Annotated in this window: 56 protein-coding genes and 1 tRNA gene (2 of these 57 only partly in view); 27 read left to right on the top strand and 30 right to left on the bottom strand. The window is 58.4% G+C overall.

Annotated features, from left to right (window positions below):
- From DHN60_RS11470 to hisF, 3 genes are all read right to left on the bottom strand, one after another.
- Positions 1 to 660, bottom strand: the start of a protein-coding gene (locus tag DHN60_RS11470) for a pyruvate carboxylase (RefSeq protein WP_108837547.1). 2787 nt of this gene lie to the left of the window's left edge; the window shows 660 of its 3447 coding nt (coding positions 1-660); its start codon is at positions 658 to 660; its stop codon lies off the left edge, out of view.
- A gap of 155 nt (positions 661 to 815) precedes the next feature.
- Positions 816 to 1124, bottom strand: a complete 309-nt coding sequence (locus DHN60_RS11465) for a phosphoribosyl-ATP diphosphatase (protein WP_108837441.1) — start codon at positions 1122 to 1124, stop codon at positions 816 to 818.
- Positions 1121 to 1882, bottom strand: coding sequence for an imidazole glycerol phosphate synthase subunit HisF (gene hisF / locus DHN60_RS11460; RefSeq protein WP_108837440.1), 762 nt, complete (start codon positions 1880 to 1882; stop codon positions 1121 to 1123). The genes DHN60_RS11465 and hisF overlap by 4 nt, the downstream gene beginning before the upstream one ends.
- 348 nt (positions 1883 to 2230) lie before the next feature.
- Here hisF and DHN60_RS11455 point away from each other — a divergent pair, with 348 nt between their 5' ends.
- The gene (locus DHN60_RS11455; RefSeq protein WP_234423610.1) at positions 2231 to 2686 is read left to right on the top strand and encodes a DUF302 domain-containing protein; all 456 of its coding nucleotides are present in this window, start codon (positions 2231 to 2233) and stop codon (positions 2684 to 2686) included.
- 3 nt (positions 2687 to 2689) lie between these two features.
- Here DHN60_RS11455 and hisA read toward each other — a convergent pair whose 3' ends face one another.
- Positions 2690 to 3409 carry a 1-(5-phosphoribosyl)-5-[(5-phosphoribosylamino)methylideneamino]imidazole-4-carboxamide isomerase gene (gene hisA, locus DHN60_RS11450; protein ID WP_108837439.1) on the bottom strand — a complete coding sequence of 240 codons (720 nt, stop codon included), beginning with the start codon at positions 3407 to 3409 and terminating at the stop codon, positions 2690 to 2692.
- Between the two features lie 134 nt (positions 3410 to 3543).
- Between hisA and DHN60_RS11445 the strand changes: the two genes are divergently transcribed.
- Positions 3544 to 3933 carry a DUF2147 domain-containing protein gene (locus DHN60_RS11445; protein ID WP_108837438.1) on the top strand — a complete coding sequence of 130 codons (390 nt, stop codon included), beginning with the start codon at positions 3544 to 3546 and terminating at the stop codon, positions 3931 to 3933.
- Between the two features lie 67 nt (positions 3934 to 4000).
- Here DHN60_RS11445 and DHN60_RS11440 read toward each other — a convergent pair whose 3' ends face one another.
- The 3 genes from DHN60_RS11440 to rlmB form a co-directional block, all read right to left on the bottom strand.
- Positions 4001 to 4474, bottom strand: coding sequence for a CoA-binding protein (locus tag DHN60_RS11440; protein WP_108837437.1), 474 nt, complete (start codon positions 4472 to 4474; stop codon positions 4001 to 4003).
- 221 nt (positions 4475 to 4695) lie between these two features.
- Positions 4696 to 5034, bottom strand: coding sequence for a hypothetical protein (locus DHN60_RS11435; RefSeq protein WP_199913663.1), 339 nt, complete (start codon positions 5032 to 5034; stop codon positions 4696 to 4698).
- Positions 5012 to 5788, bottom strand: a complete 777-nt coding sequence (gene rlmB, locus DHN60_RS11430; protein ID WP_108837436.1) for a 23S rRNA (guanosine(2251)-2'-O)-methyltransferase RlmB — start codon at positions 5786 to 5788, stop codon at positions 5012 to 5014. The genes DHN60_RS11435 and rlmB overlap by 23 nt, the downstream gene beginning before the upstream one ends.
- 121 nt (positions 5789 to 5909) lie before the next feature.
- Here rlmB and DHN60_RS22305 point away from each other — a divergent pair.
- Positions 5910 to 5993: transfer RNA gene (locus tag DHN60_RS22305), tRNA-Tyr, on the top strand.
- A 369-nt stretch (positions 5994 to 6362) separates the two neighbouring features.
- Here the strand turns inward: DHN60_RS22305 and DHN60_RS11425 are convergent.
- From DHN60_RS11425 to DHN60_RS11365, 14 genes are all read right to left on the bottom strand, one after another.
- Positions 6363 to 7148 carry a hypothetical protein gene (locus DHN60_RS11425; protein ID WP_108837435.1) on the bottom strand — a complete coding sequence of 262 codons (786 nt, stop codon included), beginning with the start codon at positions 7146 to 7148 and terminating at the stop codon, positions 6363 to 6365.
- Positions 7149 to 7313: 165 nt separating this feature from the next.
- Complete coding sequence (locus tag DHN60_RS22300; RefSeq protein WP_159089192.1) at positions 7314 to 7478, bottom strand: hypothetical protein; 165 nt, start codon at positions 7476 to 7478, stop codon at positions 7314 to 7316.
- Between the two features lie 5 nt (positions 7479 to 7483).
- Entirely contained in the window at positions 7484 to 7723 is a 240-nt protein-coding gene (locus tag DHN60_RS11420) for a hypothetical protein (RefSeq protein ID WP_108837434.1), read from the bottom strand.
- Positions 7716 to 7868: a hypothetical protein gene (locus DHN60_RS22295; protein WP_159089191.1), complete on the bottom strand. Its 153-nt coding sequence runs from the start codon at positions 7866 to 7868 to the stop codon at positions 7716 to 7718. The genes DHN60_RS11420 and DHN60_RS22295 overlap by 8 nt, the downstream gene beginning before the upstream one ends.
- Positions 7858 to 8070, bottom strand: a complete 213-nt coding sequence (locus tag DHN60_RS11415) for a hypothetical protein (RefSeq protein WP_108837433.1) — start codon at positions 8068 to 8070, stop codon at positions 7858 to 7860. The genes DHN60_RS22295 and DHN60_RS11415 overlap by 11 nt, the downstream gene beginning before the upstream one ends.
- Positions 8070 to 9467: a phage major capsid protein gene (locus DHN60_RS11410; protein ID WP_159089190.1), complete on the bottom strand. Its 1398-nt coding sequence runs from the start codon at positions 9465 to 9467 to the stop codon at positions 8070 to 8072. The genes DHN60_RS11415 and DHN60_RS11410 overlap by 1 nt, the downstream gene beginning before the upstream one ends.
- 1 nt (position 9468) lies before the next feature.
- Complete coding sequence (locus DHN60_RS22290) at positions 9469 to 9708, bottom strand: hypothetical protein (protein WP_159089189.1); 240 nt, start codon at positions 9706 to 9708, stop codon at positions 9469 to 9471.
- A 395-nt stretch (positions 9709 to 10103) separates the two neighbouring features.
- Positions 10104 to 11585 carry a mannitol dehydrogenase family protein gene (locus tag DHN60_RS11400; RefSeq protein ID WP_108837430.1) on the bottom strand — a complete coding sequence of 494 codons (1482 nt, stop codon included), beginning with the start codon at positions 11583 to 11585 and terminating at the stop codon, positions 10104 to 10106.
- Complete coding sequence (locus DHN60_RS11395; protein ID WP_108837429.1) at positions 11585 to 12349, bottom strand: L-iditol 2-dehydrogenase; 765 nt, start codon at positions 12347 to 12349, stop codon at positions 11585 to 11587. The genes DHN60_RS11400 and DHN60_RS11395 overlap by 1 nt, the downstream gene beginning before the upstream one ends.
- Positions 12346 to 13350, bottom strand: coding sequence for an ABC transporter ATP-binding protein (locus DHN60_RS11390; protein ID WP_108837428.1), 1005 nt, complete (start codon positions 13348 to 13350; stop codon positions 12346 to 12348). The genes DHN60_RS11395 and DHN60_RS11390 overlap by 4 nt, the downstream gene beginning before the upstream one ends.
- Before the next feature lie 20 nt (positions 13351 to 13370).
- A complete protein-coding gene (locus DHN60_RS11385) occupies positions 13371 to 14204 on the bottom strand; it encodes a carbohydrate ABC transporter permease (RefSeq protein ID WP_108837427.1) in 834 nt (277 codons plus the stop codon).
- Between the two features lie 12 nt (positions 14205 to 14216).
- Positions 14217 to 15155 (bottom strand): carbohydrate ABC transporter permease, encoded by a 939-nt coding sequence (locus DHN60_RS11380; protein ID WP_108837426.1) that lies wholly within the window; start codon positions 15153 to 15155, stop codon positions 14217 to 14219.
- A gap of 175 nt (positions 15156 to 15330) precedes the next feature.
- The gene (locus tag DHN60_RS11375) at positions 15331 to 16611 is read right to left on the bottom strand and encodes a sugar ABC transporter substrate-binding protein (protein ID WP_108837425.1); all 1281 of its coding nucleotides are present in this window, start codon (positions 16609 to 16611) and stop codon (positions 15331 to 15333) included.
- 861 nt (positions 16612 to 17472) lie between these two features.
- Positions 17473 to 17808, bottom strand: a complete 336-nt coding sequence (locus tag DHN60_RS11365) for a hypothetical protein (RefSeq protein WP_159089188.1) — start codon at positions 17806 to 17808, stop codon at positions 17473 to 17475.
- Positions 17809 to 17925: 117 nt separating this feature from the next.
- On the opposite strand from DHN60_RS11365, the gene DHN60_RS11360 reads away from it, so the two are divergent.
- The 6 genes from DHN60_RS11360 (at position 17926) to araD (ending at position 26691) form a co-directional block, all read left to right on the top strand.
- The gene (locus tag DHN60_RS11360; RefSeq protein WP_108837422.1) at positions 17926 to 18690 is read left to right on the top strand and encodes an alpha/beta fold hydrolase; all 765 of its coding nucleotides are present in this window, start codon (positions 17926 to 17928) and stop codon (positions 18688 to 18690) included.
- A gap of 66 nt (positions 18691 to 18756) precedes the next feature.
- Entirely contained in the window at positions 18757 to 20004 is a 1248-nt protein-coding gene (locus DHN60_RS11355; RefSeq protein WP_108837421.1) for a cyclopropane-fatty-acyl-phospholipid synthase family protein, read from the top strand.
- A 126-nt stretch (positions 20005 to 20130) separates the two neighbouring features.
- Complete coding sequence (locus tag DHN60_RS11350) at positions 20131 to 20499, top strand: hypothetical protein (protein WP_108837420.1); 369 nt, start codon at positions 20131 to 20133, stop codon at positions 20497 to 20499.
- A 202-nt stretch (positions 20500 to 20701) separates the two neighbouring features.
- A complete protein-coding gene (carB, locus tag DHN60_RS11345) occupies positions 20702 to 24034 on the top strand; it encodes a carbamoyl-phosphate synthase large subunit (protein ID WP_108837419.1) in 3333 nt (1110 codons plus the stop codon).
- Positions 24035 to 24189: 155 nt separating this feature from the next.
- The gene (locus tag DHN60_RS11340; protein WP_234423609.1) at positions 24190 to 24882 is read left to right on the top strand and encodes a dimethylsulfonioproprionate lyase family protein; all 693 of its coding nucleotides are present in this window, start codon (positions 24190 to 24192) and stop codon (positions 24880 to 24882) included.
- 78 nt (positions 24883 to 24960) lie between these two features.
- On the top strand, positions 24961 to 26691 hold the full coding sequence (gene araD / locus DHN60_RS11335) for an L-arabinonate dehydratase (RefSeq protein ID WP_108837418.1): 1731 nt from the start codon (positions 24961 to 24963) through the stop codon (positions 26689 to 26691).
- A gap of 6 nt (positions 26692 to 26697) precedes the next feature.
- Here araD and DHN60_RS11330 read toward each other — a convergent pair whose 3' ends face one another.
- Positions 26698 to 28377, bottom strand: coding sequence for an adenylate/guanylate cyclase domain-containing protein (locus DHN60_RS11330; protein ID WP_108837417.1), 1680 nt, complete (start codon positions 28375 to 28377; stop codon positions 26698 to 26700).
- Between the two features lie 216 nt (positions 28378 to 28593).
- Here DHN60_RS11330 and DHN60_RS11325 point away from each other — a divergent pair, with 216 nt between their 5' ends.
- From DHN60_RS11325 to DHN60_RS11285, 9 genes are all read left to right on the top strand, one after another.
- Complete coding sequence (locus DHN60_RS11325; RefSeq protein ID WP_234423608.1) at positions 28594 to 29496, top strand: peptidoglycan-binding protein; 903 nt, start codon at positions 28594 to 28596, stop codon at positions 29494 to 29496.
- A gap of 136 nt (positions 29497 to 29632) precedes the next feature.
- Positions 29633 to 30004 (top strand): hypothetical protein, encoded by a 372-nt coding sequence (locus tag DHN60_RS11320; RefSeq protein WP_108837416.1) that lies wholly within the window; start codon positions 29633 to 29635, stop codon positions 30002 to 30004.
- Positions 30001 to 31065, top strand: a complete 1065-nt coding sequence (locus DHN60_RS11315) for a Rieske 2Fe-2S domain-containing protein (protein WP_108837415.1) — start codon at positions 30001 to 30003, stop codon at positions 31063 to 31065. Before DHN60_RS11320 ends, DHN60_RS11315 begins: the two co-directional genes overlap by 4 nt.
- Positions 31062 to 31832, top strand: coding sequence for a hypothetical protein (locus DHN60_RS11310; protein ID WP_199913662.1), 771 nt, complete (start codon positions 31062 to 31064; stop codon positions 31830 to 31832). The genes DHN60_RS11315 and DHN60_RS11310 overlap by 4 nt, the downstream gene beginning before the upstream one ends.
- Complete coding sequence (locus tag DHN60_RS11305) at positions 31829 to 32092, top strand: hypothetical protein (protein ID WP_108837414.1); 264 nt, start codon at positions 31829 to 31831, stop codon at positions 32090 to 32092. The genes DHN60_RS11310 and DHN60_RS11305 overlap by 4 nt, the downstream gene beginning before the upstream one ends.
- A gap of 70 nt (positions 32093 to 32162) precedes the next feature.
- Positions 32163 to 33173, top strand: a complete 1011-nt coding sequence (locus DHN60_RS11300; RefSeq protein ID WP_108837413.1) for a hypothetical protein — start codon at positions 32163 to 32165, stop codon at positions 33171 to 33173.
- Between the two features lie 165 nt (positions 33174 to 33338).
- Positions 33339 to 33719 carry a hypothetical protein gene (locus tag DHN60_RS11295; protein WP_108837412.1) on the top strand — a complete coding sequence of 127 codons (381 nt, stop codon included), beginning with the start codon at positions 33339 to 33341 and terminating at the stop codon, positions 33717 to 33719.
- A gap of 151 nt (positions 33720 to 33870) precedes the next feature.
- Positions 33871 to 35163, top strand: coding sequence for an O-acetylhomoserine aminocarboxypropyltransferase/cysteine synthase family protein (locus DHN60_RS11290; protein ID WP_108837411.1), 1293 nt, complete (start codon positions 33871 to 33873; stop codon positions 35161 to 35163).
- A 108-nt stretch (positions 35164 to 35271) separates the two neighbouring features.
- Positions 35272 to 37905, top strand: a complete 2634-nt coding sequence (locus DHN60_RS11285; RefSeq protein ID WP_108837410.1) for a hypothetical protein — start codon at positions 35272 to 35274, stop codon at positions 37903 to 37905.
- A 51-nt stretch (positions 37906 to 37956) separates the two neighbouring features.
- On the opposite strand, the gene hppD is transcribed toward DHN60_RS11285, so the two are convergent.
- On the bottom strand, positions 37957 to 39051 hold the full coding sequence (gene hppD / locus DHN60_RS11280) for a 4-hydroxyphenylpyruvate dioxygenase (RefSeq protein WP_108837409.1): 1095 nt from the start codon (positions 39049 to 39051) through the stop codon (positions 37957 to 37959).
- 138 nt (positions 39052 to 39189) lie between these two features.
- Here hppD and DHN60_RS11275 point away from each other — a divergent pair, with 138 nt between their 5' ends.
- Together DHN60_RS11275 and DHN60_RS11270 are read left to right on the top strand one after the other, a co-directional pair.
- Entirely contained in the window at positions 39190 to 39645 is a 456-nt protein-coding gene (locus tag DHN60_RS11275; protein ID WP_108837408.1) for an Lrp/AsnC family transcriptional regulator, read from the top strand.
- 134 nt (positions 39646 to 39779) lie between these two features.
- Positions 39780 to 41663 (top strand): cation:proton antiporter, encoded by a 1884-nt coding sequence (locus tag DHN60_RS11270; protein ID WP_108837407.1) that lies wholly within the window; start codon positions 39780 to 39782, stop codon positions 41661 to 41663.
- 69 nt (positions 41664 to 41732) lie between these two features.
- Here the strand turns inward: DHN60_RS11270 and cobT are convergent, their stop codons facing one another.
- Positions 41733 to 42740, bottom strand: coding sequence for a nicotinate-nucleotide--dimethylbenzimidazole phosphoribosyltransferase (gene cobT / locus DHN60_RS11265; protein ID WP_108837406.1), 1008 nt, complete (start codon positions 42738 to 42740; stop codon positions 41733 to 41735).
- A gap of 74 nt (positions 42741 to 42814) precedes the next feature.
- On the opposite strand from cobT, the gene cobS reads away from it, so the two are divergent.
- Complete coding sequence (gene cobS / locus DHN60_RS11260; protein WP_108837405.1) at positions 42815 to 43579, top strand: adenosylcobinamide-GDP ribazoletransferase; 765 nt, start codon at positions 42815 to 42817, stop codon at positions 43577 to 43579.
- Positions 43580 to 43709: 130 nt separating this feature from the next.
- On the opposite strand, the gene DHN60_RS11255 is transcribed toward cobS, so the two are convergent.
- The 5 genes from DHN60_RS11255 to DHN60_RS11235 form a co-directional block, all read right to left on the bottom strand.
- The gene (locus DHN60_RS11255; protein ID WP_108837404.1) at positions 43710 to 44222 is read right to left on the bottom strand and encodes a CarD family transcriptional regulator; all 513 of its coding nucleotides are present in this window, start codon (positions 44220 to 44222) and stop codon (positions 43710 to 43712) included.
- A 305-nt stretch (positions 44223 to 44527) separates the two neighbouring features.
- Entirely contained in the window at positions 44528 to 44863 is a 336-nt protein-coding gene (gene fdxA, locus DHN60_RS11250) for a ferredoxin FdxA (protein ID WP_108837403.1), read from the bottom strand.
- A 52-nt stretch (positions 44864 to 44915) separates the two neighbouring features.
- The gene (locus DHN60_RS11245) at positions 44916 to 45302 is read right to left on the bottom strand and encodes an RNA-binding S4 domain-containing protein (protein WP_108837402.1); all 387 of its coding nucleotides are present in this window, start codon (positions 45300 to 45302) and stop codon (positions 44916 to 44918) included.
- Complete coding sequence (locus DHN60_RS11240) at positions 45303 to 48152, bottom strand: helicase-related protein (protein WP_108837401.1); 2850 nt, start codon at positions 48150 to 48152, stop codon at positions 45303 to 45305.
- Between the two features lie 32 nt (positions 48153 to 48184).
- Positions 48185 to 48742 (bottom strand): tetratricopeptide repeat protein, encoded by a 558-nt coding sequence (locus tag DHN60_RS11235; RefSeq protein ID WP_108837541.1) that lies wholly within the window; start codon positions 48740 to 48742, stop codon positions 48185 to 48187.
- A gap of 74 nt (positions 48743 to 48816) precedes the next feature.
- On the opposite strand from DHN60_RS11235, the gene DHN60_RS11230 reads away from it, so the two are divergent.
- The 6 genes from DHN60_RS11230 (at position 48817) to DHN60_RS11205 (ending at position 55504) form a co-directional block, all read left to right on the top strand.
- Positions 48817 to 49107 (top strand): SCP2 sterol-binding domain-containing protein, encoded by a 291-nt coding sequence (locus tag DHN60_RS11230; protein ID WP_108837400.1) that lies wholly within the window; start codon positions 48817 to 48819, stop codon positions 49105 to 49107.
- Positions 49107 to 50048 carry an alpha/beta fold hydrolase gene (locus DHN60_RS11225; protein ID WP_108837399.1) on the top strand — a complete coding sequence of 314 codons (942 nt, stop codon included), beginning with the start codon at positions 49107 to 49109 and terminating at the stop codon, positions 50046 to 50048. The genes DHN60_RS11230 and DHN60_RS11225 overlap by 1 nt, the downstream gene beginning before the upstream one ends.
- A gap of 38 nt (positions 50049 to 50086) precedes the next feature.
- On the top strand, positions 50087 to 51085 hold the full coding sequence (locus tag DHN60_RS11220; protein ID WP_108837398.1) for a ligase-associated DNA damage response exonuclease: 999 nt from the start codon (positions 50087 to 50089) through the stop codon (positions 51083 to 51085).
- On the top strand, positions 51082 to 52674 hold the full coding sequence (locus DHN60_RS11215; protein WP_108837397.1) for an ATP-dependent DNA ligase: 1593 nt from the start codon (positions 51082 to 51084) through the stop codon (positions 52672 to 52674). Before DHN60_RS11220 ends, DHN60_RS11215 begins: the two co-directional genes overlap by 4 nt.
- Positions 52667 to 53524, top strand: coding sequence for an amidohydrolase (locus DHN60_RS11210; RefSeq protein WP_108837396.1), 858 nt, complete (start codon positions 52667 to 52669; stop codon positions 53522 to 53524). The genes DHN60_RS11215 and DHN60_RS11210 overlap by 8 nt, the downstream gene beginning before the upstream one ends.
- Before the next feature lie 159 nt (positions 53525 to 53683).
- Complete coding sequence (locus tag DHN60_RS11205; protein WP_108837395.1) at positions 53684 to 55504, top strand: M3 family oligoendopeptidase; 1821 nt, start codon at positions 53684 to 53686, stop codon at positions 55502 to 55504.
- 174 nt (positions 55505 to 55678) lie between these two features.
- On the opposite strand, the gene DHN60_RS11200 is transcribed toward DHN60_RS11205, so the two are convergent.
- Positions 55679 to 56315, bottom strand: partial view of a Hint domain-containing protein gene (locus DHN60_RS11200; protein WP_108837394.1) — the 3' portion only. The gene runs 269 nt beyond the window's last position; the window shows 637 of its 906 coding nt (coding positions 270-906); the start codon falls outside the window, past its right edge — the gene reads right to left on this strand; its stop codon occupies positions 55679 to 55681.

Raw genomic sequence — 56315 nt, 5'->3', positions numbered from 1 at the left:
CTTGTCGCCAAGAATCTGCACCTCGACGTGGCGGGCTTTGAGGATCATCTTTTCCAGATAACCTTCACCGTTGCCAAAAGCAGCCTCGGCCTCGCGCCGCCCCTCCAGCACTTTTTCCTCTACTTCGTCCTCGGACATGATCGGGCGCATGCCACGACCGCCTCCGCCCCAGGATGCTTTGAGCATCAAGGGATAGCCGACTTCTTTGGCCTCTTTCTTGATCGCCGCCATGTCATCGCCCAGTACCTCGGTTGCGGGGATGACAGGTACGCCCGCCTCGACCGCGACGCGGCGGGCAGACGCCTTGTCGCCAAGGGCGCGCATCGTTTCAGCACGCGGACCGATAAAGGTGATGCCGTTCTTCTCACAGGCATCGACGAAATCAGGGTTTTCCGACAGCAGGCCATAGCCGGGATGGATCGCGTCTGCGCCACTTTCCCGGGCGACGCGGATCATCTCTTCGATCGAGAGGTACGCGGCCACCGGCCCCAAGCCCTCACCAATGCGGTAGGCTTCGTCCGCCTTGAACCGGTGCAGGCCCAGCTTGTCTTCTTCGGCAAAGACAGCGACCGTCTTTTTACCCATTTCATTGGCCGCACGCATGATGCGGATGGCGATCTCACCGCGGTTTGCGATGAGGATTTTCTTGAAATCGGGCATGTCAGGGTCCCCCAGGGCAGTCATTTGGCAGCCCTTGGGGGCTGCATTGTGCAGTTGCAGCAATTCATATGACGTTTGGGTGACGTGAACAACACGTAGTTCTGGGTAGGGCGCATCTGGATGCGCCTTGCTGTGAGGCGAACGGGCGGTACGGCCTAGCTGCGCGCCGCCTTTTCCACCAAGCCAGAGGTGCCCTGCCTGCGCGCCAGTTCTTCCAGAACATCGCACAATTGGACATCCCGCGCAGCCAGCATCACCAGCAGATGATACATCACATCCGCAGCCTCGCTTGTCAGGCCGACTTTGTCGCCTTTGACAGCTTCAATGATGGCTTCAACAGCCTCTTCGCCAAACTTTTCCGCACATTTCTCAGGCCCCTTGGACAGCAATTTGGCCGTCCAGGACGTATCAGGATCGGCGCCTTTGCGGGCCTCTATCGTTGCAAACAACTCGTCCAGTGTCATGTCAGCCTCATCGGGATACCTGCGGCGGCCATATGGGCCTTGGCCTCGGCAATCGTGTAGTCACCAAAGTGAAAGATGGATGCGGCAAGCACTGCGGACGCGCCGCCCTCGGTCACGCCATCCACAAGATGGTCCAGCGTGCCCACGCCGCCTGATGCGATGACCGGGATCGACACTGCGTCCGATATGGCGCGGGTCAGAGGCAGGTTGAACCCTGCCCGCGTTCCGTCGCGATCCATAGAGGTCAGCAATATTTCCCCTGCCCCTTTGGCCGCCGCCGTGCGCGCGAATTCGACTGCATCGATCCCCGTTGGCTTGCGCCCACCATGGGTGAAAATTTCCCAACGGCCCGGTTCTACAGTCTTGGCATCAATGGCGCACACAATGCACTGACTGCCGAACTGATCGGCGGCGCGCGCCAAAACGTCTGGGTCCGCCACTGCCGCAGAGTTGAACGACACCTTGTCCGCGCCTGCCAGCAAAAGGGCGCGTACATCCGCCACGGTGCGCACCCCGCCCCCGACGGTCAAAGGTATGAAACATTGCTCTGCCGTGCGTTGCACCAGATCGAACATGGTACCGCGGTTTTCGTGGGTGGCGTGAATGTCGAGAAAGCACAACTCGTCCGCGCCTGCCGCGTCATAGGCTTGCGCCGCCGCGACCGGATCGCCTGCATCTATCAGGTCGACAAAGTTCACGCCTTTAACGACGCGGCCATCGGCCACGTCCAGACAGGGGATGATGCGGGTCTTGAGCATGCACGCCTGATAGTGCGCTTTTCGGGCTTAGGAAAGGGGCTCTGCCCCTCGTGCCGGAGGCGCGGTTAAGGAAATGAGGGGCGCTGCCCCTCGTGCCGGAGGCGCGGTTAAGGAAATGAGGGGCGCTGCCCCTCGTGCCGGAGGCGCGGCTAGCGAAATGAGGGGCGCTGCCCCTCGCCCTGCGGGCTCACCCCGGGATTTTCTAAATCAGAGAAGAAGATTGGCTTGGGCCATTGTGAAAAGTGAGGACATGCCCACAATCGGCGCCGTTCCACCGATCACGGGAAGTTTTCTGGTGCCGATCGCGGGATGCGCCATCATCCAAAGCACTTCAGGAGGAATGGATGCATGAAATTCTTGGCAACAGCGGCAGTGATTGTCGCGATGGCGGGGGCCGCTATGGCCGGTGACAACGGCATTGTCCGCAAAGAGGCCACAGCTGGCGTAACCGAAACTGTCGATGCTTTGGTCGCGACACTGGAAGGCGCAGGCCTGACCATCTTTGCCCGCGTGGATCACGGTGCCGGAGCGGAATCGGTGGGAGAGGATGTGGGCGCGTCGCAACTGCTGATCTTTGGCAGCCCCAAAGTCGGCACCCCCGCGATCAAGGACGACCCGGTGTCGGGCCTCTACTTGCCCCTCAAGGTGCTGGTCTATCAAGATGGGACCGGCAAGACCATGATCGCCTATCAGGACCCGACCGAGATGTTATCGCCGCTGGGCGGTGTGTCCGAGGACGCACCCTACCTCAAAGTGATGACCGGGGCGCTCGCCAAATTCACTGGGACAGTAGCCGCCGAATAAGGTCTAGCCTTTGAGCATTGCAAGCGCGGCGGCCAGATCAATGGCCCCGTCATAAAGCGCACGGCCCGAAATGGCGCCCGAGATTACGCCCGTGTCCTTCAGGGCGGTGAGGTCGCCCAGCGATGAAACGCCTCCCGAGGCAATCACGGGGATCGAGACGGCCTGCGCCAGCGCCTCTGTGGCCGGGATGTTTGGGCCGCCCATAGCGCCGTCACGGTTGATGTCGGTGTAGATGATCGCCGCCACCCCTGCGTCCTCAAACGATTTGGCGAGGTCTGTGGCGTCGACATCCGTCTCGGTCGCCCAGCCCTTGGTCGCCACCTTGCCATCGCGTGCGTCGATGCCAACCGCAACATGGCCGGGAAAGGCGCGCGCGGCTTCACGCACGAGGTCCGGGTTCTCCACAGCGACCGTCCCCAGGATCACCCGCTCCAACCCTTTGCTCAGCCACATTTCGATCGTAGCCATATCGCGGATGCCGCCGCCCAGTTGTGCCGGAACAGGACAGGCCTTGAGGATCGCTTCGACCGGGGCGGCGTTGACAGGTGTGCCCGCAAAAGCCCCATTGAGGTCAACCAGATGCAACCACTTGCAGCCGGCGTCGACAAAGGCACGCGCCTGTGCGGCAGGGTCATCGTTAAACACGGTGGCCCGGTCCATATCTCCGTGCACAAGGCGCACGGCCTGTCCGTCTTTGAGGTCGATTGCGGGGTAAAGGATCATTTTAGGGGCCTCATTCAGTGTCGTGCGGCATCTGTCACCTTGCGTCACAAATTGCAACGCGACCTTGCGTCAGTATTGCGTGGACAAGGTGGAATGCAGCACTGTCCGGCTCATACCTAGGGAGGACACCAATTATGAAATTCACGTCGACACTCGCGTCGCTTCTGCTGCTCGCCAGCCCGGCGCTGGCCGATCCCGTGCACGGCACGTGGAAAACCACAGCAGACGACAATGGCAATTACGGTCACATCCAAGTGACAGACTGCAGTGGCAAAGTCTGCGGCACGCTGGTCAAATCCTTTGACGGGAGCGGAGCCATCCTGGAGACGGAAAACACAGGCCGTAAGATCATTTGGGACATGGAAGCCGATGGAAGCGGCGCCTATTCGGGCGGCAAGGTCTACTCTCCGGACCGGGACAAGACTTACAATTCCAAAATGCAGTTGAACGGCAACCAGCTGTCCGTGTCTGGCTGCGTGTTGGGGATTTGCCGCGATGGTGGCACGTGGACACGCTTGAACTAAGCGTATCTGACCAGACTTAAGGCCAAACCCGCGTCCACAGCGCGGGTTTTTCATTTGCCACAATTGTCTAAAGCTTGGACGAGATGATCCCGGTGTTAAATCCGCCCATGCGCAACTCGCCAAACAGACGTTGATACTCAATCTTGGGACAACGATCCTGAACCACGGTCACACCGCGCGCGCGGGCCTTTGCCGCGGCCTCAGGGTGCGTCACGCCAATCTGCATCCAGATGGTCTTGAGGTCAGGTAAGGCCTCTAGAGCCTCGTCTACTACCTCACCCGCAGCGTCTGAACGGCGAAAAATGTCGACCATGTCCACGGGCACCGGCAGGTCGGCAAGGCTGGCCACAACGGGCGCGCCGAACAACTTCTGCCCATCATAAACTGGGTTTACGGGGTAAACCTTGAACCCCTTGAGGCTCAGATAGCGGGCCACGAAATAGCTCGGGCGGACCGGATTGGCTGACACGCCCACCACGGCCACAGAAGTTGTGGCGCGCAGGATGTCGCGCAAATGCTGATCTGAATAGGTCTCGCTCATTAACGTCCTCCTGCCCCGTCCGTGACCCTGACAAAAAAACGCCCCGATCGCAAAGCGAAAGGGGCGCTCAGGTGCGGAACGAGGGACAGTGATAAACCTGCAGGAGTTCCAGCCCTGCAGTTCACACCACGAGATAAGAGCTTCTCGCTTGCGTAAAAGGTGTCTCTCAAATCTGTGAACGAACCAATAATGCGGATCGGCAAGAATCCGCGCGCGATAAATCAGTCGAAAATGTCTTCGATGATATCAAAGGCGTCTTCAAACAGATCGCCCCAACGCGATTTTTTGCGCTTGGCCTTTTTCTTGGCAGGTTTGGGCAATTTGGTCTTTTTCGCCCCCTTTTGGCGTAAGGCAGACGGCTTCACCAATTCGCGATCCCCACGCGTGTCGCGCGGCAGCATCTTGAGATCATGCAGTGGCGCACCACAGTTGGAACAGGCCAGTTCGTGACGGCCATCCCGGGCCATCACCAAAGCGGCACGGGTGCCGCAATAACAGCAGGTCGCAATTTTGGTTGGATAGGCGATGGCTGGCCTCTTAGCTGTGGTCCTTTGATGCATATAGGGCAATTGCCGCAGCATTTGAGACGTTGAGCGACCCAAAAGCACCGCCCGCGTCAATCCGCACCAACATATCACAGGTCTGGCGCGTCTTTTCACGCAACCCCGGCCCCTCGGCCCCAAGAACCAGCGCAACCGGCCGGTCCTTTTGTCCCGCAAGGGCGGCTTCGATGGTTTGCTCGGCCTCTCCGTCCAGCCCCAGCACCAGATATCCCATGCCCTGCAATTCGATAATGGCATCCGCCAGATTACGCACGCGCAAATAAGGCTGACGTTCCAGCGCGCCCGAGGCGGTCTTGGCCAATGCGCCTGTCTCGGGGGCCGCGTGATGGCGCATGCCGATCACAGCAGATGCCCCGAGCACCTCGGCGGAGCGCAGGATGGCACCAACGTTATGCGGATCGGTGACGCGATCCAGTAGAATGAGGCGCGGTGTGGCAGCCCCGATGGCCACATCTGCCAGACTGCCCCACTCGAGCGGTTTGACCTCCAGTGCCGCCCCTTGATGGACCGAGCCCGGATCAAGCGGTGCATTGAACTTGCGCGCATCGACAACGTCCGCGGTGATTCCAGATACTTCGATGGCGTCCGCCAGTTTACCTTGCGCGTTCAGAGTGACGATCAGTTTCAACTTGGTACGCGCCGGGTTCATCAACGCATCGCGCACCGCATGCAATCCAAAGAGCCAAACCGTGGCGGACGCATCCGCCTTTTTCGCCTGCTCTTTCTGCACAACCCATTTGGGTTTTTTCATGCTGTCCTCATCTTGGTTTTGCGCAGGTGGGGTTTGCGCGAATTTTCTAGCTTGACCCTTGAATTGGGGGGCGATACTCACGCGCTCACGCTACTTTGGGCTTTGTCCCTAATGGCGCAGTGGGCGACAGGCCGCAAGGTGTGGCAGGGGACTGTAACTCCCTCGCGGAGACGCACGCCTGGTTCGATTCCAGGGTCGCCCACCATTTACACCTTACGCTTCAATGGGTTACGGGTAGAACGCACCACTTTACCCCACACTAAGACTTAGATCAGGCCACACACCGGCGGGAAGCATAACCTTGCTTAAACGCTCGTGCGAAGTTGCCCTGTTCGGTGGTCAATGTGCGTTAGCCGATCATCTGGGCGCAATTGTTTTTCCTACTTGTTGCCTGTGGCACAGCCCGACATCTGTGAACCTTCACTGGTCAAATTGATCGACTACGGTCAACGGGCTTAGCCGACATTCGCTGCACGCAGTCTGAACGACAGCCTTGCGGACTTTTCCGTCGTCCGTAAATCTTGAATAACGTCCGTAGTTCGCCCAGAGGAGACATTCAAATTGGGAGTGTCCGCTAGTAACTCTTTGGCGCTCGTTTAATCGGCTTTGCATGTTTCTTCATTGAAACCAGAAGTTGTTCGAGCCGCCTAGTAGCAGGATCGGTTTTCTTGCTTAAGGCATCTGCATATTTTTCGACCATGTATCGAAGTTTTTGCAAGGTTTTTTCATCCAGCTTGGAATTTTTCAGAGCCTTTTCCAGCTCTGTCCGGATCATAACTTTGTCTCTGCCAAGTTTCGTATGATCATCAGACACACCCTCCAAAATCTTGATTTCGCCCTCTGCATTGCCGACGTAGATTGTCGACAGAAAGTCCCACAAAATTCGCGCATGTTTGGTTGGTAAAAGTCCATTCAAGCCGCCGTTTTCGCTAGCTTTCTTATTAGTACCTACAGGAACTACCTTACCTGCCTGAAACGCACATTCTGCGAGATGCCGGAATTTAACCTTCTCACGATAGTCAGGGCAGATGAGCACCGGTGCACGCATGTCCTCAAGCACATCGACAATCGTGTCAAATCGCAACTTACCAGTACTTCTTATCTCCCGTCTATTTGCCTGCTGGATAACTTTATAAAGTGGTTGCAAGTTGAGGTCGTTCATCTCCCCTGCTGGCAGGATTTTTTCCACGTCGCGAATTATGTCCCAGCCAACAAAATTCCCAGCATACATAGTCCCTAAGTCCGCTTCCGGCTTTATATTCGCCGACGCGCGCTTGATATGTTTCTTAAGTTTTTCCCAATTGGATTTTTGAATTCGATTTATGATCTTTATGTCATTTGTTTTTTCGGTAGTGGGCATAATAATTTGTCCGCGTTCAAAAATACTCAGAGTTTAAGTTGTAAAAGTGAAAATGCCAATTGGTGGTGCCACCTCTACCCCCGCATCGTTGAAATAGCTTGATGCCTTTGCATTGCTAACAACCAGTCACAGGTTTCGTATCATCACATACATGCAGCCATCGAATTAGGTTACTTCAGATGCGAGCCCCGACGCAAGCGGCTTGGTCCAATCGGTGAACCGTATGTTTTCCGCGCTCATCACATTGAACGATTTGGGCTCAGAGCAGTCATTCGCTGCAGTCGACATCAACGTCCGCTTTGGCTCATCAAGCGAATTCAAAACCGGCATGGGTTTCAGTTAACGAAGCGGGGCAGTTGTTTCATCGCGACCACAAGCTGCTGCGGGTTTAGAATATCATAGTCGGCGCACTGTGAAAGCAACAGGCTGTCCGGCGGATATTCCTTCCCCTCCCACAATACGTCCAACAGCATACGGCAGGTTTCGATCAACATCTGTTCACAGACTTCAGGACGCAACCGACACACCGCAAGACCACTCTCAGCAACAAGGTTAAGATACTGCGCATTATTCATCCGCTAATTCCCGCCGCAAAGCCCGCTCTAATTCTGTGATTTCGTCCTCGGTCGGCCAGTGGCCCAACGCTGCGGCAATTGCGATCATCAAGGGATCGGTGGGCCGGTCTGGGCGGTTGTCCTCAGGTTCTATATCAAAAGGCATGGTTCACCCCCAATTCGGCTATCGTATGTTTACGGTCAACACCGTTGGCGTGCTGGATCGTCACCACCTGGCGAGGGTCAAGATTTAAGTTCCGCAAGGTGCTGTTGAGGTCGGTGCTGTCGGGCAACTGTGCAACCACAAGGGTGCCGTTGGTGACCGTGACCATGCCGTCGCGGCTGTGGGTGACGCCGATCTGCTTCATCACCAAGTTACCCCCGTGACCAGTGCCGTGCGGTCTTCCCGCATCATGCCAAATTCGATGGGCTGCACGACGCGCATGGCGGTGCTATCCATCTGGAATACCGAATGCACCTCGGCGGGTGGTACGGTACCAGCCGCGTCACTGACCTTGATGGAGCCTGCTACGGACACGGCATTGGTATCAGCCATTGTCGGCGAGGTGCCGTCGTCGTCGGTCATAACCACTGTAGCCGACGCGGACATATCGACCTCTGGTGCGGGCAACCATGCCGCGAAGTCGTTGGCGTCGATCACGTAAATGCGGTCTGTCGGCACGTTGACGCTGGATACGTAAGGCGTACCCAAGATCGTACCTTGCGCCATTTCTTCCTTGAAGACCCACCCGTCATTGTCACGCCACGACCGGAGACGTGCTTCACGTGCAGTGTCGATCAACAGCAGCGGTTTGGCTGGACGATCAATGACACCCAACAAATAGGAGATATCGGTGATGATCGAGGCCAGATCGGTGCCCACACTCGGTGTGCTTGGTGCGTTCAACCAAGGCGACGGTGGGCGGACATTTGTAACGCTGCCGTTGCCTTCGCCGAGGATATAACCATCCAACATCATGGCGGTGTCGTCGGTAATCATTTCCAAGAACAAGGCGTGTAGGTCTTCAATAGCCACTTTAAGCAACTCGTTTGTTGCCACCGTGATCACCGCCATCTTCTTGCGGGTGAATGTCATTGAAGCGAGTGTGGTGTCCTTTACTGGGATCGTGGCACCTTCGCCTACGAAGGACTGCGACATATCACCAATGCCAAGTGCCGACCGTTTTGGATAGGTGAGGCTGTTCACACCGTCCATCGGCAGCCGACGACCACCGCGTGACATGATAGCCGCAAACACGCTTTTCGACACCAATTCGTCAATCCAAAGCCCCCTTGCACTTGCAACAAGCGTTGCACCAAGGTTGGCATCCGTAGTCATGTGTTCACTTGTGGCGCTCTTAACGATCTGGCGTCTTGCTGCTTTACGTTGGAAACGCCCTTCGTCCTTTGGATAAACTACGTTCAAAACATCGTCGTGCGAAATCTTACCCTTGCTTGCGTATCGCAGGAACTCGGCCGTGAATGCTGCCATAGAGACATCGGTTTCGGTGCCAAGTTTGGTGCCACCCTTGGGTTCTTCGGGCTGCTTCAACATCACATTTAGTGGACGTTTGAGAGCACCGATTTCCTTCTTGAGTGCAGCGATCTCTTTACCCTGTTCAACCACAGTGGGTTCAAGGTTTAAGCCGTCTTGAATGGCCTTGTGGCCCGCATCCCAGATCAAGGCGCTCTGGCTTCCTCTCACCGTCTTGTTAAAGCGGTCCTGTTCCTGTTCGTCCCGTGTCCGCGATCCGTTCTTGTACATGTTAGTCTCCTTTGCGGCGGCTGATGAAGGAACCAGCGGCATCGCCGAGTTGCTTTTCGGCTTCGGCTTGTGCGTACGCCAATGCCTGTTCCAGTTTCTTGATCCATTCATGCAGTGGACGCACGTTTTCGGTGACGTTGTTGGCGATCACCTTGGCAATCGTCTGCATATCTTTCTGGGACACTCCGGACCGCTTGGGCTTGGCGGGTGCCTGCTTCACAAAGGGATTTTGTGCGTTCATCGCTGCTTCCTTACGGAGTTCATGAGGTTGTTGTATTTGTTCCGGATCGGGCGCACGTCCGGGTGGTTGGTCTTGAAACCGACCTGCGGCAGCTTGCTGGTCAACAGCGCTAGCTGGCCCGTTGCCTCAAGACTGTCGGCGTTGTCGTCCAGACGTTGCTGCGCCTTTACTCCAGTAAACGGAACGAGAGCCGCAATATGCGCGCATCGTCGACGGTCATGTTTAGCATTACATGGTGGAACTGTGGCGCACATGCACGGACAGGTGCCGCCCGGAACAACGCTTTAGCGCATCGTCGGATTCCACTTATGTCATCGCGTTTTGGGTTGTTCTCAGAACACGGCCACTGGGCGCGATCACACGCTTATGCTGGTCCGTAAACAGCCGCTCAGTCCCTACCCTTCCAGATAAGTCTTCAGCGCGACCTCAACACCCTGATCCCAGATCAGAGTCAGCCAGCGCACAAAGCTGTCCCTGAATACGGCGTTGCCTGCTAGATCTCCATAAAGATCACGCTGGTGCAGCCATGCTTCGGGGCTTTCCTTGGCGGCATTGGCCGCAGCGTTCAGACTGTCCCAGATCGGATCGTTGGGGGCGATAGACGACCCATCCTGACGCGTGCCTTCGCACATCCGCGCCCAAATCGCCTGAGACAGGGCCAATCCCTCCACGGGTGTGCCTTTGGCAAGCGCGTCACGCAGTGTCGGCAGGACGAATCCGGTCTGACGGGATGAACCATCAAAGGCCACGCGGCGGACCGTGTCGATGATCTCTGGGTTGGAGAACCGCCGGTCAACCAGATCGACGTACTCTAGCGGCGCCATACCCGGCACGGGTTGCACTTGTAGGGCAACTTCGGACTTGGCCACTTTACGGAAATACTCGCCAATCAGCGGATGGGCCATGCAATCCGCAATGAACTCCACAGACAAAACCTCGCCCGCATCCGCAATCAACTGGTGGCCGCCATTCAGAAGACGCAGCTTTACCGCTTCAAAGCCGTGGACATTATCCGTGAACGTCGCCCCTGCCTTGTCCCAATCCGGACGCCCGGCGCAAAAATTATCCTCAATCACCCATTGGCGAAAATTTTCGTGGGTGACAGGGGCAGCGTCCTGAATGCCAAAGCTCTGAACCAGCTCCAGTTCTTTGGACCCGGTCGCCGGGACGATGCAATCGACCATCGCATCCGGGAAGGTACAATTTGCGTCGATCCAGTCGGCAAGGTCCGGGTCGGACAGGCGCGCAAGGGATACAACAGTCTGGCGCAGAATCGCGCCATTGCCCTGCAGGTTGTCACAGCTTTGGCCTGTGAAAGGTCCCGTGCCTGCGTCGCGTCGCAAGCGCAAAGCCGCGATCATGGCGCCAAAGGCACTGCGCGGCGCGTCTGGGTGGGCGGCATCATAAACAATGTCAGGATGGTTTGCGTCAAAGGCCTTGGTAACCGGATCGATGTAGTACCCCCCTTCCGTCACCGTCAGCGCCACGATGCGAATGTCGGGGTCAGCCATCTGCGCGATCAGGGCGGCGTTGTCCTCTTCAACCGGTACAAAACCGATCATCGCACCGGTCACTTCGGCAGAGCGGCCCGCCGGATCCAACTCGATCAGCGTGGTCAGATAATCCTGCGCAGCCAGACGCTTGCGTTGGGCCTCATCCCCGGCGCGTACGCCGGCACCGATGATGCCCCAATCCATGGCGTCACCCTGTTGCATAAGGCGATGCAAATACCACGCCTGATGGGCGCGGTGAAAATTGCCCAGACCTATATGCACAATACCCGGACGGATCGCACTACGGTCATATCTGGGGCCGGTTACACCTTCGGGCAGATCGCCCAGGGCCGCGTTTGAGAGTTTTAGTACAGCGTCCAACATCAGTTCATCCAATTGCCGCCATCGACGTTCAACGTCTGGGCGGTGATATACCGGGCCGCGTCAGAGGCAAGAAACACAACCGGATCGGCGACATCCCGAGGATCGCCCATGCGACCCAACGGGACAGCCTGCCCCACTTCACGTTTCTTCTGGCCCAACGGCTTGTTTTCATAGGTTGCAAATTGCGCGTCCACTACATCCCACATGGGCGTGTCGATCACTCCCGGTGCGATGGCGTTCACGCGAATGTTGTCATTTGCCAACTCAAGGGCAAGCGACTGGGTGACGGATATGACGGCGGCCTTGGTCGAGCAATAAACAGCGATGTTCGGCTCGCCCCGACGGCCCGCCTGCGAGGAAAAGTTGATGATTGACCCACCACCGCGCCGGATCATGGGGGCAACCACGGCCTGACAGGCAAAGAGCGTGCCACCCACATTCACATCATACTGACGGCGATAGTCTTCGGGCGTGATCTTGTCGATCGAAGCCATGTTAAAGATGCCTGCATTGTTCACCAGTATGTCGACACCACCAAGGGTTCGCTCAACTTCGGCCACACCCGCCGCGATATTGGAAAAGTCAGTCACATCCATTTCAACGGCAATGCCGCCGATGGCCTGAGCGACCTCGCCAGCATCTGCACGACTCAAATCGGCGACCGCGACCTGCGCGCCCGCCTCTGCCATTGCAACGCAGATCGCGCGGCCTATGCCGCGCGCTCCACCTGTTACGATGGCAACTTTTCCATCCAGCGGTTTCATTCCATCCGCAACCCGTCTGCCCCAAACTTGTGGATCTGGGTCGCATCAGGCGTGAGGTAGATGGTGTCGCCGTGGCGCACCTCGACATCACCGCTGGCACGCACCGTCATCGGATCACAGCCATCAACACCGTGGATGTGGATGAAGGTATCAGACCCCAGACGTTCGGCCACACCGACCGAGCCCTGCCACAACCCTTCGGTGGTGGAGACCTCGATATGCTCAGGACGAATACCGATGGTATGAGCGTCATGTTTGGCGGCCTCGGCGCCCTCGATGAGGTTCATCTTGGGGCTACCGATGAACCCGGCAACAAACTTGTTGCGAGGCTTGTGATATAATTCCAGCGGGCTGCCCACCTGTTCAATCACACCAGCTTGCAGAACGACAATCTTGTTGGCCATTGTCATGGCTTCGACCTGATCGTGGGTCACATAGATCATCGTGGTCTTCATGCGCTCGTGCATCTCGGTGATCTCAAGGCGCATACCAACCCGCAAGGCGGCGTCGAGGTTCGACAAAGGTTCGTCAAACAGGAACGCCGATGGATCACGGACAATAGCGCGGCCAATTGCGACCCGCTGACGCTGACCACCCGACAACTGGCCTGGCTTGCGATCCAGATAGTCGGTCAGGTTCAATGACGCAGCTGCAGCCTCGATACGCTTGTTCTGCTCATCCTCTGGCATCCCCGCCATCCGCATCGGAAAGGCGATGTTCTTGCGCACGGTCATATGCGGGTAAAGCGCATAGGATTGGAAAACCATTGCCAGCCCGCGTTTGGACGGCGAAATCTGGGTCATGTCCTCACCGTCGATGAAAACCTTGCCCGATGTGCAGTCTTCCAACCCTGCAATCACCCGCAACAACGTCGACTTACCGCAACCGGAGGGGCCGACAAACACGGCAAACTCGCCGTCTTCGATGGTCAAATCCAAGGGCGGGATCACTTGCGTCTCGCCGAAACTCTTGGTCACATTTTCAAGTACAATACGTCCCATGATTTTTTCCTATTCTTGAATTACTTGACCGCGCCAAAGGACAGGCCTTGGACCAGTTGTTTTTGACAGAACCAGCCCAAAACGATGATCGGGCCAACAGCGGCCGCCGAGACAGCAGAGAGGCGTCCGAAGAACAAACCTTCTGGTGCACGGTTACCTTCGATGAGCTTAGAGAGCGTTGCGGCGTCAGTGGTGGTCAGCCGTACAGTCCAGTAGGCCTCGTTCCAGCAGAAGATAAAGCAAAGCAGTGCGGTTGAGGCGATGCCGCCCCAGGCAAGCGGAATAAGGATTTCCTTGATCTCACCCCATGTATTCACACCGTCCATCTGACCGGCCTCGATGATCTCTTTTGGGATTTCCTTGAAGTAGGTAAAGAGCATCCAGACCACGATCGGCAGGTTGATTAGGCACAGAACAATAATGACCATAAAGTGGGTGTCAAAGAGGCCGAGGCTCTTTGTCAGGAAGGTCATCGGGTAGAGAACAGCCGCCGCAGGCAACATCTTGGTGGACAGCATCCACATCAGCACGTCCTTGGTCGCCCGGCTTGGGTTGAATGCCATGGCGTAAGCACATGGGATACCAACTGCGAGCGCAAAGATCGTGGCAAAGACCGACGTAATGACCGAGTTGGTCGCAAAGCGCCAATAGTCGTAGTTCTCGGTCATGTTGGTGTAGTTCTCTAGCGTCGGCGTGAAGAAGAACAGAAATTCCGGCTTCACCGCGTCTGCATCCGTCTTAAAGCTGGTCAGGACGAGCCAGAAGATCGGGAAGAAGAACAAGAGACCAACTGCCCAGGCCAGGATGGTGCGGCCCGTTTGTCCGTATTTTGAGTTTTGAGCAACAATTGCCATTGGTTGGTCCTCCTATTCCATCAGTGTCTTGCCAATCATGCGCAGCAGAAAGATTGCTACGATGTTGGCAAGGATGACTGCGAAGATACCGGTGGCACTCGCGGCACCGATGTTGTTGTTTGCGAATTCACCGATCAGGTAAGGCAAGTTCTTGTTGCCGTTGCCCCGGCTGACAATCTCGATCTCGGCATAAAGCGACAGGTGAAAGATCGCCTGGATCATCACCACAATCGCAATGGGCCGTCCCAGATGCGGTAACGTCAGGAACCGGAATTGCGACCAGGTACTGGCGCCATCAAGGATCGCCGCCTCTTTCTGCTGCTGATCTTCTGATTGCAAAGACGTCATAAAGATCAGGATTGCAAAGGGTGTCCATTGCCATGTGACCATGATGATCACGGCATAGGCAGAGGTTTGCGTCGCTCGGAAAGAAATCGGATTGAATTCGGGCCAAAGTGAGAAGAACCCGCCAAGTACAGGCATCTCTCGCAACCCGGCCACCATCTCGTTCAGACCGGCGACCGCGATACCTTGCAGACCCAAAACCGGGTCAAGGATCATGTTGATCCACAAAACCGCATTCACCGCCGGCATCACGAAGAAGGGCGAGATCAGAAGAACCCGAACGATCCCCTGCCCCGGGAATGACTTGTTGATCAACACAGCGATCAGAACGCCAAGGATCACGGTCAGGAAAAGAATGCTGCAAACAATGAGCAGGCTGTTCTGAATGGCAAAAAGGAAATCTTTAGACTTGAGAACAAACTCGTAGTTGCCAAAGCCGCGCCAGTTGCTCAGGGCGGGTGTCGTCCACTCTGGTCGGCGCAAGTTATTCAAGACGTATCGGATGAACGAAAAGTAAAGCGTCATCGATAGCGGGACCAGCATCCAGACAAGCAGCAGCAAGACTGCGGGTGACTGAAGCAAGCGAGGCAGTGTTCTATTAGACATGACTAGAGACCCCCTGCGAAGCGCAATGCTCGCAATGTTTCTAATTGAATTACGAATGGTCGGTGTTGGAGCCGTCGGCAAATGGGCGTTTTAGGAACGGCCGATCTGGCAAATTTAAGTAGTGGGGTGGAAGGCCCGCTGGGATCGGGCCTTCCGTTACTACCGAAGCGTTGGCTTAGTAGCCTGCTTCTTCCATGATTGCCGTGGCGGCAGCCTGGGATGCGGCCAGAGCTTCATCAACAGACTTCGCACCGGACAGAGCCGCGGCGATTTCCTGTGCAACAGCGGAACCCACTTCTGGGAATTCCGGGATCGCAGCAAACTGAACACCAACGTATGGCTTCAGGTCTGTCGCTTCAGGAGCAGCAGATTCGATGGCAGCCATCTCAGCCGCGGCGAAACCTGCAACGGCCTGGAACTCAGGCAGAGCGTAAGTCGAAGCGCGCTGACCAGTTGGAACTTTGGCCCAACCGAAATCGGGGTGGTTACCAACGGCCTGAACATAGGCTTTGGACGTTGCCCACTCGATGAACGCTTTTGCGCCTTCAGCATTCTCTGTACCTGCTGGTACAGCCATGGCCCATGCCCACAGCCAGTTCGCACCAACTGGGTTACCAGCGTTTGGCGACTGAGCGTATGCAACGCCGTCTACTTCGAGGAACGATGCCGCGATTGTCGCGTCGATCCACATGCCGCACTTGCCTTCGTTATAGAGGGCGAGGATCTCGTTGAACGAGTTGCCTTCAGAACCGGGAGGGCCGTAGTTGCCCAGCAGGTCAACGTAGAAGTTTATGGCAGCTTTCCACTCATCGGAGTCGATGGTTGGTTTGAAGTCAGCGTCGAACCAAGCGCCACCAAACGAGTTCACCATTGTTGTGACGAACGCCATGTTGTCGCCCCAGCCCGGCTTACCGCGCAGACATGCGCCATATACGCCGTTGTCGGGGTCGTGCATTGCAGCAGCGGCTGCTTTGACGTTGTCCCAGCTGTCGTTGTCAGCAATGGATACGCCAGCTGCGTCGGTCAGGTCCTTGCGGTACATAACCATCGAGCTTTCACCGTAGAATGGTGCAGCATACATGGTGCCTTCGTGAGACAGACCAGCGCGGATTGCGGGCAGGATGTCGTCAGCGTCATACTCTGCGCCGAATTCAAGCGGCTCGATCCAGCCAGCAGCACCCCAGATTGGCGCTTCTTGCATACCGATGTTGATGACGTCGTACTGACCACCACCAGTTGCTGTGTCCGACGTGACCTGCTCGCGCAGAACGCCTTCTTCCAGCGAAACCCATTCCAGCTCAACGCCGGTTTCTGCGGTGTAAGCTTCTGCAACTTTCTGCATGTTGATCATGTGACCGTTGTTAACGATCGCGATGGTGAGTGATTCCGCGGATGCGAAACCGGCTGTCAGGCCAAGCCCGACTACCGTACTCATCAGAGTGCGTTTGATAGACATGAGTGTCCTCCCCTTTTTACACACGGAAACAATTGCCCATAGATCGCGTTACGTCAACACTTTTTCTTAACGCTTAAAAAGCGTGCATCAGAGGGTTGTACTCGCCCAGCCTCCAAACCGGACTGAGCTCTTGATTTCAAAGAAGGACTTTGGCCTGAGCGCTGCGATTCCGATCATTTTTTCACCATTGGCCACACACAGCACACCCACCACTGCACGCACGCAAAGATCGGACTGTCGCCATCGCGAATCTGTCGCGCACCGGCAAAATTGCGCAATATGTGTACTTTTGGGGCACGCTTGATGCAAAAGCCCAACGCCACTGGCTCTGCCTCACATACATAGCCCGAACACCCCTGCCCCATTCGCGGATCGCCCGCTTTTTATGCTGCAACGCAGCAAAACAAGGGGGTAACCATAGGAATCACATGTTTCGCTGCGACAAATTCCAACCCACAGGAACGCACGGTCAACGACGGTTACAGCTTCTGACTTCGTCAAAGGGCTCTACATGCGTTAAAATTTGAGCCCGTTATTTAACGTGCGTAATAAATTCGAGTGGTGAAAAATATGTCCGGCCATGGGCCGAGAAAGAAACGCAGGATACCCGGATCACGGCACAACCCTGCAACGCGCCCCACAGATGCTGCACTGCCGCATAGCCACTCTACAAAACCTGAGCGTCTGTTCTGTGCGCACCTCGGGTTGCGGGGACGGTAACATGTGGTTCACAAAACACGCCGCTTGCTGCGTTAACCCGCCAGACGGTGAACCACCCAAAATCCATGTTCTATGATGTTAGCGCCTTGATTCGAACCTGACGCCCAAAAGACCCGCAAAACCGTTGCGCATGTAGTGCCGTCAGAACTGACCGGTCCACCACATCCAGGTTACCACCCCGGCAACAACGATGAGCAGGTTAAACCCAACCATCGACCCCGCCCAAATCCAGAACCCACGCCGCCGGTCAGCGCGGTCCACGGTGTCGAGCCAGTTGACCACATCCTCTTCAGCCCGCGCAATTGCGGCACCATCAATGCGGCGCATCAACTTTGGATTGCCGCCAAGGCCTTGCGCATCCACGATCAGCCTTGCCTGCGCATGCAGACGCTTCGGCATCCGCCGCCCCGTCTTGCGCAACGCCTTGTCCAGCGTCTTGGCGCGCACACCAAAAGCACCGTCAAGGGCACTTTTCACGCGCTTGCTGCGTTCTTTTATGGTCGCTTCAGTCTCCATCGCCGTCGCCTTACCCCAGCGCGGGCAGCAAATTCAATCCCTCTGGTTCACCACTTCAATCCGGGCTAAGCACCCGTCATGCTTGCCTATACCACCCACGGGAGCGGGCCCGGAACGCCGCTATTGATCGCCCATGGCCTTTACGGGTCCGGGCGCAATTGGGGCGTCATCGCCAAGCGCCTGTCCGACACGCGCCCCGTTATCGCAGTCGACATGCGCAACCATGGGTCCAGCTTTTGGAGCGATGATAACAGCTATGCCGCACTGGCAAGTGACCTTGCACAGGTGATTGATACCATGGGTGGGCCAATGGATGTCGTGGGGCATTCCATGGGGGGGAAGGCTGCGATGATGCTGGCGCACACCCGCCCCGACACCCTGCGCCGACTTGTAATCGGCGATATCGCACCGGTCGGGTACACCCATACTCAAATGCAATACATCACCGCCATGCGTGCTGTGGACCTGTCTGTGGTCACCCGCCGATCCGAAGCAAACGCGCAACTCGCAGCCCTCGGAGTCGACAGCTCTCTTACCAGCTTTCTCACCCAGTCCTTAGATGTCAGCGAAAAGCGTTGGCGGCTGAACCTCGACGCCCTTGCGGACAATATGGCGGCGATCATCGACTTCCCGGCGCTGTCCAGCACATACCCCGGCCCTACCCTGTTCCTGTCCGGCGGGACATCAGATTATGTCAAACGCAGTGACCGCCCGACCATCCAGACACTGTTTCCCAACGCACGTTTCGCCAAGATCCCAGGTGCCGGGCACTGGCTGCATGCGGACAATCCACGGGCATTTGAAGCCAATGTGAGGGCTTATCTGGACGCCGAGACTGTCTGAGACTTGACGTAAACACCCCTAAAACTCCACTTTTATTGGGTAAGACCAAGTTAAAGGGGGTGCGTCATGTGGGAAAAACTACTGGACCGGTTCCTGACCGGAATGATGGTCGAAGATCGCCTGTCGATCACCTACCCCGATGGCACAACGCGCGACTATGGGCCGGACACGGGTGAGTTCGCGCATCTGGCGATTGCTGACACGAACGCGCTTCGCAACATCATCCTCAATCCCGACCTCGGCTTGGGTGAAGGGTACATGGACGGTCAGGTCACCCCTCGAAACTGCACCTTGGACCAACTTTTGACAGTGATCATCCGCAACCGTTTCAAAGGACGCTTGCCGCCCTGGCTGTTGCTGGCAAACCGGGCGCGGTTCCATGCTCGCCGTTTTATCCAACGCAATGCACCACGTGCTGCGCGGCGCAATGTGGCGCATCACTACGATATATCGGATGACCTCTATCGCCTGTTTCTGGACGAGGACATGCAATATTCCTGCGCCTATTTCCGCGATGACGCCATGACATTGGAACAGGCACAAGTCGCAAAGAAAGCGCACATTGCAGGCAAGCTGTGCCTGGAACCGGGAATGCGGGTGCTGGATATCGGCTGTGGCTGGGGGGGCATGGCCCTGACGCTTGCGCGCGATTACGGCTGCGAAGTCACGGGTATCACCCTCAGTGGAAACCAACTGGCGACAGCTCAACAGCGGGCCGAGACCGAAGGCCTGTCCAAACGCATTCGCTTTAAGCTCCAAGACTACCGTCATACGACCGGCAGCTTTGATCGCATCGTGTCTGTGGGCATGTTGGAGCATGTGGGCGTGCCCAATTTCGGCACCTATTTTGGAAAGGTGGGCGAATTGCTGGACCCGGACGGCGTGGCGCTGATCCACACCATCGGGCGCTCGGCCCCACCGATGGCGCACTCAAGCTGGATCAACAAATATATCTTTCCCGGCGGTTACGTCCCGTCCCTGTCCGAATTGGCCCCCGCGCTCGAAACTTCGGGCCTGTGGCAGACGGACATCGAAATCTGGCGCCTGCACTACGCCAAAACCATCCGACACTGGCGCGACCGCTTTGACGCCAGCCTGCCGCAGATCAGAGAGATGTATGACGAAAGGTTCATCCGCATGTTTCATTACTACCTGACCGTCTGTATTCTCGCCTTCGAGCATCAGATGCAGGCTGTGTATCACCTGCAACTTGCGCACAGGCGCGATGCTGTACCGCTGACCCGCGACTACCTTTATGGCAAAACGGCAGCACCAACAGCAAAACTACCTAAGCGGGAAATAGCCGAAAACTGACGCCTTCTTTGCAAGAGGCACGCAGATACCCCGATTTGAACACAGAATTGCCTTGTTTCGCAGCCAACGTAATCAGAACGGTTCGGCCCTGTTCCGAAACCGACCCAGAACGGAGGTTGATAAGACATGGAATACGGTCAACGCCAGGAACTGCAAAGCGCAGACGCCAGCGAGCGCACGACTCGCATGATGCGCTCGGTCCGTGAAATACTTGCCGAGCAAGGACAAGAGCACCTTTTGGATGCTGCGAATTTCGAAACTGCAAGCGAAGCGGTCACAATGCCGCCCCGCCCCATGCCGGGTTCAGTCACAGCCGCATGTGCCGCTAAAAAGGGTGGCGTACAACGCCCCCCACACCTGAGCGGAACTGTCACCACGGCCAAGCCCAAGCCGATGCCCGTGGAAACCGCTCCAGCACCTGCACCTGTTGCGGCAAGCGTCGCACAACAGCCGGAAAAATCACGCTCACTTTTGTCCCGCCTGATCGGGCGCTAAGCTTATCATCGACACGCTTTAGCAACGGCAGAAACACTGGGGGCCCTACGGCCCCCTTTTTGCGTGTGCGCGACTTGATAAGGGCGTGCAGTGCGTGAATGCGCCCGTCCCCCCTTGCACCTGCCTGAGCCATGCCTATAACGCAGCAAATTTGCCTGCGCAGCTTGGCGCAAAATGCATGTCACATACCCGGGGGGCCCAGATGCCAAAGCGTACCGACATACAGTCGATCATGATCATCGGCGCGGGTCCCATTGTTATCGGTCAGGCGTGCGAGTTCGACTACTCAGGAGCTCAGGCCTGTAAGGCGCTACGCGAAGAAGGCTATCGCGTTATTCTGGTGAATTCGAACCCGGCCACCATCATGACCGACCCCGGGCTGGCTGATGCCACCTATATCGAACCCATCACCCCCGATGTGGTGGCCAAGATCATCGAAAAGGAGCGCCCCGATGCGTTGCTCCCGACGATGGGCGGTCAAACAGGTCTGAACACATCACTGGCGCTCGAAGAGATGGGGGTGCTCGACAAGTACGGCGTCGAGATGATCGGGGCCAAGCGCGCCGCCATCGAGATGGCCGAAGACCGCAAACTGTTCCGCGAGGCGATGGACCGTCTGGGCATCGAAAACCCGCGCGCAACCATCGTAACGGCCCCGAAAAACCCAGATGGCAAGAAAGACCTCGATGCAGGGGTCTCCATTGCACTGGAAACGCTCGAAGACATCGGGCTGCCTGCCATTATCCGCCCCGCCTTTACCCTTGGTGGGACGGGCGGTGGCGTCGCTTATAACCGTGATGACTACATGGCCATCTGCCGCTCTGGCATGGATGCCTCGCCCGTTGGCCAGATCCTTGTGGACGAAAGCCTGCTGGGTTGGAAAGAATACGAGATGGAGGTGGTGCGCGACACCGCAGACAACGCCATCATCGTCTGCTCCATCGAAAACGTCGACCCGATGGGTGTGCACACCGGCGACAGCATCACCGTGGCGCCGGCTCTGACGCTGACCGACAAAGAATACCAGATCATGCGCAACCACTCGATCGCAGTCCTGCGCGAGATTGGCGTGGAAACGGGTGGCTCGAATGTGCAGTGGGCCATCAACCCGGTTGACGGGCGCATGGTCGTGATTGAGATGAACCCACGCGTCTCGCGGTCCTCAGCTTTGGCGTCCAAAGCAACAGGCTTCCCCATTGCCAAGATCGCCGCCAAGCTTGCGGTGGGTTACACGCTTGATGAGCTCGACAATGACATCACCAAGGTAACGCCTGCATCTTTTGAGCCGACAATCGACTATGTCGTCACCAAGATCCCTAAATTCGCCTTCGAAAAATTCCCAGGCTCCGAGGCGACACTGACCACCGCGATGAAATCGGTGGGCGAAGTCATGGCCGTGGGCCGCACGTTCCACGAGAGCTTGCAAAAGGCGATGGCGTCCATGGAATCCGGCCTCACTGGCCTTGATGACATCGACATTCCCGGCGCTCCGGACAATGCGGCCATCGTCAAGGCCATCTCGACGCAAACACCTGACCGGTTGCGTCTGATTGCCCAGGCCATGCGCCACGGGCTGTCGGACGACGACATCCATGGTGTCACGATGTTTGACCCATGGTTCCTTGCCCGCATTCGCGAAATCGTTGATTGCGAAACAGACATCCGCGCACAAGGGCTTCCCGCTGACGCCGCAGGTCTGCGCGCGCTCAAGATGATGGGCTTTAGCGATGCACGCTTGGCCAACCTAACCGGCACATCAGAAAAAGCGGTCCGCGCCTTGCGCCATGACCAAGGTGTCACTGCTGTCTTCAAACGGATCGACACTTGTGCTGCCGAGTTCGAGGCGCAAACGCCCTACATGTACTCCACCTACGAAACCCCGGTCTTTGGCACGGTGGAATGCGAGGCGCGGCCATCCGACAAAAAGAAAGTCGTGATCTTGGGCGGTGGCCCAAACCGGATCGGACAAGGGATCGAGTTCGACTACTGCTGCTGCCACGCTTGCTTCGCACTGACCGATGCGGGTTACGAGACGATCATGATCAACTGCAACCCGGAGACGGTGAGTACGGATTACGACACCTCTGACCGGCTTTATTTCGAACCACTGACCTTCGAACACGTGATGGAAATCCTCGCCAAAGAGCAGGAGGCCGGAACGCTGCACGGCGTCATCGTGCAGTTCGGCGGTCAAACGCCATTGAAGCTTGCCAATGCGCTGCAAGAGGCGGGCATTCCCATCCTCGGCACCACGCCAGACGCCATTGATCTCGCCGAAGACCGCGAGCGGTTCCAAAAGCTTGTGCAAGACCTTGGCCTCAAACAGCCCAACAACGGCATCGCACATTCCGACGAAGAAGCGATTGAAATCGCGGCTAAAATAGGGTTTCCACTGGTCATTCGCCCCTCTTACGTGCTGGGCGGGCGCGCGATGGAAATCGTGCGGGATCAGGCCAGCCTTGAACGCTATATCTCCGAGGCCGTCGTGGTCTCGGGTGACAGCCCAGTCCTTCTCGACAGCTACCTCGCCGGGGCTGTAGAACTGGATGTGGATGCGCTCTGTGATGGCTCAGACGTCCACGTCGCAGGCATCATGCAGCACATTGAAGAGGCAGGTGTGCACTCGGGTGACAGCGCTTGTTCCCTGCCACCCTATTCTCTGTCCAAAGATGTGATCGCAGAGGTCGAAGTCCAAACGCACGCCCTTGCCCGCGCTCTCAATGTGGTCGGGTTGATGAACATTCAGTTCGCTGTTCAGGGCGATGACATTTACCTCATCGAAGTGAACCCGCGCGCCTCGCGCACCGTGCCATTTGTGGCCAAGGCGACGGACTCTGCCATCGCCTCAATCGCTGCGCGGATCATGGCCGGTGAGCCGCTGTCCAACTTCCCATTGCGCGCGCCCTACGACGCCTCCGCCAACTACGAAGCCGTGCTGCCTCTGGGCGATCCGATGACGCTGGCCAACCCCGACATGCCGTGGTTCTCGGTCAAAGAGGCGGTGCTGCCCTTCGCCCGTTTCCCCGGCGTGGACACGATTTTGGGCCCCGAAATGCGCTCAACCGGCGAAGTCATGGGCTGGGACCGCACCTTTGCGCGCGCCTTCCTCAAGGCTCAGATGGGCGCAGGCATGGTGCTGCCGGGCGCGGGCTGTGCCTTTATCTCGATCAAAGACGCGGACAAAACGCCTGACATGCTGGAAGCAGCACAGATCCTGACCGGTCTCGGCTTTACCCTCGTAGCAACGCGCGGGACCGCCGCGTGGTACGAAGGCCAAGGTGTGCCCTGCGGCACCGTCAACAAGGTCTACGAGGGTCGCCCGGACGTCACCGACATGATGAAGGATGGGCGCATTCAGCTGGTTCTGAACACGACTGAAGGGGCACAGGCCGTCGAGGATTCCAAATCCATCCGCTCCATCGCGCTTTACGACAAAATCCCATACTTCACGACAGCCGCCGGGTCCTATGCTGCCGCATTGGCCATCCGCGAACAAGCGCAGGGTGAGATAAGTGTGAAGGCGCTTCAGGGATAAACAGCACAGGCCTTGATCTTTGGTGGCAAGGAAATGGGCAAACGCTGTTGGTTGCCTTGCCAGCCGGGTCCGCAGGATATGATCCTATTGCGCGGCGCCAACCCGCAAGCTACCCGTCAACAACAGGCTTCTGACTTTCCGCGGGAGATCGCGCAATGACTGACATGAACACCCCCATGGCAACAGCGCGCCTGATGGACTCTCCCAACTGGCTCTATCTGCTACGAGAATTTGACGCGCTGTACCGGTATGGCTCTGCCGGGGGCAGCCCCGCCATTCGGGGCCACCGCAAACGCGTGCGTGACCGGTTGTCGGCTGCAATGGCTAAAAACCCAGACGTCCTGCAAACCGGCGGCGACAGCAAACCGGTGATCGCCCACTTTCCACGCGCCCTTGATCTGGGCGAACGGGGCGCGATGCAGGGTATGGCGCGCGCCTTGCGCGAGGTGCGCGATGAACTGACATGGGAATACGGCTACGAAAAACTGTCCAAAGCACTGGCCCAGAAATACGCTTATTGCGAAGTGCTTGGACCCAAAGGGCCGGTGCGGTGCGACACGCTGATCCTTGGTTTCGTGCTGTTTGCCCCCAACACGACCTATCCCCAGCACTCCCACCTCGACATCGAAGAAAGCTATATCTCGGTCGCGGGCGCATGGTCAGAGAACAATGCAGCCGTCTTTGCACCCGGTTCTCTCATTCTGAACCGGTCGGGGGATGAACACCGCATCACAACAGGCGACCGCGACCCGTGCCTGCTGGCCTATGCCTGGTGCGGTCCAGAAGACCGACTTGCCTCTCCCAACATGAAGCTGACAGCGACACGGAAAGCGCGCCGCAACGCCTGAGGACGCACCAGTGGTGCGGTTTGGTTTGCAGTGTTAGGCTCGGATTCAACCTCTGCCCTAATCCGGACCCAGCCTCGCATGACCAAAGACCCCAAAGACCTTCGCTCCGCCCGCTGGTTTGCGCCTGACGACTTACGCTCGATGGGCCATCGCAGTCGAGCGGCCCAAATGGGTTGGACGGGCGAGGATTGGGAGGGCAAACCCGTGATCGCGATCATCAACACATGGTCTGATCTTTCGCCCTGCCACCACCATCTGCGCGACCGCGCCGAATGGGTGAAACGCGGCATCCTGCAAGCCGGAGGCACGCCCGCCGAACTGCCTGTGCATGACTTTGCCGAACAATTTCTGAAACCGACCTCAATGCTCTATCGCAACCTCGGTGCAATCGAGGTCGAAGAAACGCTGCGCAGCCACCCCGTCGACGGCGTCGTCCTGATGGGCGGCTGTGACAAGTCCACCCCGGCGCTGGTCATGGGCGCTGTGTCCATGGGCCTGCCGATGATCTTCATGCCAGCCGGGGCAATGTTGCGCGGCAATTATGCGGGGCAAAAGCTCGGCTCGGGCACGGATGTCTGGAAATACTGGGATGAGCGGCGGGCAGGCAACATAGGTGCCGCCGAATGGGAAGGCGTACAGGGTGGCATCGCACGCTCGTATGGCACTTGCATGACCATGGGCACCGCTTCGACCATGATGTCGATTGCCGAAGGATTTGGGTTGTGCCTGCCGGGGGCCTCGTCGATCCCGGCCCCGGATGCCGGACACAAACGTATGGCGGCAGCCTGCGGGCGACGCATTGTCGATATGGTATGGGAGGACCTGACCCCAAACAAGATCATCACCCCTGCCGCCACCCGCAATGCGGTAACAGTCGCGATGGCCACGGGCTGTTCCACCAATGCGATCATCCACCTTATCGCCATGGCCCGGCGCGCAGGCGTTGACCTGAACCTCGACGACATCGATGCCGTTGGACGTACCACACCCGTAATCGCCAATATCCGCCCCTCGGGTACCGAATACCTGATGGAGGACTTTTTCTATGCGGGCGGACTGCCTGCCTTGATGCAGGAGTTGGGAGACAAACTGGATTTGAGCGCAACCACGGTGACAGGCCAGACGCTTGGCGAGGACATCGCAAACGCGCGTAACTTCAACACAGATGTCATCCGCCCTCTCTCAAACCCCGTCTATTCCGAAGGGTCCCTTGCCGTGCTGCGCGGCAATCTTGCCCCCGACGGAGCGGTGATCAAACCAGCGGCAATGGACCCCAAGTTCCAGACGCACAAAGGCCCCGCCATTGTCGCCGACAGTTACGACGCACTCAAAGAGATCATCAACGACGAAGACTACCCCATGACGCCAGACAGCGTTCTGGTGTTGCGCAATGCAGGCCCCCAAGGGGGACCGGGCATGCCAGAATGGGGAATGATCCCGATGCCCAAGGCACTTTTGAAACTGGGCCTGCGGGATATGGTGCGCCTGTCAGATGCGCGAATGTCGGGCACATCCTACGGCGCGTGCATCCTGCATGTGGCACCCGAGGCGTACGTGGGCGGCCCCCTCGCGCTGATCAAAACCGGGGATATCATTGAAGTGGATGTGCCGGGCCGGTCGCTCAACGTGCAACTGTCCGACACAGAGCTCGCTGAACGCCGCGCGGCGTGGGTCGCGCCCGAACCACGCTACCAGCGTGGCTATGGGTGGATGTTTGCGCGCCACATTCAGCAGGCGGACAAGGGATGCGACTTTGACTATCTCGAAACTGGATTTGGCGCGCCGGTCCCCGAACCCGATATCAACTGATCCACCCTACTCGGGCATACCTGCCAGCCGCAGCCCATCCAGATACCGATTGTCATGATCATGATCGGCAAACAGATTACGGGCGCGGATCACACGGATCGAATCCTGCGGATCAGCAGCCAGAGCAGCGGCCAATGCCTCACTCGCCGCGCTCATGTCCCCAAGATGCGCGTGCGCCGCGGCCAGAATACGATGCAACGTCGCATAGTCCGCACTTGTCTCCAGTCCTTCGCGGGCATGGGCAATCGCCGCCGCATCATCACCCGTCTGAAGCAGAGCAAAGGCCAATCCACCCTTGATCGCCAAAGCCCACGGGCTTTGCCGGCCAAGCGTCCACGCCTTGGACAGGCATTCGGCCCCTGCCCCATGATCACCGATCCAGACATAGGCCCATCCCGACAACGTCAGGGTCAGGTAATCTGAAGAGGCCTGGCGCAACGCCTTTTCGATGATCTTGCGCAAGGTCACAGGGTCGCGGGCCTCAGCATAGGCGGTCACGCCCAGCACGAGATGCAAATGAGTGTGATCAGGCGCAAGCGGCATCGCCGCAGCGCACCATTTCGGGACCGACCGGGCGTAGGGTTCGGTGACGGCATGATACCCCATAACCGCCGCTGACAAATAGGAGACCAGCGCAAGGGCAAGCGCTTCGGGCGACTGTGGGTCCTTTTCAATGGCCGCACTGGAATAGGCCAACGCTTCGTCAAAGGCGTTCGGATCCAGACGATCCAACGCCAGTTGCCCACGCAATTCACACTGGTTGGCGTTCATCTCCTCAAGCGTCAGCTTGTCCAGCACACGGCGTTCGGCGTCGAATACTGCCGCCAGAACATGACTCACCAGCGTTTCAGTGGACGTATCCTGCCAATCAAACGCATCATCCATATCGCCGTCGATTTTTGCGGCCCACAATTCAGTGCCCGTTGGTCCGACAAGGCGGACCTCAAGGCGCAAGCGTGAGCCGCTGGCCCGGAGGCGCGAGTTGAGCGTATAGGCCTGACCGCGCACCGCCCCACTGGTGACAGACAGCCAATGCGTCGCCCCCAAATAGGTCAGCACATCACCCGTCATCGCATCTGCAAGCTCGATCACATCGGTGCGAGGGTCCGATGTCTGAACCGGCAAGATCACCACATGCGGGCGATCCACAGAAGCTGGAACGACAAAAGACGCCTCAGGCGCCTGCCCCCCCGTCCACACCCGGACGGGCTTGGAAATGTTCTTGAGCATCCGTTCGCCAGCGTCATCAAATGACGGGCGCAACGTGCCATCCAGACTTCCAAACACAGCATCAGAAATGGCGATCGTGCCGGGCCGGGCAAATTCTTCGAGCCGGGCGGCGACGTTCACGCCGTCGCCAAACACGTCTTCCTCATCCTCAATCACATCGCCCACATGCAAACCCAGGCGCAGGCGCATTTTGGGATCATCATGGGTGGGATCGGTGGCCAGCAAATCCTGAATTTGCAACGCGCAAGTGGCAGCATCGGCAGCGGCCGAAAACAACACGATCCACCCATCGCCCATGCTTTTGACAACGCGGCCGTGGCGCGAGGCAACAGCAGGGCGAAAAATTTCAGACCGCAGACGCTTGAGCGCATTCAGCGTCGCCTCTGCATCATCACCCATCAATTCAGAATAGCCTGCCACATCCGCGACAAGAACGGCAGCCAGACTGCGTTGCATTTCATACCCCCGGTGCCAAAGCGCGTTTGGCTGTATCAATACGTTGTAGACTGACGATTTTTGCGATGTGGCGCAAGTTCTTAGGCGATGGTTCCATCCACTTGAGAAGATCAGCAACAACCTCTGCAAAAGAAGACGCTGCACCCATACGTTGCGTTACGTGAGGACCCTTCCTAGTGTGATCCACATCCGATCTGCAAACCGAGGCTATCTCACGTGGCAACAAAGAACTGGGCGAAAATTCAGCGTGAACTGAAAAGGCGCGGATTTGCACCTGGACCCGTTGATGGGGTTCGTGGCGGCAAAACCATCGAGGCCGTCCGCGCGTTTCAGCGAAAGTACGGGCTAGTCGCTGACGGAATTGTCGGCAACAAGACGTACCGCGCCCTTTTTGACACGAGTGCTGCTGCGGGGATGTCGATCATGACGGCCGCACACATGATCGATACGGCTTACCATCTCAACCCCCTCAGACCGACAGCAGGGGATATGAAACTGAACAGCGAATTTAATGTCTATGTGACCAAGCGGTGTACAGTAAAAGGCGTCGAAGCATACATGCTGAGCAACAACTGTCTGTTGATACCGGGCAGCAATGGGCTGAACGACTACTTGCGTTTCAATTTGCGCCTCTGGGGGGTTGGCAGGCGACGGCTGAGTTTCCGGGAAGAGGCCAAGAAACAGGATGTCGAGACCGGAACTCGACTTGGGTTTTCTCGCACATTCTGGCATCAGGGATTTCTGTCGCACGCAAAGAAAATCCACGAATGGGTTGGACCAGACGCCAACGATTGGCCCGAAATGATTATCGGGCATTCTCTTGGGGCGGCAGCGGCACAGATTTTGTCAAAGACATGGGCTGCCCCTGCGATCGGCTTTGCCGCTCCACGCCCACGCAAATCCCAAGGTGCAGTCGAGCTAAGCAACCTGTCGCTGTCGATTTGTCGAAAAGATGATATCGTCTGCTATTTGCCCAACGCGTTTCACCGGGTAGGCCAGACCCGCATCCTGCGTCACAAACGGCCAAAGGCCGGGCTGAACCACGATATGGAAGCCTATATCGACGCACTGAAAAACCGCAAACTTCTCTCGGGAATTCCGACCACATGGAATCCCTGAGGGATTCGGCTCCGGTCGCCGAACACCGCTCTTGATCACAATTTCGCCCGGTCACGGAAATTGGGCACTTTGTCCTTGGGTCTGCGCCAGCCCCTTTGTAGGGTCGAATAACATCGGGACGGACAAAAGGCGCATCATGGATATTGCACAGGCCCTCGTTATGGGGATGCAAACATGGGGCATCATCGGCGCGATTGTTGCAGCCGTGTTTCTGACCATCGGCATGGACCGCATCGACGAAGACGCGCGCGGCGCCTACGTTTTCCGCCCTCTGCTGATCCCCGGGGTCATGTTGATCTGGCCCCTTGTGCTGTGGCGCTGGTGGCAGATCGAGGCCGAGACCGCCCCATGGGCCGCCCGTTACCAAGCTGTCCGCGGATGGTACGGTGCCGCGGTCATCGCCATGAGCGTCGGGATCATTGTTGTTGTCGCGATGGGGCTTTCGGTGCGCCAGACTTGGCCCGCAGACGCTGTGCCTGTGCAACTGAGCATTGGAGTTGATCAATGAGCGTCAAATACACTCCCGTTCAGTGGAATCGAAACAAATGGATTTATGACGGCGTGATGCTGGCCGGCGTGGCCGCATTTCTGTGGATCTTTCTCTATGTCACGCCGCAGGTGTTGTCCCATGAACGGGCCATCAACCCACAGATCCACAACGCTCGCGCCTTTGGGGCCTGCGCCTTTGTGATGCTCACGATCATCCTTTGTATTGGCCCTGCCGCACGGTTGGACAAGCGGTTCCTGCCATTGCTCTACAACCGCCGCCATTTCGGCGTCATGACCGCCTTCGTGGCCCTTACACATGCCGGTTATATCCTGAACTGGTACTTCGCCTTTTCCAGTGCGGACAAGTATGTTGGCCTCCTTTATGCGAATGCAAGCTTTGGGCAGATCGCTGGCTTTCCCTTTGAAGTCTTTGGGATATTTGCGCTGTTCTGCTTGTTGATCCTTGCCACCACCAGCCATGACTTCTGGCTCAAATTCCTGACACCACCTGTATGGAAACGCCTCCACTACCTGATCTATGCTGCCTATTTTTCGGTTGCGGCGCACATCAGCCTTGGCATTCTGCAAGACCAGCAAAACCACATCTTTACGGTACTGTTTATCGGCGGAGCCGGAGCGGTCATCGTGTTGCATCTCGCCGCGTGGTGGTTCGAGAGCAGTGACGCCGGGGACAAGGATGGGGCATGGATCGAAGTGGCCATGCCGGATGACTTCAAGGAAGGGTTCGCAAAAATCACCCGCCTGCCCAACGGGGATCGCGTGGCGGTCTACCTGATGGAAGGACAACTGTCGGCCATCTCCAACGCCTGCGCCCACCAAAATGGCCCGCTGGGAGAAGGACGCGTGATCGATTGCCTCGTCACCTGCCCTTGGCATGGGTTTCAATACGATGTGCGCTCTGGCCGCTCGCCTGCGCCCTTCACCGAAAAGGTGCCGACCTACCGATTGCGCCTAGAAAACGGGATGGTCGAGGTGCACCCGGATGCCAATCCTCCTGGCACGTATGTCGATCCGCTACCACTGCCTGAAATCCAACTGCCCCAAGGAGAACCGGCATGAGCGACGACTCTGAGAAAGGTGGTCCCTTCTTCGTCGGCTATCTGCCCGTGCCCGGCCCGCTGCGCGTGTTTTTGCTGTCTGTTTGCCTTGCTGTCGTGGGCGGTTTGGCGGCGGCGGGCTACTTCATGGGCACCGCTCAGGACGACCCCGGCCCCGGTGCGTTCCGTTTCGATTATGGCCGACAGACCGTGACCGGCGTCGTGGAAATGACCCCCTATCCGGTGATCCATGTGACCGAAGGAAATGACAGGATCAAACCGGGCGACAGTTTCCTGATGACGGCGGCGGGCAAATCCGGCGTCGACAGCCGCGCCATGCCGCTCAGCGGCCAATTGGTCGAAGTGTCCGGCATCGTGCTGGAACGTGGGGACCTTTACATGTTGCAACTGCGCGGCGGGCGCAACGGTTTGAAGGCGGCCGAAGGCGATGCACCCCAGGTGACGGCCGAACCTCATGGACGCTGGCAACTGACGGGCGAGATTTGCGATGGCAAATGCCTCGCAGGCGCCATGCGCCCCGGTCGCGGCCTTGCCCACAAGGCCTGCGCCAACCTGTGCCTGCTGGGCGATGTGCCACCCATCTTTGTCTCTTCGCAGCCAGTGCTGGGCGAAGAATTCCTTCTGGTTACCGGCCCTGATGGCACCCGCCTGCCCCGCGCCGCCTACGATCACGTGGCCCAATTCATCACAGCTGAGGGCGAGATCACCAAACGCGGTGACCTTCTGGTCTGGGAAATTGACGTCGACACAATTGAGGTGACGCCATGAAGCGGATCGTCTGGCTGGTCGTCGTCGCTTTGGTCGCAGCTATCTTGTTTTATCTGTCACGCTTCTGGACCCTCTCGCTCTGGCCGCGCAGCGGTCTGTTCGGGATCGAAGAATTGCGCCCCCAAGGCAGCCTCTTGGGTCAATGGGTGCGCGGCACGGACTTTGCTCCATTCGAACTGCTGATGTGGGCAATTGGTGTGTTTTTGATCCTTACAGTCTTGCAAAAACTCTATGATCGGCTGAACCCACCGCCAGAGTGACGATCAATGCTTTATCGCACCCATTTTCCTTCTATAGTTGTACCAAGGAAAAAGATGCAAAGCAGGCACAATGGCACGCAAACCCGCAAAAAAGGCGGAACAACTCTTTAACATCGCCCTTGTGGGGCAGTCCGGGCGGCTGGAGTACGAAGCCCTGTTGTTTGTTGCCTCGCTGCGCGCCAAAAGCCCCAATTTCAAAGGCCGCGTGCTGATCGCAGAACCCCAGCCCGGCCCTCTATGGCCCAAAGATCCGCGGATCGGAAACGGGGATGTCCGGGCGGCCCTCGCTGATCTAGGCGCCGAAATAGTCCCCTTTGAATCCAAGCATTTCGGCCATACTTACCCGCCCGGAAACAAGATCGAGATGCTGCAGGCATTGCCCAAAGGCGAGCCGTTTGTGTTTTTCGACAGTGACACCCTAATCACGGGTGAACTCAACGACGTGCTCTTCGACTTTGACTATCCCAGCGCATCGATGCGGCGCACCGACACATGGCCGCAACTGGAACTCTACGGGCCCGGCTACACTGACATCTGGAAGTCGCTCTATGATGCGTTTGATCTCGACTTTGAAAGCAGCCTCGATCTGAACGAGCCTGACGAGTACTGGAAACGCTATCTCTACTTCAACGCAGGCTACTTTTTCGGATCATGCCCGCATGCGTTCGGGGAAAAATTCCTCGCATACACTTTGCACATTCGTGACACTCCACCACCGGAACTTGTGTGCCAGTCATTGGATCCGTGGCTTGACCAAGTGGCCCTGCCCCTTGTGATCCACGCCTTGGGCGGTGGTCGCGACAGCGCGGTGCATGCACATCTCGACGGGCCGGTGAGTTGCCACTACCGCCTGCTCCCAATGCTTTATGCCCGGGAAAATCAGGCCGTCATAGACACCCTTCACGCCGTGTGCAGCCCAAACAAGATCAAAAAGGTCCTCAAAGGATACGACCCAATCAAGCGCATGGTCTTTCAGGGGCGCGGCGAAAAAGTGCGCGCACTTTTTGACCAAAACGACCTGCCCCGCAAGGAACAGGCAATCCGAAATCGAATAAAATCCAACGGTTTCTGGATGCGCTAGCTTCTTGCGCTATATTAACAGCCACTCACCCTAAAAAACGGATGTACATCCATGTACTGGACGCATCCGAATAACCGTCACCCAACTTGCCAAGTTTCAAGCGAAGGGAGCAGGCACATGTCAGATGCGACTTGTTTATTCCTGAGCGGCATAGTTGAAAACTTAATGCAGGGAAGGATTGACGCAGTTCTTGAGAACTTTGTCTTCCCCATTCCACTTTATGCCGGAGACACCCTGCAGGTCTTTGGTGCGCCGTGCACTTTCAAAGAAGTGCTGACAATGTATCACGACGCCTCGCTTAACGCCGGCATTACCAAAATAACGCCGCGCATTCTGGCCGATGGGTTGCCTGTCAACGGATACAGCAACGTTTGGGTCGAATGGGATCACCTGGACGCGCAAGGAACGTGCCTGAAAACAAGCCAAGTGCACTATGTCCTGCGTTATGACGATGCGGCGCGGTCTCCCAAGATCGAATTGATTGAATACATCGAACAGGCGTTTCCCGAAGTTTCAGCCAGCTATTCCATGACCAAGATCGCCTGACCCCGGTCACGCGCTCCTACGACAAATGGGCGGCCAACCCTGTCAGGCCGTGATTGCGAAGTTCCTAAAAAACCTGGATCGTCTTGCCCGCAGTCGTTCCTTTGCCTATCGATAAGGCAACCACAGCGCCTCAAGGCAAAGGAACCTCAAAATGACCGACGGCCCGAAATACGGTTTTGACACCCTTCAAATTCACGCAGGCGCACGGCCTGACCCCGCTACGGGTGCACGCCAGACACCGATCTATCAAACCACGGCATATGTGTTTCGTGACGCAGAACACGCCGCTGCCCTCTTTAACCTGCAAGAGGTCGGCTACATCTATTCCCGCCTGACCAACCCGACCGTCGCCGTGCTGCAGGAACGCATCGCGACGCTCGAAGGAGGTGTAGGCGGAGTATGTTGTTCATCAGGGCACGCCGCGCAAATCATGGCGCTGTACCCGCTGATGTCACCGGGCAAAAACGTGGTCGTCTCCACTCGTCTCTATGGCGGCACCGTCACCCAGTTCAGTCACACCATCAAACGGTTCGGATGGGAGGCAACGTTCGTCGACTTTGACGATCTGGACGCCGTGAAGGCCGCCATCGATGACAATACCCGCGCCGTGTTCTGCGAAGCGATTGCCAACCCGGGCGGCTACATCACCGATCTGGATGCGATTGCCGAAATTGCTGACGGTGCAGAAATTCCGCTGATCGTAGACAATACAACGGCCACCCCCTACCTGTGCCGCCCCATCGAACACGGAGCGACGCTGGTTGTGCATTCCACAACCAAATACCTGACCGGCAACGGCACAGTCACCGGAGGCTGCGTCGTAGATTCCGGCAAGTTTGACTGGTCAGCCAACGACAAATTCCCGGCGCTGTCGCAACCCGAACAGGCCTATCATGGGCTCAAGTTCCACGAAACGTTCGGCCCCCTCGCCTTCACCTTCCACGGGATCGCAATTGGTTTGCGGGATCTGGGCATGACAATGAACCCACAGGCCGCGCACTACACGCTGATGGGCACAGAAACCTTGTCATTGCGTATGGACCGGCATGTCGAAAACGCAGTCAAGATCGCCAACTGGCTCGAAAACGACCCACGCGTTGAATACGTGACCTACGCAGGCCTGGAATCCTCGCCCTATTACAAACGGGTAGCCAAGATCTGTCCGCGCGGGGCCGGTGGTTTGTTCACCTTTGCGGTCAAGGGCGGGTACGATGCGTGCATTAAACTGGTCAACGCGCTCGAAATCTTTAGTCACGTGGCGAACTTGGGCGATGCCCGCTCGCTCATCATCCACTCCGCCTCAACCACGCACCGCCAGCTCACAGCCGAACAGCAGCGTGCGGCCGGGGCTGCGCCCGAAGTGGTGCGCGTTTCCATCGGAACCGAGGATGTGGATGATCTTATCGCCGATTTGGATCAGGCGCTGGCCAAGGCAGCAAGCTAGGACCAGTCCCCACGCCGCTTTTACTTTGCATGGGCAAAGTCCTGCTTTATCCTACGTTGCATATAGAGGTGCGTTCCATCCACGCGCCCAACTTGCTAAAGGCCTAGTATGAAGCCGAACTTTGCGATGTCCTTGTCCTTTGACGGGATCCGCCTGCTGCAACGCGCAGCGGGCGGGTGGTACCTGTTGGGCGAGGTGTCGATCTCGGAGTCTGACCTTGCAGGGGCGCTGGCAACACTGCGCAACGCGGGCGAGGCCGCGGACAGCGGCCCGCTCTATACCAAGCTGATTATCCCGGACGAACAAATCCGCTATCTCAGCGTCAAAACGCCGGGGCAGGATGATCTTGCCCGCAAAGACGCTGCGCGCGCCGCCCTTGACGGCGCCACCCCCTATGCGGTCGATGCATTGGCCTTCGACATTTCTCCGGACGGAGACACAACCCATATCGCCGCCGTAGCCCGCGAAACGCTGCAAGAGGCCGAAGACTTTGCCCGCCAACACGGGTTTGCCCCGGTCAGCTTCGCGGCTGCCGGAACCGGCGCGGAGTTCCTAGGCGAGCCGTTCTTTGGCCCGACCTCCCACGCCAAGACCGCACTCCCACCCGGCACCGAAGTCGAACCGGATGGCGTGCGTGTGGTCATCGTAGAAAAACTGGCAGAACCAGAGCAGCCCATCGTTGACCCGGTTGTGGAAGAACCAGCCCAAGAGCCGGTAGAGCCTGACCAGATCAAGGACGAGGCGGATGGCCCTGCGATGCTGACGCAGGACGCACCAGAGCCCGAAGCAGAAGCACCCGAGCAAACAGAAGAGACAGCGCCAAGCATCGCCGACGCGCCAACGCCCGACACTGCCCCAACGCCCGATGCTGTGCCAAAGGATCCCGTGGTCGCAGAAACACTGGCCGTGGATGCAGGCGTGATCGTCGAAGATATCGACATCCCAGACGACACTCCGCTCGATACTGAACAGACCACCCCACCGCTGCTGGGCTTTGCCACAAGACGTCGGCAAGATCCGTCTTCTGATGCGCCTCCACTGCGTCTGGGCGGGGTGTTGCGCGGTGCCAAAGTGCCCCCCAAATCACCGCTGCCGCCGACGCAGACCGAGGCACCCGATCAGGACGAGGTAAACCTGACGGCCCCGCCAAAATCTGCCGCAGACAGCCTACGCCCAACCGAGCCACCGGTCGTGGCGACAACCGAGACAAGCCCTGCCCCCCTTGTCGCGCCGGCAAAAGAGCGCCCCAGAGGGTTCCTTTCACGGCGCAAAGCGCCGGTCGCGCCCGATGCCGACGCGCACCGACCCACAGCCCGCGTTCCAGCGCCTGCCAAAAATCCGGCGCATGAGCCTCCGGCCATAGAAACCGAGCGTATGACTGTGTTCGGCGCCCGTGGTGACGTTACGGTGCGAGGCAAACCACGGTTTCTGGGACTGATCCTGACGGCCCTGCTGATTGTGTTCCTGGCCGGTGTTGCGGCATGGGCCTCTATCTTTCTTGACGATGGGCTGGCGCGTCTGTTTCCTCCGCGCGAACGCACGCTGGCGTCCACCTTGCCTGATGACACCAGCCCCGCGCTGGTCGAAGACGTCGGTGCCACCACCGTTCTTGAACCCGACCCAGAAGCAGAAGCGGATGGCATTGTCGTCGCGGCGCTCAACGACAGTCTCACCGATGACGGGTTAAGCCCCGAGGACGCCGCCGTTCTGGACGCATTGCGCGATCCCCTGCCTGAACCAGTGGCACCCGAAGAGCTTGATGCAGCCGCCCTTGACGCGCGCTATGCCGTCACCGGCATCTGGCCCAAAGCCCCGGATGTTCCAAGCCCAACGGGCCTTGTGGACCTCGAAGACCTCTATGTCACCGGGATCGACCCGGTCAGCCCCGCGCTTGACGCCGTGGCCCTGCCGCGCTCGGCATCCTTTTACACCGACCGACGACCGGCGCTGATTACATCGCCCGCCGCAGCGGGCACAAACTTTGCCCGGGACGCACAAGGGCGTATCATCCCCACGGTCGAAGGCGCGCTAAGCCCGGATGGGTTCACGGTGTATCTGGGCAGGCCACCCATCGTTCCGCCAGTCACCCGCGCACGGCTTGAGGTCGGCGAAGATGCGAACCCGAACACCACGACCATTGTGCAAGTTCGCCCACGCGCAAGGCCAACCGATTTGATCGAACAGAACGAACGCGCCACGCTTGGCGGGCTGTCGCGCACCGAACTGGCCGCCTTGCGACCTCGCCTGCGCCCGCAAGCGCCCCAAGAAATCGAAGAACAGAACCAAGAAGAAACGGCAGAAAACGCACCCGTTTCCGAACTGGCGACGGCTGTGTCCCTGCGCCCCGCAACGCGTCCGCGTAACTTCGCGCGCACCGTCGCGCGGGCCACTCCAGCACCTGCTCCTGCACCAGCACCCGAGGCAGAGGCAGAGGCAACGCCGAAACCACAGCGCACAGTTTCCATTGCACCTCGTACCGTTACTCCCAAGATTCCTTCCTCGGCGTCCGTGACGCGCGAGGCCACCGTGCGCAACGCAATCAACCTGCGCCGAGTCAATCTGATTGGGGTCTACGGCACGCCGTCCAATCGGCGCGCGCTGGTGCGCTTGGCCAATGGACGCTACCAAAAAGTCGAAGTGGGCGACCGCTTTGACGGCGGACGTATATCAGCGATCGGCGATTCCGAACTGCGCTACCAAAAGAGCGGTCGCAACGTGGTGCTGAAGATGCCGAAAGGGTAACGGAAACCAACACGGTTTCCGCCTCCTTTTCTGATCTCTGGGAATGACGCCTTAACCAGCCGCCAGCTCTCCGCTGTCGATCTGTTCTTGTTCGATGCTTTCAAACAGAGCCTTAAAGTTCCCTTCGCCAAATCCTTCGTCGCCTTTGCGCTGAATGAATTCAAAGAAGATCGGCCCAATCACAGTTTTTGAGAAGATCTGCAAAAGAATCTTGGTTTCACCCCCATCAACGACGCCTTCGCCATCGATCAGGATACCATGCTTGCGCATCCGCTCCAGCGGCTCGTCATGGCCCGCAACGCGCGTCTTGCTCAAATCATAGTAAGTGTCCGGCGGTCCGGGCATGAACTTCAACCCATTATCGGCAATCGCATCTGTGCTGTCATAGATGTCATCCGAACCGACCGCGATGTGTTGAATGCCCTCGCCTTTGTACTTCTTGAGATAGGCCACGATCTGCCCAGTCTCGCCGCGATCCTCATTGATCGGGATACGAATGCGTCCGCAAGGCGAGGTCAGCGCACGGCTGAGCAGTCCGGTGAACTTACCCTCGATGTCAAAAAACCGGATTTCTTTGAAATTGAACAGATCGCCGTAAAATCGGAACCACGTGTCCATGTTCCCCTTGTGCACATTGTGCGTCAGGTGATCGAGGTAGAAAAAACCAACACCGCGCGGTTTGGACTGCTCCAGCCACTCATACTCATCATTGTAGGGTGAGGTGTCATAGTACTGATCTACAAAGTAAATCAGACTACCGCCGATGCCGTAGATGGCAGGCACATCCAGAACTTTGTCCGTGCTTTCATAGGGCTTAGCCCCCAATGACAGCGCGCGCTCAAAAGCGGCCTGCGCATCAACGATCCGCCAACCCATGGACGGCGCGCAGGGTCCATGCTCTTCAACAAACCGCGCGCCAAAGCTGTCTGGTTCGGCGTTCAAAACGTATGTGATATCGCCTTGCTGCCACAACTCGATCTGTTTCGACCGGTGACGGGCCACCTTTTGATACCCCATGCGCGTGAACAGCGCGCGCAGTTCCTCTGGATCAGGATGGGCAAATTCGACGAATTCAAAACCGTCCGTGCCCATCGGGTTGGCTTCGGTGATCTCAGATTTCGGGGCGTCGTGGGGAAAAGGGCCCATCGGGGAACTCCTGGTAAGGGTGATTTACGCTCGAAATACAGCGCATCGCGCGCAAAATGCGCGTAAAAGTGATGGTTTTTCTCACAGTTTACGCGCACCATACGCAAATAATTAAAATTCTATGCAGGAATTCCGCACATGCTAGATTCCCTCGACACCCGCCTGCTTGCTGCCCTTCAACAAGACGCGCACCTCACGGCACAACACCTCAGCGACAAGCTAAACCTGTCAGCCAGTCAGATCGGACGCCGCCGTCAGCGGCTCGAAGCGGATGGCTACATCCAAGGCTATGTCGCGCGCCTTGATCCGGCGCGGCTTGGGCTCAGTGTGCAGGGTTTTGTTCAGGTGCACCTCGGCACCCACGGCCCGGAACACTCAGCCAGCTTTGCCCGCCTGCTGGACACCTCGCCCGAGATCACAAGCGCATGGGCGATGACGGGCGACGCCGACTATCTGCTGCGCGTCTACTGCGCGGATCTAGCGGCGCTAAACGCGTTGATACACGACGTCCTGCTGCCGCACCCTTCGGTCGCACGCGTGCACAGTCAAATCGTCATGGATCAGCTCAAACGGGACGGCCCCCTACCCACCTGAGGCCCCATGCCACGGGATCGCCAGTCCAACATCTGGCACCGAATTTCCGCCCTTTGTGCCACTTTGATGATGTTGCCGGTTGTGCTTGCGGCCAAAGCCCCACATTCTTGCACTCACCCTCAAAAGGCATCGCCATGGAAAGCTTCCTGTACCAAGCCTCCATCTACCTCGCAGCCGCCGTGCTTGCGGTGCCAATTGCCGCGCGTCTGGGGCTCGGGTCTGTTCTGGGATATCTGGCAGCGGGCATACTGATCGGTCCGGTGCTAGGCCTCGTTGGGGCCGAAACCGAAGACCTTCAGCATTTCGCCGAATTCGGCGTCGTCATGATGCTGTTCCTCATCGGGCTAGAGCTGGAACCGCGCGCACTTTGGGATATGCGACACAAGCTGCTCGGGCTTGGCGGGGCACAGATCGCGCTGTCCACTCTTGCGATGATGGGCGTGGCAATGGCCTACAACCAATCCTGGAGCGTCTCACTTGCGATCGGATTGACACTGGCCCTGTCCTCCACGGCCATCGTTTTGCAAACGCTGTCCGAGAAAGGGCTGATAAAGACCGGCGGTGGGCGCTCGGTGTTTTCCGTGTTGCTGACACAAGACATTGCCGTGATCCCGATCCTGGCCTTCCTGCCCCTGCTGGCCGTGACGGTGCCGGTTCAAATCACGGCCGACGGGTCCATTGAAAGAGACCATAACGGTGACGGGCACGGCGGCGGGCACGGTGAATTTTCGCTCAGCCTTGTGGACGGGCTGCCCGGATGGGGCGTGACACTCGTAACAATCGGTGCCGTGGCGGCCGTTGTTCTGGCAGGCATATTCCTGACCCGGCCCGTCTTTCGCTTTATCCACGCCGCGCGCCTGCGCGAAATGTACACCGCCCTGGCCCTTCTGATCGTGGTGTCGATCTCGTTCCTGATGATGCTCGTCGGGCTATCACCTGCGCTCGGGGCCTTCCTCGCCGGAGTGGTTCTGGCAAGTTCCGAATTCCGCCACGAACTGGAAACCGACCTCGAACCGTTCAAAGGTCTGCTCTTGGGCCTGTTCTTCATCACCGTCGGCGCAGGGATCAACTTCATCATGCTGTTTGATCGCTGGCCGGCTCTACTCTCAATGGCGATATTGGTGATCCTGCTCAAAGGTCTGGTGCTCTACTGCCTCTCCGTGGCGTTCAGGATCAAAGGCCGGGATCGCTGGCTGTTCACGCTGGGTTTGGCGCAAGCGGGCGAGTTTGGTTTTGTGCTGGCCGCGTTTTCGGTTGGTCAGGGGGTGATCCCAATATACGTGGCCGAAACACTGCTGCTTGTGATCGCATTGACGATGCTGATCAGCCCGCTCTTGTTCATCCTTTACGAGGTCATCTCGCGGCGCATGGCCGAGTCCAAAGATGATGTTGAAGCCGACGAAATTGATGACGAAGGGCCTGTGATCATCGCAGGAATTGGGCGCTTCGGGCAAATCGTGAACCGCCTGCTGCAAGGCACTGGGTTCAATACAGTTGTTCTGGATCACGACATGGAAACCATCGCGCTGATGCGGCGGTTCGGATTCAAGGGCTTTCTGGGCGATCCCAGCCGCCCCGACATTCTGCATGCCGCAGGGATCGACACAGCCCGCATTCTCGTGGTGGCACTGGACGACCCAAAGGCCGCGATCAACCTCGTGACCTATGCGCGCAAAGTCCGCCCAGACATTCACATCATCGCGCGCGCCTACGACCGGGTGCATGTCTACAACCTGTATCAGGCAGGTGCGGATGACATCGTGCGCGAAATGTTTGATGCCTCGTTGCGCGCCGGACGTTACGCGCTCGAAAATCTGGGGCTTAGCGAATACGAGGCCGCCGAGGCCGAAAAACTGTTCTACGCCCACGACCGCGTAGCGGTGCGGCGTCTGGCCGAACTTTACGATCCGAATGTTCCGACCTCGAAGAACGATGAATACGTCGCACTGGCCCGAGAGCTTGAAAAAGACCTCGAAGTGTCACTTTCGGCGCGCGGCGAAGAGCCGAAACGGGCGTAAACTGCGCGATGCCCGGGGTCGGCGGGCGGGCATCTTTCGGCAAGGCCGAAACAGAGCCGCGCGATGACCTCACCCGTCTGCGACACCCGCCTCAGCAAATGTCGCCATGCCCGAATGGCACGCAACAGCCCCCTTCAGAACGCCGATGGCCAGCGCCGCACCAGACCCTTCGCCAAGGCGCAATCCCAATGACAAAAGCGGCGTCTTGCCCAAAGCCTCAAGCATGCGCGCATGGGCCCCTTCCGCGCTCTGGTGCCCCGCGACAACGTGATCGAGAGCGCCTGTGGCGGTGTGTTCCAGACAGGCCGCCGCCGCCGTGCAGATAAAGCCATCCATAATCACCGGAATGGACAAAAACCGCGCCCGCGCCATCGCCCCAGCCATACCCGCCAATTCGCGCCCGCCAAGGCGCATCAACACGTCCAGACCATCCCCCGCATCTGCGTGCATGGCCAAACCATCCGCGACAACTTGAGTCTTGGCGGCCAAAGCATCGCCTTCAACCCCAGTTCCACGCCCGGTCCACGCCCCCGCGTCGCCCCCAAACAAATGCGCCGCAATCGCCGCTGCTGACGTGGTGTTGCCGATCCCCATTTCACCGACCACCAACAGGTCCGCCGCCGGATCGACACCGTCCCAGCCTGCACGCAACGCAGCGACCACGTCGGCCTCGCTCATCGCAGGCCCCGCAGTAAAATCAGCCGTCGGCACGTCAAGGTCCAACGGGACCACATCCATGCGCGCCCCAAAGGCCTTCGCAAGCTGGTTGATCGCAGCACCACCATGCTCAAAATTGGCGACCATTTGAACGGTCACTTCAGGCGGAAACGCCGATACGCCGCGCGCCGCGACCCCATGGTTTCCGGCAAAAACAATCACTTGCGGCGTACTGATGGCAGGGCGGGCGTCGCCGCGCCAGCCAGCATACCAGATCGCGAGATCCTCCAGCCGTCCCAATGCACCGGGCGGTTTGGTCAACTGACCATTGCGTGCGGCAGCCCCCTCTAGCGCAGTCGCGTCAGGGCCAGGCATCTCTGCCAAAATTGCGCGCAGTTCGTCGAGTGTATCAAAGCTCATATCGCGTGTTGTCCTTGCCTGTTCGTCCCACGCTCTTTACCCAAAGCGTCACGCGCCGCAAGTCAGGACAGGACATGGAACCCGATGAAACCGACACCACGCTGAAAGAGCGCTTGAGGGACCTGCCCACAGCGCTCGTTCTGCTGACACGGTTGCCGATACCGCGCCTGCCCGATCAGGCGTTTGATCATGGGGCGCGGGCTGTCTGGGCCTATCCTGTGGTCGGCCTCATTCTTGGCCTGTTTGCCAGCGGTGTGGTGTGGCTTACCAGTATCCTTTCGTTACCTGCGGTCATGGGTGCAGGGCTCACACTGGCGGTTCTTGTGATCCTGACAGGGGCCATGCACGAGGATGGCCTCGCCGACACCGCAGACGGGCTCTGGGGTGGGCACGACCCGAAACGCCGCCTTGAGATCATGAAAGACAGTCGGATCGGCGCGTACGGCGTCCTTGCGCTGATCCTTGCGATGGGACTGCGCTGGGTGGGTCTGGCAGAAGTCACCATAGCCGGGTTGATCACAGCTCTGGTAATCTCGCGCGCACTGATGGCGCCGCTGATGTTTGCCCTGCCCCATGCACGCGACGCCGGGCTGTCTCATAGCGTTGGGCGTCCTTCAACTCCGGCCATGCTCATCGGAATGCTCATCGCGGCCGCCTGCGCTATTGTGTTGAGCGGCGGACCGGGCCTGCTTGCTCTGATCATCGCAGGCGTTGTGGCTGCTGGCATAGGTGCCTTGGCAAAGGCCAAGATTGGCGGGCAAACAGGCGACATCCTAGGAGCGACGCAAATCTGCACGGAAATCACCGTCCTGATTACACTTGCTGCAACGCTCGGCTGATTGATCCCCCCGATCCGGCAAAGAGCCTTGGCGGGCCTCGCAGATGCAGGGACACAGCCCTATTCCAACCAGACAACAAAAAACCGCGCCCCAAAACAGGGACGCGGTCTAATTCTCAAACGGCCTTGGATCAGGCGGCGACGCGACTTGTCAGCACATCGCCCACTTCCTTGGCAGCGGCCACTTCATCACCACCAGACACAGCCGCCACTTCGCGGGTCAACCGCTCAAGGGCTGCCTCATACAGCTGGCGTTCAGAATAGCTTTGTTCGCGCTGATCGTCGGTGCGATGCAGATCGCGGACAACTTCGGCAATGGCGATCAGATCGCCCGAATTGATCTTTTGCTCGTATTCCTGCGCGCGACGAGACCACATGGCGCGCTTGACCTTGGCCTTGCCCTTCAGGGTCTTCATCGCATGTGCGATGACGTCTGGGCTGCTAAGCGCGCGCATACCGATATCGGTCGCTTTGTTGGTGGGCACGCGCAGCGTCATCTTGTCCTTCTCGAACGAGATCACAAACAGCTCAAGCGTCAGCCCTGCCACTTCCTGACTTTCGACCGAGATGATCTGGCCCACACCATGTGCCGGGTAAACCACAAATTCATTGGGGCGAAAGTCGAGTTTCTTAGATTTTGTCATTCGGTATCCTCATAAGACGTGCCGGACATGGCCCATTTTCGACAGTCAAATCCGCATCAGCCGGGGCAATCATGCCACGCCTAAGGTGCGGTTCAGGTCGAGATTTCAGGTGGGCCAGCGTCGTTATCGACCGGCCCAAAGGTGTATCCGTCTGTCAGTTGTGGTGAAATCATAACACAAAAAACGCAGATTCGAAAGCTACCCTTGGGGCAGCAGCGACAAGGATGCGCTTTTTCAGCCCGTTAGAGGGCGCAGTTCATGCCGCAGATGCAGAAAACCCAACAGATAAACTGATTCGGAAATCGTCAGCCGCCTTCGCCGGGCGCTTCGGAAAACAGCTCCATCTTGCCCTCTTTGCCATCCATCTCTTCGGCAGCGGGCAGCGGGTCTTTCTTGGTGATGATGACCGGCCACATCTCGGAATACTTGCGATTGAACTCGACCCATTTTTCCATGTCTGGCTCGGTGTCCGGGCGAATGGCATCGGCGGGGCATTCAGGTTCGCACACGCCACAATCGATGCACTCATCGGGATGGATCACCAGCATGTTCTCGCCTTCGTAAAAGCAATCGACCGGGCATACTTCGACGCAGTCGGTGTATTTGCAGGCGATGCAGGAATCGTTGACGATATAGGTCATGCAGGGGCTCGTGTGATGCGGTTCAGCGGCTTAGGTAAATGAGCATGACGTATCATTCAAGGTGGCGAGCACGGGAAAGATCACCCTGTCGCCGCACGCGTTTGGTCGGACGCCCTTTTCCTTCAAATCTCGGGTTCTCGGGAACAGGCGTTTCGCGCGGGGCTGGTTCGGGGGACATATCGTTGTAGAGCGTTTGCGCCTCAGGCGCCGGGCCGCGCCGTGTACCGATGGCCACGACCTCGATAATGCGTACGTCACGACCTATGGCAAAGGTCAACACATCGCCCGGTTGGATTGTCGTGGCGCGCTTGGTCACCCGCTCTGCGTTCACGCGCACATCCCCAGCCGCCACTCGGGCCGCCGACAACGAGCGTGTTTTGAAAAAGCGGGCAAACCACAGCCATTTGTCCAGACGCAGCTTGTCGCCCGCTTCGCTCAATTACTTGTTGTCCTTCAAACCCATCAAGGCCGCTGCAAACGGATTGTCCGGGTCGATGGGCTTTTCTTTGCGCGGTGGACGGGCAGAGAAATTCTGGCCCTTGTCGCCATCCTTGCGCGGCCCCTTACCCTTGCCTTTGGGTTTGCCACCCTGACCACCTTTGCCACGGGGTTTGCCCCCTTGCGCAGGGCGACCCCGGTTGGCCGCAGGCGCGCGCCCCCAAGTGAACGTATAAAACACTTCAACTTCAGGCGCGTCCTCGCTCGGCGCATCTTCGCTCTGCTCTGTCTCAGGCGCAGCGTCGCTTTGCGCGGCTTCAGACGTTTCGACCTCGACAGGCGCGGGTTCGGCGACTTCGGTTTCTTCTGCTGCCGGTGCTTCAGCCGAGGCGTCGGCAGTGTCGGCGTCTGCCGTCGGAGTGTCGTCCTTTGCATCGGATGCTGCGGCGTCGCTTGGCTCTGCGGCGGCCAGCTTCACTTTCGCGCGCTCACCCTTCTCGGCCTTGTACCCAAGGCCCGCCATCAGACCAGCAAACTGCTCCAGGGTCATGCCCGTGATCGACAGCATATCGGCCTTGGCCTCAAAACCACCGCGCGAATCCTCGGCGCGCAGCATGTCAGCAAGACGCTCCAGCATATCGATACGGATCGCGCGCTCGCCCGCGTTGCGGTAGCCCGCCATCGTGTCCGCACCGTCGGCGGCACCCGTCATGGCTGGTATCGTGACCAGACCGGGGGGCGGAGATTCGGGGAACTCGCCCAATCCCTTGGACAGCGACCAAAGCACCAGACGCAACCGGGTCGGCGCAGGTTTCAGCAACAACGGCATAAAGATCGTGAACTGCCCAAAGCGGATGCCATGCTTGCGCAGCGCGCCGCGCGCATCCTGATCCAGCGCTTTGACCTCATCGGCCACAGCGGCACGGGGCAACACGCCCAGCGCCTCGATCAAACGAAAAGCAAAGCCTTTGGCCAAACCGGTCAAAGCCTCGTCGCGCTCCATGTTCAGCAGAGGCTCAAACAGGGCGGCCACCTTGCGGTCGATGAAATGCTGCGCGCGGCGTTGCACCTTCTGTGCAACCTCCGGACCGGCAACATCGTCCACAAACACTTCAACCTGTGGCTTCAGAGGGTCAGACCCCGCCACCAGCTTGCCCACGGCAGAGGAACCCCACATCAGGCCACCTTGCTCGGTGAAATCGATCTCTGTGTCGGGGGCGTTGTAAAAACGATCCGCACGCAGATGGAAATGAGGGGCAAGCGCCTGCAAAGCCGCCGACTTGATCGTCTTGGCTTCGGCCGCGCCTGTCCCCTTGTCCTGAGAGAAACGGAACCCGTCCAACTTGCCGACGAACTCGCCTTCGACAGTCACTTCACCATTGTCATTTACTTCGGCCACCATGGCCTCCTTCTGGCCTAGCCGGCGCAACAATACACTGGTGCGCCGGTCTACAAATCTTTGTGTCAGCTTTTCATGAAGAGCATCTGACAAGCGGTCTTCTACATGGCGCGTCTCGCTGCGCCAATGGTCTATATCGTCCACCCACCCTTTGCGCTGCGCCACATAGGTCCATGTGCGGATAAACGCCAGCCTTTTGCTGACGGCATCTATGTCACCATCGGTGCGGTCAATCCGTTTGATCTGGCGGCCCATCCAATCGTTGGGAATGGACCCACGCTCGTGCAGATAGCGAAAGATAACATCGAGAAGGCTGGAGTGTTCCTGATGGCTGATCCCACGGAAGTCGGGCACCCGGCACACATCCCACAGCAACTTGACCGACGGCCCGTCGGTGCAGCGCGCCACCACCTCGGCGCTCTCACCCAGCGATTTCAGCGCCATGACATCATCTGCTTCGCGCGCCCGCACGAGAACCTCGTGATCCGGCGGGGCCTCCAACGACCGCACCAACGCATCAATCGTTCCGAACTGAAGGGCATGGTTGCGCCATTGCAGCTTTTGCACCGGGGTAAATCGGTGATCCATGATTGCCTGCGCCGTGCCGTCGTCCAAGGGGCGCACGTCTCCGGTGACGCCGAATGTCCCGTCCTTCTGGCCGCGCCCGGCGCGTCCGGCGATCTGGGCCAACTCATTGGGCGCAAGGGGGCGCATGCGCCGCCCGTCGAACTTGGTCAGCGATGAAAACGCCACATGGTCAATGTCGAGGTTAAGCCCCATCCCGATGGCGTCCGTAGCCACCAGAAAATCAACCTCGCCGTTCTGGTACATGTCCACTTGGGCGTTGCGGGTGCGCGGGCTCAGCGCGCCCATCACGACAGCAGCCCCGCCACGCTGGCGCTTGATCAGTTCAGCGATGGCATAGACGTTATCAACCGAAAACCCGACGATGGCCGAGCGGGCGCGCATCCGCGACACCTTTTTCTGCCCCGAATAAACCAGCTGCGACATCCGCTCGCGGCGCATGTATTGCAAGCCCGGCACCAAAGCACCGATGGGGCCACGCATGGTATCAGCGCCCAGAAACAGCGTTTCATGCAGACCACGCGCGCGCAAAAGGCGGTCAGTAAACACGTGGCCGCGTTCAGGGTCGGCGCACAGCTGGATCTCGTCAATCGCAAGGAAATCAACACCCATGCCCTCGGGCATCGCCTCAACGGTACAGACCCAATATTGGGTGCGGGGGGGGACAATGCGCTCTTCGCCGGTGACAAGTGCGACAACCGATGGACCGCGCAATGCAACAATCCGGTCATAAACCTCGCGTGCAAGCAGACGCAAAGGCAGACCGATCACCCCTGTACGGTGGCCCAGCATCCTTTCGATGGCGTAAGTGGTTTTACCTGTATTGGTGGGGCCTAAAACGGCCACCACCCGCGCGTCGCCCGACATGGGCCGTCCCCCGTTTCACCCGGTGCTTTGGATCAAAGCTCGCGGCCTATGCCTCTGGATTTAAGCTGCTCACGCGCCGTGTTGGCGTTTTCGTGGTTCGGATGCAAGTCGAGAACCTGATCAAAGGCATCCCGCGCACGTTCATAGTCGCCAAACTCTTGCAACATCACGCCAAGACCAAAGATGGCGTTGTAGTTGTCGGGGTTCAGGATCAACGCACGCTGCAAATCATCGAGTGCAGGGCCATAAAGATCCTTCATGTAAAATGCGGTAGCCCTAGCGTGCCAGCCTTCGGCAAACTCGGGAGCATGATCAGTCACGGCGGTAAAGTGTTCGATGGCGATATCGATCTGCTCTTCCTCCAGCGCCTCACGGCCCCGGCGCAGCAGCATATCCAGCGAAGTTGAGCCTGACCTCGCCCACTCACGCTCGATGTCGCGGCTCAGGCGCGTGGCCTCTGCCGGTTCGGCCTCACGGAGCGCTTCCATCATCTCGTCAAGAGAGGATTGTGCGTGCCCGGGTAAGGAATTCCCTACTGTCAGTAAAAGTGCCGTGACGACAGGGTAGAGTTTACGCAGATGTGTGCCCATATTCATGAATGTAACAGGCCGCACGGTAATTTCCAGAGACGTCTCCGCGGCCCAAGCCAAAAAGGGCATCAAAGATGAGTGACACAGTAAACGAAGCCGTTGTCGTGCTGAATGAAAAACTGAGCGGCGCCGATTTTTCAGGCACTGCCAAATTTGACATCGAAGGCGAAGGCGCTGTGATGATGGACAGTTCGGGTGCGCGCGCCGCAGACGAGGCTGCGGACGTGACCCTTTCGGCCGATGCCGAGACCTTCAAAGCCATCCTGTCGGGTGAAACCAACCCAACATCCGCCTTCATGACCGGCAAGCTCAAGGTTGACGGCGACATGGGTATGGCAATGTCACTGGCCTCCGTTCTGGCCTGATGACCCTCGACGCGGCCCCTCTCTTTACAGATGTGTGCCCCGCACCACTGGACGGGGCCGCATACTGGGCACATGCCAGCGATGGCGTGCGCATCCGGCTGGGCGTCTATCGCCCGGACGACGCCAAGGGGACAGTTCTGCTGTTTCCCGGGCGCACGGAATACGTCGAAAAATATGCGCCTGCAGCCGGAGATCTGGCCAAGCGCGGATTTGCCTCGATCATTGTCGACTGGCGCGGCCAAGGCCTCGCGGACCGACTGCTTGATGACAACCGTATCGGGCACGTTGGCCTCTTTGCTGACTATCAGCTGGACGTGCAGGCAATGGTCAAAGCCGCCGAGACACTTGGTTTGCCCAAACCCTTCTACTTGCTCGGGCACTCCATGGGTGCCTGCATCGGACTGCGCTCACTCTACGAAGGGATCGACGTGGCAGCCGCCGCCTTTACCGGCCCCATGTGGGGCATCCGGATCGCCGCTGCCCTGCGCCCCGTGGCATGGGCTCTGGGCACAGTCATGCCAGTGATCGGCCATGGGCACCGCCTGCCCCCCGGACGGGTTTTAGAATCTTACGTTCTGACAGCCCCTCACGAAGACAACCTGCTGACAAGCAACCTCGAAATGTACGACATGATGCGCAAGCAACTGCTGGCACATCCCGAACTTGAACTGGGTGGTCCGAGTTTCCTGTGGCTGCGCGAGGCATTGGCCGAAACACTGGCTTTGTCGCGTATGCCTCCACCAAATGTGCCCGCGGACGCGTTTGTTGGAACAAACGAGCGGATCGTGCATGTCGGACGGATAGAGGCCCGCATGCGAGACTGGCCCAACAGCGGCCTACACGTGATTGAAAATGGTGAACACGAGGTGATGATGGAGGGTTCAGCCGAGCGCAAAACCATCTTTGACACCATCGCAGACCGCTTCGACACCGCAGCCTGAGGCTGGCGCGAAGACATTTCCCTGCTACGTTCACCTTCATGGCGACGCTCACCTTTACCCCTTCGGGCATCTACTGCCCGGCCGGCGATTTTTACATCGACCCATGGCGGCCCGTGGCGCGCGCGCTGATCACGCACGGGCACGCGGATCATGCGCGCTCTGGAATGGGGGCATACCTTGCCACAGACATCGCCGCGCCTGTCATGCGGCACCGGCTTGGCGAAATCCCCCTCGAAACCATCTCTTATGGGGAAACACGGCAAATTGGCGGCGCAACGGTCTCGTTTCACCCGGCAGGACACGTGCCCGGCTCTGCCCAAATCAGGGTCGAGGTTGCAGGCGAGGTCTGGGTGGCCTCGGGAGACTACAAAGTGGTCGACGATGGCCTCTCTACCCCGTTCGAGCCAGTGCAATGCCACCACTTCATCACCGAAAGCACATTCGGATTGCCAGTCTTTCGCTGGCAGGATCAGCGCAACATCGCAGCAGACATAAACGACTGGTGGTCCTCTTGCGCAACCGCCGGAAAAACCGCCTTCTTGGGCTGTTACGCACTGGGCAAGGCCCAGCGGTTGCTGACGCTGCTGAACCCCGACATTGGGCCAATCCTGACGCATACGGCCATTGAAAACACCAACTCGGTGATGCGCGCGCAAGGGATCACCCTGCCCCACACGACCCAAGCCGGACCAGACATTGTGCCCAAAGATCACCCCGGCGCGCTCGTCCTTGCACCGCCCTCCGCGCTCGATTCCGCATGGGCGCGCAAGTTTGGCCAGCGCGAAACCGGATTTGCCAGCGGCTGGATGGCCCTGCGCGGGATACGGCGCAGACGGTCTGGCGATCGGGGCTTTGTCATCTCAGATCATGCCGACTGGACCGGACTGCTTGACGCCATCAAACAAACCGGTGCCGAAAACATCTATGTCACGCACGGCTACACAGACATCTTCGCACGCTACCTCACCGAGGTCGGCTTTAACGCCCAGGTCGTCGCAACCCAGTTCGGCGGCGACGAAGCCGAAGACGCCGCATGAAGTCCTTCGCCGCCCTGTTCAACGCCATCGACCAATCGACCAAGACCACGGTCAAGGTCGCCGCTCTTGCGGACTATTTCGCAACCGCCCCCGAAAGCGACCGGATCTGGACCATCGCCATCTTTTCAGGACGTCGCCCAAAGCGCGCAGTGACCACAACAAAACTGCGCGAATGGGGGGCTGAATTCGCCGGTATCCCGCTTTGGCTGTTCGAAGAATCCTATCCCATCGTCGGCGATCTGGCAGAAACCATCGCACTGGTTCTGCCTCAGCCCAACTCAGACTCAGATCATGGATTATCGCACTGGATCAATACGTTACGCGGCCTTTCAAACGTAGAAGAGGACGCGCGCAAGGCGCAAGTGCTCGCCGCATGGGACAGCCTTGATACCACCCAACGTTTCCTCTTCAACAAATTGCTGACAGGTGGCTTTCGCATCGGGATTAGCCAAAAACTGATGACCCGAGCACTGGCCCGCGCGACGGGGCGGGACGAGGCGGAAATGGCCCACCGCCTGATGGGCGATTGGGACCCGGCCACAACCACATGGGACACCCTGATCGCAAGCGATGACCCAACGGCCAATGCCTCGCGCCCCTATCCGTTTTACCTGGCCTATGGCCTTGATGATGACGTCGAAAATATAGGCAATCCAACGGATTGGCAGGCAGAGTGGAAGTGGGACGGCATCCGCGGCCAACTGATCATTCGCGACAAGTCGCACTTTGTCTGGTCCCGTGGAGAAGAGTTGATGACCGATCGCTTCCCAGAATTCGCCCGCGCTCCAGACTTTGTCCCCGACGGCACGGTGCTGGACGGCGAGGTGTTGGTCTGGGGCGACGAAGGCCCGCAATCCTTTAACGTTTTGCAAAAGCGGATCGGGCGCAAGACGGTTCCGAAAAAGCTGTTGGCCGAGACACCCGTCATTCTTTACGCCTATGATCTGCTGGAATGGAAAGGCATCGACATCCGCCACCTTCCACTTTCAGAACGGCGCGCAACCCTCAGAAAATTATGCAAAACCCTTCCCATTGAGGCCGCAATCAAACTCTCCCCGGACATCGCTTTCAAGACATGGGATACGCTTGCGGACATCCGCAGCACAGCGCGCACAGCCAGCGCCGAGGGGCTCATGCTCAAACGCCTCGACAGCCCCTATCTGACAGGGCGCAAGAAGGGAGACTGGTGGAAATGGAAACTGGATCCGCTGACCATCGATGCCGTCATGATCTACGCCCAATCCGGGCATGGACGGCGCGCCAATCTTTTCACTGATTTTACCTTCGCAGTCTGGAACGGAAACGAACTGGTGCCCTTCACCAAAGCCTATTCCGGCCTGACAGACGACGAATTTCGCAAGATCACTGCTTGGGTCAAAAAGAACACGCGAGAACGGTTTGGGCCAGTACGCAGTGTCACGCCCGAACACGTGTTCGAGATCGCGTTCGAGGGCATTCAAGCCTCGCCCCGCCACAAATCCGGCGTCGCCCTGCGCTTTCCGCGCATGTTGCGCTGGCGTCATGATAAACCGATCAACGAGGCCAACAGCCTCGAGGACCTGAACGAGATGCTTGCGATCTATGGATAACTCAAACCCGCCTTTCCCGCCGACCCCGCCCGCAACACCATTTCCCAACGGAGCGTGGGACGCCCATGTCCACCTGCTCGGAGGCCCCGAACACCCCCTGTCTCCCACCCGCGTCCAGAATCCAGCACCGGGGCTTGATTTCGACGATTGGGTGGCGATGTATCGCGCGCACCTGTCCGCCTTGGGATGCAGCAAGGGTCTGATCGTACATACGATCCTCTATGGCTCCGACAACACCGTCACCCGAGCCGCGATCAAGGCAATGGGCGACGGGTTCAAAGGCGTGGGCCTGCTGCCCGACGGGGCAAGCGCTCAGGACATCCAAGATTTCGCGCGGGCAAATATTGTCGCTGTGCGCCTGAACTATGTCCACGGCGGCGTGCTGACATGGGACGGGGCGCTGGCCATGGCCCCAGCGCTGGCGGATCAGGGGATGCACATCCAGATGCTGCTGCACGCCGACAAACACATCGAACAGATCGCCGCCGATGTCCGCGCCCTGCCCGTGCCACTGGTGATCGACCACTGCGGCTGGCCCACAGACCTCAACCCCAACACCCCGGCCATCGACACCCTGTGCGCCCTGCTGGCCGAGGGACAGATCTATGTCAAACTCTCCGCCCCCTACCGGTTCACCAGCGACTGGGAGGCCGCCACCCCCCTGATCCGGCGCCTGGTCGACGCAAACCCCGATCACTGCCTCTGGGGCTCGGACTGGCCCTACCTGATGCTCGCCGACGCGCCCATGCCCCACGCAAGCGCGCTGGCCAACAGTTTCTGTGCGATCACAAGCGCCCAAGAACGGCAAAAAATCCTGTGCGCAAACCCAGACCGGCTATTCCTTCCTTAACCTTCTTCTGCTCAAAAACACGGGCCGACGGCGACCATCGACCGTCTTGGGTCCGAGTGACATTGGCGACTGTGCTGGCCTTCCAGTCTGTTGCCACAAACACTTGCCCTCCCCCTACGACCGCCATACCTATGGCCCGTCACATCAATGAGGTTCTCCATGTTCCAGCTGCCCTTCCCCGTCCGCGACATCAACGCATCAAGCGGGGACGACTCTCTCGGCAACTTGCCCGAATGGAACCTCGACGATCTCTACACCGGACAGGACGCGCCAGAACTGAAACGCGACCTCGACTGGCTCGAAAGTGCCTGCACCAGCTTTGCTGATGATTACGAGGGCAAGCTCGACACGCTTGATGCCCCCGGCCTGCTGGCCTGTATCCAGCGGCAGGAACGGATCAATCAGATCGCCGGGCGGATCATGTCCTTTGCCGGCCTGCGCTACTACCAGCTGACCACAGATGCGGAGCGGGCAAAATTCATGTCCGACGTGCAGGAAAAGGTGACGAACTTCACCACACCGCTGGTCTTCTTCACACTCGAACTCAACCGGCTCGAAGACGACCACCTGACCGGGCTTCTGGCCCAAAACGCAGACCTCGCGCGCTACAAACCGATCTTTGATCGCATCCGCGCCATGAAACCCCACCAGCTCTCCGACGAGATGGAGAAATTCCTGCACGACCTCGGTGTTGTCGGGGATGCATGGGAACGGCTCTTTGACGAAACAATCGCCGGGCTCACCTTCGACATCGACGGCGAGGCGCTTAATATCGAAGGCACGCTGAACTTCCTCACCGACCCCGATCGCAAGAAACGCGAAACCGCGGCGCGGGAATTGGCCGAGGTGTTCTCAGGCAATATCAAAACCTTCGCGCGCGTGCACAATACGCAGGCCAAGGAAAAGGAAATCATGGACCGCTGGCGTGGCATGCCAACCGCGCAAACTGGTCGCCACCTTTCCAATCAGGTCGAACCCGAAGTGGTCGAGGCGCTGCGCAACGCTGTGGTCGCCGCCTACCCCAAACTCAGCCACCGCTATTACGAGCTGAAGCGCAAATGGCTTGGCCTCGAAACAATGCAGGTTTGGGACCGCAACGCACCGCTGCCTATGGAAGACACACGGACCGTGGGTTGGGATGAGGCGGAAAAGACGGTGATGGACGCCTATAACGCGTTTGATCCGCGCATGGGTGCAATCGCAGAACCCTTCTTTAACAAGGGCTGGATCGATGCAGGCGTAAAACCCGGCAAAGCGCCGGGCGCCTTCGCACACCCCACGGTGACGGATGTGCACCCTTACGTCATGCTGAACTACCTCGGCAAACCGCGCGACGTGATGACGCTGGCCCACGAACTGGGCCACGGCGTGCATCAGGTGCTCGCGGCCGAACAAGGCGAAATGCTCTCCTCCACGCCTCTCACCTTGGCGGAAACAGCCTCGGTCTTTGGTGAAATGCTCACCTTCCGCAAAATGCTCGATGGGGCCAAAGACAAACAGCAACGCAAGGTGATGCTGGCAGGCAAGGTCGAGGATATGATCAACACCGTGGTGCGCCAGATCGCGTTCTACGACTTTGAATGCAAACTGCACGAGGCGCGGCGCGCCGGAGAATTGACGCCAGACGACATCAACGCGCTGTGGATGTCAGTGCAAGCAGAAAGCCTCGGGCCTGCCTTCGAATTCATGGACGGTTACGAAACCTTCTGGGCCTACATCCCCCACTTCGTACATTCACCATTTTACGTCTATGCCTATGCGTTCGGTGACGGGCTCGTAAACGCGCTTTATTCGGTCTTCGCCGAAGGAGCAGATGATTTTGAAGAGAAATACTTCGACATGCTCAAGGCAGGTGGATCCAAACACCACAAGGAACTGCTGGCCCCCTTCGGGCTTGACGCCTCGGACCCGAAATTCTGGGACAAAGGATTGTCGATGATTTCGGGCTTTATTGACGAACTCGAAGCGATGGAGGACTAAGCGCTGTCGCAGGACACAGACGCTTAAGTCAAAGGTTTCCGCCTATCATGCTTGGCAAGATGTATGGCAGAGCAGCGGGCTGTTTGTTCAAGCGCGACCAACGGCGCGCCTTGACGCAGGAAAGACATTCAAACCATCCACATTTGGCTTCTTCAGAACCAATGGACAGATAAACTATGCGGCCATCAGCGCCTTGCATTCGTATGATTTGAGAATGCGCCGCGCCGCTTGCCCATAGCTCGCAGGACAGCTGCGAAGGTCAGGGAACAGTTCAAAGATTTCTTCCTGCGCAGTTTCCCCAAATCGGTATAGGCCCTCACGACCCGGAAACAGGCTTTCGCTTTCACATCCCTCAGCCAGTATAAGGCTATGTTCCTCAAGCATAATGTGGAAGTACTCGACCTGCGTCGCCTGAGCCTGAACAACCGTGATGTCATTCACCAACGTTTGAGCGGCACATAAAACTTCTCGCTCCCCAAACAGCAGCTGCGCTTGGGGTCCACGCCACAAAACGCGATGCAAAGGGGAGACTGTCAGGGGCCGCGAAGGCACGCCCGGACCCAGTGCGTCAGGGAGAATTGTAATCGGTGCAAGAGCCCTTCGCAGCGCGCTTTCTCCGTCTCCTGTTCGCTTGGATCCGATCCAACTTATTCGGGTCGGACCATAGTCGGTCGTGAGGACCTCATCACCGGCGCACAGATCTTCAATCGGGCGCGGTCCAGCAGGCGTATCGATCAAAGTTCCTCGTACGAAACAGGGAGGCTCGTCGACACCGAATACTGTGATCGTAACGGTCGAGTTTCCATTTGCA

The sequence above is a fragment of the Tateyamaria sp. Alg231-49 genome (genome assembly GCF_900143535.1).
GTDB lineage: Bacteria > Pseudomonadota > Alphaproteobacteria > Rhodobacterales > Rhodobacteraceae > Tateyamaria.
Note: the sequence above shows the minus strand (reverse complement) of the source record. Positions and strands in the feature narration are given on the sequence as shown.

What these genes read in the sequence shown, in the direction of transcription:
- DHN60_RS11465 (WP_108837441.1), bottom strand. Translation starts at nt 1,124, where the DNA reads ATGACACTGGACGAGTTGTTTGCAACGATAGAGGCCCGCAAAGGCGCC.
- hisF (WP_108837440.1), bottom strand. Translation starts at nt 1,882, where the DNA reads ATGCTCAAGACCCGCATCATCCCCTGTCTGGACGTGGCCGATGGCCGC.
- DHN60_RS11455 (WP_234423610.1), top strand. Translation starts at nt 2,231, where the DNA reads ATGAAATTCTTGGCAACAGCGGCAGTGATTGTCGCGATGGCGGGGGCC.
- hisA (WP_108837439.1), bottom strand. Translation starts at nt 3,409, where the DNA reads ATGATCCTTTACCCCGCAATCGACCTCAAAGACGGACAGGCCGTGCGC.
- DHN60_RS11445 (WP_108837438.1), top strand. Translation starts at nt 3,544, where the DNA reads ATGAAATTCACGTCGACACTCGCGTCGCTTCTGCTGCTCGCCAGCCCG.
- DHN60_RS11440 (WP_108837437.1), bottom strand. Translation starts at nt 4,474, where the DNA reads ATGAGCGAGACCTATTCAGATCAGCATTTGCGCGACATCCTGCGCGCC.
- DHN60_RS11435 (WP_199913663.1), bottom strand. Translation starts at nt 5,034, where the DNA reads ATGCATCAAAGGACCACAGCTAAGAGGCCAGCCATCGCCTATCCAACC.
- rlmB (WP_108837436.1), bottom strand. Translation starts at nt 5,788, where the DNA reads ATGAAAAAACCCAAATGGGTTGTGCAGAAAGAGCAGGCGAAAAAGGCG.
- DHN60_RS11425 (WP_108837435.1), bottom strand. Translation starts at nt 7,148, where the DNA reads ATGCCCACTACCGAAAAAACAAATGACATAAAGATCATAAATCGAATT.
- DHN60_RS22300 (WP_159089192.1), bottom strand. Translation starts at nt 7,478, where the DNA reads ATGCCGGTTTTGAATTCGCTTGATGAGCCAAAGCGGACGTTGATGTCG.
- DHN60_RS11420 (WP_108837434.1), bottom strand. Translation starts at nt 7,723, where the DNA reads ATGAATAATGCGCAGTATCTTAACCTTGTTGCTGAGAGTGGTCTTGCG.
- DHN60_RS22295 (WP_159089191.1), bottom strand. Translation starts at nt 7,868, where the DNA reads ATGCCTTTTGATATAGAACCTGAGGACAACCGCCCAGACCGGCCCACC.
- DHN60_RS11415 (WP_108837433.1), bottom strand. Translation starts at nt 8,070, where the DNA reads ATGAAGCAGATCGGCGTCACCCACAGCCGCGACGGCATGGTCACGGTC.
- DHN60_RS11410 (WP_159089190.1), bottom strand. Translation starts at nt 9,467, where the DNA reads ATGTACAAGAACGGATCGCGGACACGGGACGAACAGGAACAGGACCGC.
- DHN60_RS22290 (WP_159089189.1), bottom strand. Translation starts at nt 9,708, where the DNA reads ATGAACGCACAAAATCCCTTTGTGAAGCAGGCACCCGCCAAGCCCAAG.
- DHN60_RS11400 (WP_108837430.1), bottom strand. Translation starts at nt 11,585, where the DNA reads ATGTTGGACGCTGTACTAAAACTCTCAAACGCGGCCCTGGGCGATCTG.
- DHN60_RS11395 (WP_108837429.1), bottom strand. Translation starts at nt 12,349, where the DNA reads ATGAAACCGCTGGATGGAAAAGTTGCCATCGTAACAGGTGGAGCGCGC.
- DHN60_RS11390 (WP_108837428.1), bottom strand. Translation starts at nt 13,350, where the DNA reads ATGGGACGTATTGTACTTGAAAATGTGACCAAGAGTTTCGGCGAGACG.
- DHN60_RS11385 (WP_108837427.1), bottom strand. Translation starts at nt 14,204, where the DNA reads ATGGCAATTGTTGCTCAAAACTCAAAATACGGACAAACGGGCCGCACC.
- DHN60_RS11380 (WP_108837426.1), bottom strand. Translation starts at nt 15,155, where the DNA reads ATGTCTAATAGAACACTGCCTCGCTTGCTTCAGTCACCCGCAGTCTTG.
- DHN60_RS11375 (WP_108837425.1), bottom strand. Translation starts at nt 16,611, where the DNA reads ATGTCTATCAAACGCACTCTGATGAGTACGGTAGTCGGGCTTGGCCTG.
- DHN60_RS11360 (WP_108837422.1), top strand. Translation starts at nt 17,926, where the DNA reads ATGCTTGCCTATACCACCCACGGGAGCGGGCCCGGAACGCCGCTATTG.
- DHN60_RS11355 (WP_108837421.1), top strand. Translation starts at nt 18,757, where the DNA reads ATGTGGGAAAAACTACTGGACCGGTTCCTGACCGGAATGATGGTCGAA.
- DHN60_RS11350 (WP_108837420.1), top strand. Translation starts at nt 20,131, where the DNA reads ATGGAATACGGTCAACGCCAGGAACTGCAAAGCGCAGACGCCAGCGAG.
- carB (WP_108837419.1), top strand. Translation starts at nt 20,702, where the DNA reads ATGCCAAAGCGTACCGACATACAGTCGATCATGATCATCGGCGCGGGT.
- DHN60_RS11340 (WP_234423609.1), top strand. Translation starts at nt 24,190, where the DNA reads ATGACTGACATGAACACCCCCATGGCAACAGCGCGCCTGATGGACTCT.
- araD (WP_108837418.1), top strand. Translation starts at nt 24,961, where the DNA reads ATGACCAAAGACCCCAAAGACCTTCGCTCCGCCCGCTGGTTTGCGCCT.
- DHN60_RS11330 (WP_108837417.1), bottom strand. Translation starts at nt 28,377, where the DNA reads ATGCAACGCAGTCTGGCTGCCGTTCTTGTCGCGGATGTGGCAGGCTAT.
- DHN60_RS11320 (WP_108837416.1), top strand. Translation starts at nt 29,633, where the DNA reads ATGGATATTGCACAGGCCCTCGTTATGGGGATGCAAACATGGGGCATC.
- DHN60_RS11315 (WP_108837415.1), top strand. Translation starts at nt 30,001, where the DNA reads ATGAGCGTCAAATACACTCCCGTTCAGTGGAATCGAAACAAATGGATT.
- DHN60_RS11310 (WP_199913662.1), top strand. Translation starts at nt 31,062, where the DNA reads ATGAGCGACGACTCTGAGAAAGGTGGTCCCTTCTTCGTCGGCTATCTG.
- DHN60_RS11305 (WP_108837414.1), top strand. Translation starts at nt 31,829, where the DNA reads ATGAAGCGGATCGTCTGGCTGGTCGTCGTCGCTTTGGTCGCAGCTATC.
- DHN60_RS11300 (WP_108837413.1), top strand. Translation starts at nt 32,163, where the DNA reads ATGGCACGCAAACCCGCAAAAAAGGCGGAACAACTCTTTAACATCGCC.
- DHN60_RS11295 (WP_108837412.1), top strand. Translation starts at nt 33,339, where the DNA reads ATGCAGGGAAGGATTGACGCAGTTCTTGAGAACTTTGTCTTCCCCATT.
- DHN60_RS11290 (WP_108837411.1), top strand. Translation starts at nt 33,871, where the DNA reads ATGACCGACGGCCCGAAATACGGTTTTGACACCCTTCAAATTCACGCA.
- DHN60_RS11285 (WP_108837410.1), top strand. Translation starts at nt 35,272, where the DNA reads ATGAAGCCGAACTTTGCGATGTCCTTGTCCTTTGACGGGATCCGCCTG.
- hppD (WP_108837409.1), bottom strand. Translation starts at nt 39,051, where the DNA reads ATGGGCCCTTTTCCCCACGACGCCCCGAAATCTGAGATCACCGAAGCC.
- DHN60_RS11275 (WP_108837408.1), top strand. Translation starts at nt 39,190, where the DNA reads ATGCTAGATTCCCTCGACACCCGCCTGCTTGCTGCCCTTCAACAAGAC.
- DHN60_RS11270 (WP_108837407.1), top strand. Translation starts at nt 39,780, where the DNA reads ATGGAAAGCTTCCTGTACCAAGCCTCCATCTACCTCGCAGCCGCCGTG.
- cobT (WP_108837406.1), bottom strand. Translation starts at nt 42,740, where the DNA reads ATGAGCTTTGATACACTCGACGAACTGCGCGCAATTTTGGCAGAGATG.
- cobS (WP_108837405.1), top strand. Translation starts at nt 42,815, where the DNA reads ATGGAACCCGATGAAACCGACACCACGCTGAAAGAGCGCTTGAGGGAC.
- DHN60_RS11255 (WP_108837404.1), bottom strand. Translation starts at nt 44,222, where the DNA reads ATGACAAAATCTAAGAAACTCGACTTTCGCCCCAATGAATTTGTGGTT.
- fdxA (WP_108837403.1), bottom strand. Translation starts at nt 44,863, where the DNA reads ATGACCTATATCGTCAACGATTCCTGCATCGCCTGCAAATACACCGAC.
- DHN60_RS11240 (WP_108837401.1), bottom strand. Translation starts at nt 48,152, where the DNA reads ATGTCGGGCGACGCGCGGGTGGTGGCCGTTTTAGGCCCCACCAATACA.
- DHN60_RS11235 (WP_108837541.1), bottom strand. Translation starts at nt 48,742, where the DNA reads ATGGGCACACATCTGCGTAAACTCTACCCTGTCGTCACGGCACTTTTA.
- DHN60_RS11230 (WP_108837400.1), top strand. Translation starts at nt 48,817, where the DNA reads ATGAGTGACACAGTAAACGAAGCCGTTGTCGTGCTGAATGAAAAACTG.
- DHN60_RS11225 (WP_108837399.1), top strand. Translation starts at nt 49,107, where the DNA reads ATGACCCTCGACGCGGCCCCTCTCTTTACAGATGTGTGCCCCGCACCA.
- DHN60_RS11220 (WP_108837398.1), top strand. Translation starts at nt 50,087, where the DNA reads ATGGCGACGCTCACCTTTACCCCTTCGGGCATCTACTGCCCGGCCGGC.
- DHN60_RS11215 (WP_108837397.1), top strand. Translation starts at nt 51,082, where the DNA reads ATGAAGTCCTTCGCCGCCCTGTTCAACGCCATCGACCAATCGACCAAG.
- DHN60_RS11210 (WP_108837396.1), top strand. Translation starts at nt 52,667, where the DNA reads ATGGATAACTCAAACCCGCCTTTCCCGCCGACCCCGCCCGCAACACCA.
- DHN60_RS11205 (WP_108837395.1), top strand. Translation starts at nt 53,684, where the DNA reads ATGTTCCAGCTGCCCTTCCCCGTCCGCGACATCAACGCATCAAGCGGG.